Below are 48,820 nucleotides of genomic sequence, written 5' to 3' on the forward strand. Positions count from 1 at the left end.
ATTCGTAATGATGGGGTCAGCAGTTCGAGTCTGCTAAGCGGCACCATATTTCAAAGTGAAATCAATAGCTTATCATTTACCTCATCACTGATTTTTTCTGTGCACTATTTCGCGGAACCATGGCGGAACCAATTCACGTGCAATGGATGCGATGCATCATTTATGAAACCAGCCCCATATTTTCAGGCTGTTCTCATACAGTGATGCGATACCGACGATTACCGCGAGAATGGTTATCGCCATCCATTTGAAGATATGGCTCATCGTGCGCACTGTCCCGTAGAATTTGATCGCATCTTCCAGATTGTCGATATCATCTTCATCGAGTTTCGAAAGAAATTCTTTCGTTCGTTCTGGAAGCTCGACCATTCGGTGCGCTGTTACTGCTTCATTGTCCATTGGCATCACCTCCAGCACCCCGCCGACTTTCCGAATGAATTATGCGAAGCAATGCCCCGCCCCGCGCTTAGGTCATTGCCTGCAAGATAAACCGCTGTGTCCGGCTTAACGCTTATCTGTTTCCAGCCCGCGCAGTTGCTCGCAGTCTGATTGCAGCCCACCAAGCTCAAGGCAAAGCCTGCGAGCATCCATGTTGATAACTTCCTCATCTATATCCGCCCTCTTTTGAATTGCCTTTGCGGTTGCTTCTGCCGCTGCCACTGCGGCGCGCTGGCGCTCTTTCGTCGTCCCGTAGAGATTGCCAGCGCCGACCAACAAAAAAGCCGCCACAAGGGCAGCTATCGAGTATTTCAGCCAGTTCGGGATTAAGGCCCAGATGAAGCTCATAGCGCATCCACCAGCTTCTCAAGCTTGGCCTTGGCCTGTGGCATGGTGAAGATTGCATAAGCCGCGAGCGCAAGAACGAACACGACAAGCACCATCTGTACCCGCCAATCGACAAACGGGATTGCAGCACCTGCGCCACCGCTGCCGATCCATGTCCAGAAGCGCGAAGATTTCGATATTGGTTTTTCCTCAACCGGAGTTGGCACTACATCAGCAGCCGGAGCAGTCACCACCTGGTCAACGCCATAACCTTCGGCAAGCAGCGCCTTGTCGTAATCCTTGGCATATCCGGCGATCAGTTCCGCCTTGTCTGTGCCGTTGACGATGCGACGAGCGTTCTTGAAATCGGACTTCTGAAGCGTGATGTAATCGGAAAGCTTCTTGCCGGTGAACCAGCCTTCAACCATGCCGGCGATGATTATCGGTGCGGCATACTTGGGCTGCAGGAGCAATTCAGGCTTCGACACGAAGTCAATACCCAGAATTCTGCCAGCCTTTTCATAGTTGGTCTTCCAAGTGATCTGAACGTATCCGCGCCCGATGTACGGCCAGTATTTCTTTGACCGGAGATATTTCTCACCGCCCATCTCATTGATCGGCTTCATCGTTTTAGCCGTCTCGTGGTACGCCGTGGCCAACACGTACGCCATCTGGTTTCGTAATAGTCCACGCTCTCGACCTGCCTCAATCAAGAGGCGGGTATCGCCAAGGTGCATATTCAAGGTGATTTCCTTTCGGCAAAAGAAAAGGCCCCGCGATTGCAGGGCCTAGGAGAAGGGATATGAGTAAGAAAATTTACATACCGATACACTTCCGCTGAGTTTCGTTCTCACTCGCTGAAATCTCACGCAAGGCTTCAATCATCTCTTTTGGACTACGGTTGATTAATAGGAGGTAGGCTCGCATAGCCTGAACCGGGCGAGACCGCCCCTGCTCCCATTGCTTTAACTGGTCTAATCCGAAGCCAAAAGCCGCAGCAAAATCACTCTGCGATAATCCTGTCTTTAAACGAATAGCTTTAACGTCGATTTCAGCCGGCACGTGAAGCTTGTATGGTTTTTTCTCACCGCGAGCGACGGCCAAAGCTTCTTCTAAGCCAGCTGCGATTTGATCAAAAACTATTTTGCTCATTGCCTACTCTCCTACTGCGAGCTTATGAACCCGCGTTGAATACGCCTCTGTAATGGCTGCACTGAACTTCTTCAATTCATTGCGCTCTTTCTTCGAGAGGCTAACCTTCTGGCTTTTGCCAAAGGCGGTAATTAAAAAGACAGGCATACTCTCGCCCGAATATAAGGTAATGGTGCGTACACCGCCACTTTTACCCTTGTTATTTCCTCGAATTGCAAACCGTAACTTTCTGCATCCACCTGTACCTTCAATCTCATCACCGGCATCTGGGTATTTAGCCAGATGAGAAATCAAGTCATGAATATCGTCTTCTGACATTCCAGCGGCTTCCGCATCTTTCCGGAAGTTGTAGAGTTCTGTAATAGTTTGCATTTTATCTCGTGAGCTATTGGGTAATTGCAAAGTATGTATTTTACGCACTAAGTCAACTGTATTTTTTGTCACAACCTTCCCACCCCACCTTACCCCCTTGCAACGTCACGGGGATAAGCGCCACGCCTGCGGGCACGGTTCTGTCCATTGTGTTTCCTTTCGGCACAAAAAACCGCCTCAAGGGCGGTGCGGTCGGTCAGGTTTTTGGAGAAATCAGACGGTTGAATATTCCATCCACACAGCGTCTACCTGCTCGTCATTCAAGCCAAGGATAGTGGCGATCTGGAGAATGAGCGGGTGATCACGCCGGAAGGTGCTGGCGAACTCCCATTCAATTTTAGCTTCGCTCTTGGCTGGTTCTGGAAGCTGGTTTATCGCTGTATCGACTGCAGCCAGCTTGCCGAGGCTGTTAAGACCTAAGCGAAGCTGGCGGGCCGTTAAGTTCGGGAAGATTATAGGTTGAGGAACGTAAGCAGCAATCGGCCCATATTCGCCCGCATTTGCCTTTAGCCAAAGCTCTAATCCGTGTTCTGTGTCAGCAGTGGCGCATGTAGTGAACGGCGCAAGCCCAAACGCTTCATAGCCTTCAAACATTACATCAACATCGAGATAGGTCTGATCTGCGCTTGCCCAACGTGGGTTCTTAGCTTCAAGAATTGTCAGCATCGTTTTATCCTATGCGTATCTGAGCCAAAGGCTTACTTTAGCCGGCGCGGTTGAATTGCCGGTTGCACCTGACATAAGTCGCCACGATCCGGTAGGCGAAGCGAACTGAGCAAACGTGCCTTGATAAAATCGAACGAAGCATTGGCCGCCGTCCTTCACACCAAGGATGCGCTGGCCATAGATGCGGCCTTCGTCGCCCTGCTGATCAGGAGAAAGCGATTTCCATTCGCCGTCCATCTGCACCCGAAGAAGCTCAAGGCATCGGAAGTCCGACAGCTTGAACACATCCTGGACAATGTGATTGCCCTTGTCGAACGCATTTCGATAGATGTGATGGCCCATCGTGCCGAACACACCAAGCCCGACCTCGCGCACGAGATTTTCGCCGTACTTGGTTTCTGTGGCCGACGCTGACGATTTAGGCGTCTGCTGGAAAATCGACGTCAGCGCATACTTGGCCGCGACCAGAAGACCGCCCAGCACAATGTTTGCAAGAACGGTGCCGCCGAACAGCCACGAGCCAAGACCGACAAGTCCTGTCACAATAGAAACAGGGTCCGCCGCCGCGGGCGATGCCAGCAGCGCGAATAAAATCGCCAGAATGTAAAACATCAGGAAACCTTGAAGGCCCTCTCGGCCATTGTGCGCGGTAGAAAGCGCAAACCGTCCTCGCCTTTCACGGCGAACCCGTATTCACAGAAGTAGCCGACGGTTTTCTCAAAAATGCCAACGTCACCACGCTGCGCCATAGCGACAGGGATTTCTTCAAATCGGTCGGCCAGAACTGCGCCAAGGCTATCGAAGCCGCGCAGTTTGATCAGCCGATAAGCGCCTGCCCGGCTCTTGTACTTGCCTCGGACTTCAAACGCTGGATCAGTGCCGATAACGGCCTCAATGGCGTCACAGGTGGTAAGAAGGCAGTCAGACTTTCCCCAAACCAAAGGCGTGACTAAGTGCGCCTCCGTGACAGCCACGACGCGTTTTTCCCATTCCGGATGTCGCATGGCGATCCTTACTGTCAGGAGTGCTTATTGATATGGCGTGATGTAGAAGTTCTCTCGCTTCACAGTGGATGCGTATTCGAAAATCTTGTCACCGGGTGAGATCAGCTGCTGATCTTCATGAGAAGCAGTTCGGTAGCCGTCACGATGGTTTTCCAGAGCTGACGTTTCGACGTTGGCTTTCAGAACCATCTCGCCGCCGTCTGTCTCATGATCAATAGTATCGATATAGCCCCGATACATTGGCTCGACATGGAGCAGCTCTCGCGTGTCCGGATCGAAATAAGCATCGGACAAGATGACCGTGCGGCCCTTATAATCCACGCTTTCAATCTGAGCGAGCTTGTCAGGCGTTACACCGTAATCCGCTGCCGTCGGCATGCTGATTGTGATCGGCAAAGCTTCAGCGCCCATTTGATACGGCGGCTCTTCAATCGCGATCAACTGGTTGGGGATATACGTGTTTCCGTTCCAAGTGAACTCGGAAGAACCGTTCCACATGTACCAAAAGCCAGTGCCGAACTGGAATTCGCCGAGAGAGCGCACGACAATGCGCCCCTCTTCCAGCAATTGCTGTAGACGAGTTGGGAAAGCCATGAAGCCTCCGAATTGTTGGAAAGTGTAATCGACTATTCGTTGCGACTCGGCTTTGATGCACGGGTCTGAACAAGGGGGAAGAAGATGTCTGCGACGATTACAGACGACAAGCCATTGGCTACTAATATTGCGGCATATATTGCTCAGTTCGTAACCACCGAAATGTTGTTACAAGCTATTTTTGAGAAGGCTATTGACGGCGACGGTACATGGTCAGATAGCATCCTTCATCACGTTCAAAGCATCAGCACGCGCGTCGATATCATAGAAGATTTCTTAAAAAATTGCCGCAGCGACCTGCAAATCTCTTCATCCGTGGTTCCACTAATCCCAGAAGTCCGTAGAGCTATTTCATATCGCAACAAGATTGCGCATGGACTTTATGCTAACTCAAAAGAAGATGGCAGATCGGTCATCATTGGAAACTTGTTCGCAAGGAAAAAGACTTTCAAACAAGAGAACATTACCGCAGAAGGTGTGTTGTTCGAATTTTACCGTCTGGAGCAACTTCACCTCGATCTAATGTTTGCTCTGGGGGTAGCCCCAGTTGGACACGCTCGCACGATCCCAAGGGAATATTCCCCCAAGCCTGATGAGGGCTAGGGCGAATTTGATGTTCACATGTCGCTATCCGGAATAAAGCTTTCGCTGTGTTCTGCATGTTTTCCTCCTTCATCTCGGCACCTCGATAAGCTGAAAAGTTGCTGTCGGTCGCGGACCTTTCGACATTTGAAAGCTATCCTTCACAAGCCGCGTATTCATTTCCGGCTGCTTGAACCGTGCCGTTGCACCTGATGCGATATATGACGCAATCGGCTGATCGACCTTAACTGTGATCGTGGTGCTTACTGCTGTTGCTCCCCCGCCATAGGCGATCTGCAAGAACTGGCGGTAATCTCCGCTTTTCAGCGAGAGCATATCGCCGTCCATCAGCTGCAAACCGGGAACAACGCCGGTTAGCTGCACTGTATATCCACCAGTCACCGTGCCACGCGATGCTGTGCCGGTAATGTGCGAATTGTTCGGGTCACCCCAATACGCACGAGGAATGCAGATGTGCTTGGGACGATAGACAATCGTCTCCATCCCGCCCTTCGCTGAAGCAATAAACGCCTGAAGCTGGACCGCCTCACTGGCCTTCATTGGCAGCGTTTCCATGTCCACAGTGCGATATGGATCAACGAATTCAACCGTCGAAATGACCCGACCACCGAATTTCGTCTGACTGGTCGGATTATTAAGTATGGGATACGACGGCACAAAGCGGACAGTTGAGAGAAGATCGATCATCGCACCAACCCCCGCCTTGATGCCTGCTTACTGTCGCGTGCAAAACGCATCGGGCCTGATTTGTCATATGCTTTGACGGTGTTTTGACTAGTTTGACTTGCTACATTTTTGACATATGCCTGCAAGTTCCCGTCATTATCGACGCTGACACCAACGTCAATTTTTGTTCTTCCAGTCGCAGAAGAAGCTTGCTGAGAAGGCATGACGGGGCTCGTCGGCGTAAATGGAACCATATCAACAGGACCGCCGATGGCATAACCACGTACACCGCGCCGCATCGCTTCCACCACACCGACGCCGCCAGCCTTGCGGATGTCAGACTGCGACCAGACAACCTCACCTTTATGAACAACGCCAGCCGGTTCTGTTACCCCACCGGATCCTGTGTAGCCGCCGCCAGAGAAGCCAAGAAGTTTACCAAGCGCGCCAATGTTCCCGCCGTTCCCGCTGCCAAATATGCTTGCAAAAATGTCATCGAAAACCATGTCCAGAAGCTTATCAATAATCTTCTGCAATGCGTTGGCGAAGGCTTCAGCCGCGTCTTTGCCAGCAACAAGGTCATCAACTAGACCACGGGTTGCGTCCCTTGTTGTGCTTTCCCATTCCTGTGCGGTCTGACGCAACTTTGACTGTTCCTCCTGCACTTGTTCTGTGCCGGACTTTACAAGCGCGAGATACGCCGCCTTTTCTTGCAGTGCCGCTATTTCATCGGCATCAAGAGTTCTCCCAGCCTTGCGCGCCGCGTTTAATCCTTCCTGATAAACGCGGTTAAATTCGAGCGCGTAACCATAATCCTCGACAAGCGGGTTAAGCTTTCTCTGAACTTCATATTCAGTTTCAGCTAGATCGATATTGTCCTGAATGCGCTTGTTATAGCGTTCCCACGGATCATCACGCTCTTTTTTACTTTTTTTCTGCTTATCGAGCTGCTTGTTCTGGCGTTCCAGCGTCTTTTCGAGCTTGAATGCTTCCGGGTTCATCCGGCGCCACATTTCATACTGAGATCGATACATCTCAGTCATGGCGTCCATGTTGTTATCTTTATTTAGACGTCCCGCTTTACCAGCTTCGCCACCCAGACTGCGCTTAAAGAGTTCACTCATTTCCTTAAGCTGTGCCTTAGTCTCAATGGCAACGAGGCCCAAGGCTCCAACCTGTCGAATTGCTTCACTCAAATCCGGGTATTTGCCCGAAAGATGTTGGATAGCATCGCTAACGTCTTGCGTAGCCACCTGACCGTTTTTCATTGCACTCTCAAGGTCTGACAGATCTTTTTGGGCGTCTTTTGAGTTAATCTGCCCAATCGCTTGATGAACAATATCAAAAGCCCGTGCTACAGGATCGAGCGCCTTCTCAATTCCAGAAACGATGTTGGCAGTACCATTGGCATCGTTTGTGAGCTGCAAAAGAGAGAGAGATAGCTTCTTGATTGAGGCGTCGGCATTGCCTGCCTTAACTATTTCCTCTCTAAGTCGAGTAATGTCAGGAGTTCCAGCTTCGACTGAAGCCTTAAACCGTTCAAAAGCATCAACAAGCGGCTGAAAAGCGCCAGAGCCATCGAAAGACATTACACCAGCGCCACTTAACGCAGATGCAATGGCCCTACCGACTTCGCTTACCAGGTCTTTGGCATCTTGAGTGGCCACCTTTTTAGCGTCAGAAAAGATTGCTTCCGACAGCGCTTTCGCGACTTCCTGATTTTGCTCGATGTATTTCTTAGCGTCTTCAATTGCTTGCTTATATGACGGCCCCAACGCATCAATGTTTGACTTATGCTTTTTGAGAATTTCTTCCATATCGGGCGCATCTTGAAACCACGTGTCAAAATAGCTGACCGCTGCTGATCCGAGGATAACAAATGCCGTTGTTGCTATTCCAAGAGGGCTGATTAGCCCTGAAATAGTCTGTTTAAGCGCCCCCATGACGCCAGTCATCTGCCCGCCATACATCGTCACCTGTGGCAACTGCTGTGCGAGCAGCATGAAAGGTGACTGACCTGCTGCCATCATTGTCCCAATATCTTGGAACTGAAAGGCTAGATTGCGCATCTGCTGCTGCGCCATCTTCGACCCATCCGCGACCTTACCGAGCTGCGGAGTGACCTTGTCAAAGGTCTTAGAAGCTGCGTTAAATGCAATAGCGGAAGCATTACCAGCTTTAATCGCATCCTGAGACATTTTCGCCATCTTCTGCGAAAAGTTAGCCTCAGACTGATTTATTTTCTGGTTGTATTGATCAACTTTTGCTTTTAGTTCGACCACAACCTGATCAGCAGTTACAGCAGCCATGGGGGCCTCGACTTGGATAATTGGTTAAAGGGACTTGTAGCAGCGGCCTGCATTGTCGTTATTGGCATCGGTTCGGTCTGGTCTTATGATCGATATCAGCGATACGTCGCGTCTGTAGAGCTTGCTGAAAGCCTTGCTGAGCAAGCGAAGATAGCAAAATGCAAAACCATAATAGACAAGACCATTCCGGGGTCTGACGATGCTTACGAGGCGTTGTCGTGCGCGAAGTCTTACCCTGCTTTGGCTTGGTTCACCCAGGTGCATGAGGGGGCACTGGCCTATATGGGGAAAACTACTGTCTCGAGAGAGGATCGCGAGAAAGCGAGACAAAGAATAATAGCTTTGCAAGAAACTTTCCGAGCGAAGGAAAGCAGTTCAGTAGGTACGGAACGTGAAAAGTGTTTCCTATCAGCCTACGCTCTGTATGAGTTGGGCGGCCCTGATGCTTTGTACATATTCAATCCAAGCCAGGAAAAGGTGTCTTCCGTCAGAGATTGCATTGTGCAAGGTGCCTATACGGAAGAAGAGGTCAACGCTTTCGGAAAAACAGTAAAGAAAAAGGGCGCCTAAGCGCCCTTCCTTAACGCACTGGTGTCCATACTGAATGGACAAGTCGCCTGTAATCTACAGTTCACATTATTATTGACATACGCCATTTTGTGAACTAAAGGTTACACATGATCGAAGTTCGCCAAACCACCACATTTGCTAAATGGCTCACCGAGCTTCGGGATAACAATGCTCGTCTGCGGATTGTTACCCGCATCCGCAGAATGGAGCTTGGCAACCCCGGTGATGTGAAAGCCGTTGGCGAAGGTGTCAGCGAAATGCGTATCACCTACGGCCCCGGCTATCGGGTTTATTTCGTGACGATGGGATCAACCATTGTCGTTCTGTTGTGCGGCGGCGACAAGTCATCACAAAGCCGAGACATTTCATTGGCGAAACAGATGGCAAAGGAGATTTGATATGGCCCTTGAAACCACCCGTTTTGATGTACTCGACCACCTGAAAACGCCTGAGGATCGTGTCGCTTATCTTGAGGCGGCTTTTGAAGATGGCGACACCAAAGACATTGCTATGGCACTTGGCGACATTGCACGATCTCTTGGCATGACGAATGTTGCCAAGGAAGCGGGCATTACCCGTGAAGCACTTTACAAAGCCTTGAGCGAGAAAGGTGATCCTAAACTCTCAACGCTGCTTGGCGTTATGAAGGCTCTTGGTATTCACCTTACAGTAGGTCCGAACAAACAAGCTGCATGATACCAGCCCCGCCAAGTGCGGGGCTATTCATTTGCTCTATCTGCAACGTTTGCCTTGGACGAGCGCCGTATCCGCCGATTGAAGCGACGCTTATTTGCCTGAGATACGCCAGCCTTCTTGAACGCGCACAATTGTTTGCGGTAACGACCACCACCATAGAAGGCATCGTATTCGTCACCATTCTTTAGCTTCTCTCTATGGCCCATCATGGCTTCGGCCCCTCTATTTGCGCTCGTCTGTTAGGCTGTGTGCCTGCCTTCTACGGTCTTCTTGAAGCATTCTCGCCAACTCTTCCCATGCATCAGCGCGTCTTTTCACTTTAAGAAAAAAGTAAAAATTCAAGACGATTATCGCACATGTGAAGACGCTAAGAGCGGCATTAAGCTGTGAAAGGTCCATCTCTTCACCTTTTACCCGGGGGCGACAATGACAGATAACCCAAGAATTGATCCTGATCCGTCAGTTCTCATTAATACGGCCTGCACAGTTGTCATGGCCGTTTGTGCTTTTGGAACGCTCGCACTGAAATTTCGGGGCGAAAAGAAGCGCACACACCCGGATCATCAGAACGGTTTTGTTGAGTTTCTAAGAGACGGTCTTTCGGGTTCGACAAGCGATGTAAGAAAACTGATCCGTTTTCTCGCCGTCGCAGATACTGGCGTGGCTGACCCAATTGACCGAAAATTTCAGTTCGGAGAAACATCTCTCTTTCTCCATTATTCTGTTTTTGGAGAGTTCGAGAGGATTTCCCAATCCTTGATCCATAACTTGGAAATGGTTCAAAAAAGCGTTCTGCATCTGGTGAAGTTCGACCCTGAATGGTCTGTGCGGTATGGCGATAAGATCATCCAAGAAATCACCGACTTTAAGGAACGCATAAACGGTTATTACAGAGGCGACCTATCAAACGGAGAAGTGCTGGAAGATATATTACTTATGCTTCAGACACTTGAACAGCTTATCGGTAGGATGGACACTAAGAATTAACTCTCCTACTTCCCAAACATGGCCCCGAAGATTTCCGGGGTCATCACAGCTTTACATCAGGCATGTTCATTGCCCTGACCCTACTGATAAGATCGTCAAACTCTTGGTCTGACATGGTTTTGGCGTTTGACTTATCCATCTTACGCAGAGCGATATTCATCGATACGATTTCATACAAACTCATCGTTTCGATAGCTCTAGGATCAACACCAGCCTTTGCGAATGCAGCACGATAGGTGCCAAATTCCATCATATCGCCGGGGCTTCCCCGGCTTTCACCTCCCCCGTGTCCAGGTCTCCTATACCGTGGAATGCTGCATTCAAGATCGCTTGCGCAACTGTTTCTGGGCTGTTTGGGCCAGAGACAAGGGGAAGCTTAGCAACACCCTGTCCGATATACATATCGGTTACACCTTGCCGTTGCGGGCCAAGTGTTCAGGGCGGAAGTGCTTCTTGCCAGAGTGCCGCCACTCAAATTCCGTCATGCCGACTTGCAACTGTCGCTCTTTGTCCAGGGCGGATGACAGCTTCTGTGTCTGATCAATCGCAATGCGCAATGACCTTTCACGCGAAAGATTGAGTGCTTCACTTAACTGCTTGGCAACGGCTCTTGCGGGTGTCCTGTTTTGCAAGCCTCGATAGACGATATCAGCAATGCGTCCTCTAGCCTGATCCGATACATTTCTGACCAAGGCGACATTACGGGCAAGCGTGTCTTCAAGCGTCTCTGCCACATCACCAGCATGCATCTGTGTCGTCAGATCGACTTTGGTCGCGTAAACCAGTGTCGAAATGAAGCGGCGCATATGCCAGAGCTGCAACCGGGTTGCCCATAGCCGAAACAAGCCACGAAAAGACAAGACAGAGCGAACGGCCTCGCCTTCGACAACTTCGATCTCTGTCTCTACCGAGCCCACACGATCCCGCATGAGCTTGTCAGCAGCGATCTGTTCAACAAGGGAAGTCTTATAGGCTGGGAGTATGCGCCCCCTCACGCCTTCCCGCCAAACCCGCACAACTGTCAGGTATATGCGGGCAAGCTCGTCTCTCTGGGCCTTTGTCGGCTCGATCTGGGGCAGTTCGACATCGGTTTTGCGATACCCGGTTGCCTTCACCTGCCATTTGAGGTCGATTTTCATTCGGCCTCTCTGCTCTCTTCCTCGCCCGTTTCCAGATCATCAGGATCAAGAACTGCTTCAATCTCCTGATTGCTTTCCTCAAGTGCCTCATCCAGCCCCGGCCAGCGTCCGCTTTCAATCATGCGGTTCTGGGCAGTCTTGGCGAGTGCATCAGAAGGAATGAGGCCTGTCTGAGAGTAGATATTGACGGTCTCAGCTTCGCTCTTATCGATCTCAGCCTTTTCCTTTTCTGACAGCTGGAAGAGAGGAACCCACTGTGACCAGATACCTTGATCAGGATGACCGAGTGCCGAACGGACAATCATATCATCCAGCGGCGCTAGCGATGGTGCAATCTTGAGCTCCTGATTGGCCTTAACGCTGTCGTAATAGTTCCGGAGCGACCCCTCATCCTTACCGCTAAGGCCACTCTCCTGCTTTCCTGTGAGGCGAGTTAGCGGAATATCCGAAGCACCGGCCAGAATATTCAACAGCGTGTTGGTTACGTCAGGCAGACCAGTCCAGGTGATCTGCTTCTGATCCCATTCGTCGTCACCGTCGAGCATCAGAACATTGGAGATGCTTTTCAGCACCGCAACCATCTGCCAGCGACGAATATATGATGCTTCCGCATCACCGTTGGCCATCTGTTGGACCATGTTCTTGATACGGACAACATCGATCTTGGCTTCCTGCAACAGAGCATCGATCACGGATGCCGCGCTATCAGCTGCGGTCACGGCATCACTGAGATGCATCCATATGCTGTCGCCCCATCCGTCAGTCCCTACACGGCGATTGTTCACCGTTCTGCCACTGAAGCGGATCACGCGGGATGGATGCAGTGAAACCTGCTGGCCACTACCGGAATTGATCGTGTAAGACCGAGGATGACCATAGAGCGGGTCCATCGGGTCAGGGATCATATCTTGCGCCGTAATCTCGTGACGGCTAAGCACTGTGAGCGCCTTGATCGAGCCTTTAGCAATACGCTCGCCATTCAAAGGCTGGCTGTTATCACCCGGCAGACCGATAGGAACGATGACAGCACCGCCATACAAACGCGCCCAGATAAGAGCTTGTCGCACCTTCTGGCGAACCTGCAAGCGCTTTTCCTCGGCCTCAATACGCTCGATATCGCCCTTCTCTGCCTTCCATGTTCGCCATTCGCGGGTTGCATCATCAGCTGGGATGTCAACGATCTTCCCAAACCATGTCGAGACACGATAGGCATTTTCAAGTGTGACCTGATCATGATCGATCACATAAGTATGGGCGGATGTCTTCGCGTTCCCGCCCCCTAGACCGGTGACGAAATTGGCAAATCCATCCGTAATCACGCCAGATGTGTTGACGCGAACACGGGGCTTTGTCTCGGTCATGAGTAAGCTTTCATCATCTGTTCAAGGGTGTAGCCTTCGATGGCTATGTTCACATTGTCCGCCGCGATCACTGCATCAGCGAGGTTGTGAGACTTGACGCCCAAATCCTTCTTAAGCTTCAGCTTAGGAACAACGCGCTTTTTGCCTTCGCTCTCCACCCACCAAGGGACGCAAAGTTCAGTGAACAGCGCATCAAGTTTCGCCTTGCCCATCTCAGACGAGAACGACAACACATCTTCAGGCTTGATCGATTGTCCGCGAGTTACCGCGTTGAACGTCAGCATTGCCCGGCGCGCAGTGTTTGCCCATGCCTGGGACTTGAGGTTCAAATACTCGTCTTTGTTGAGCGGGCTGTTGTTGTTCAACGGATCGCTTGGCTTGTCGCCATCCATGACAGCGCCACCGGCATGAAATGCGAAATGCTCGACCTTTGATCCGTCAGTCTGGTTCTGCTCATCGATATATCCGCCAACAAAGGCACCTACACCGATAGTGTCATATGACACCGTAGCACCGAGCAGCTTTGCCTTTGCCCAGACACGCTTTGCATTCTGAACAAGCTCATCCTTACCGGACGCCCAATCATCAGCATCAACGAATACGCCTTCGATTTTGTCAGCGGTCGCGCTCTTGTCCTCGCCGTCATCTGCCGGATCGAATCCGATTATGTTTCGTCCCGTCAAATCGACTTTGAGAAGCTTATGGGCATCAACGCATGCATTCAGCCAGCGGCGCTTGAAGATTGAGAGCTCGCTATCTCCCAACGGTACGCCACCGTACACATGCTCGAACATTTCCGGGTTGCGCTCCTGCATCGCAGCGATATCGCGCAGCGCCTTTTGCGACAGGAACGGGTTTTCGGTGTAATCGATCTTCCTCACAACTGAGTGAGGCTGTTCCGTAATGACGAAGTTCTTCCAGACGTAATCGGTGACAAACTTCGGATTGAACAGAAGGATTGCAAGGCTGTCTTCCTTGCGGATCGTCGGGCCGATAACAACCCACTGATCCTCGGTCAGCTTTTCAGCTTCTTCGACCCAGAGAATATCAACGTCTGACGTTCCCTTGATGTCCTCAAGATTGCGCTCGATGCCGTAGAATATGAACTCCGAGCCCGAGGCACGATGAATAATCGTTGTTTTCTGGACTTCGTAAGCCGCCTGCAGGCCGAGGTGATTAATGGCCCACTTCAGCTCGGTATAAACGGATTCCTGAATGCGGTTCTGAAAGCGTCTGATGCACAGAACGCGCATCTTTACCGGAAGGTGATCACTCAATCGAACAAGCTGGCAAGCCGTGTCTCTGGTCTTGGAACTCGACCGTCCACCGTGAAGAACAGCGATATCTGCTTTCCCGAGGAAAACGCGCTCCCAAAAGTCATAAAGATGCGGATTAGTGAGATATGTACCGGCTTCTAGCTCTTTTCGCTGCGCAGCACTTCCCGCCATGTTCTTGTCTCTGTTTGCATAGGAGCGCCGTCTTTGCCCGTAAGCTCGACCTTGGTCTTAACCGGAGCTTCCAGGCCGTACAGCTTCACCTTGCCATTAATGGCCGATACCGCAGCACTCGGATTTCCTGACTGAATGGCCAGAGAGCGGGCCTTCTCGTACTCGTCTAATGCCTGCTGGCGAGTGTAGATTGAATGCCTTTCGGCATGTTCACGGAGTTCTTTGAGCCTTATGGCGACCTTAGGGTTATCGAGAAGCTGGCATGCCTCAACATATATCCACTGATCCTTGGCATTCTCGCTCACATCATAAGACCGGCGATAAGCTTCTGCTGCATTTCCCGTTTCAAAGAATGCGAGAGCAAATGCCTCTTGTTTTGGTGTGAGACTCACGGTTGTATTCCTGACGGGTGAAATGATGGGGGCTTAATTGAAGATCGACAAAGAACGCGCCGATACGCTGGAGAAGTCTTCCACTGATGCGGCCACTGAAGGTATTAAAGCTTTGCTTTTGTTAAACGGCGGGGCATGTATTGCACTACTGGCATTCCTGTCAGCAGTTATGGCTTCCAACGGGATGTCACCGACTAAGGCAAAGTTCATCGCCGCAGCTTCAATCTCGCTTCCATTTTTCGCAATTGCTGCTGGCCTATCGGTTGTAACTTGCGTTTTAGCCTATCTGACAAACCAAGCCTATTCGTCAAAATTGCGTAACCCAATTAAATATCCTGACCATTGGGAAAAAGGCGAACGATTTAACGATTGGGGAGTACGCCTAGCTGCTCTTTCGCTTCTGCTGTTCTTTCTGGGTATTCTTATGTTTTGGCTTCGCTCAATGTAGACAGCAGGTTCGGCACTAGGATTTAACCCTGTCCCACCAAGCGTCGAAGTCATCACCATGCTTGAGGCGATCATACATCGGCACATCCGCGATACGCCCTGCTTCGTTTACAAGGTATCTGTGGTGATCAGCGGCATCTTTGAAAGACGCGCTCAGATCGCGGTTGAACCCATCAAGGTCAAACGGCTCTGCCACACTCATACGAACGCCCCCGGCTTCATAGGTAAACGGACCTTCACCAGGGGCGTAATCCATATCCACGGTTGGCTTGACTGTCTCTTTGACGTTCTCCGGCCTTGGCAGCGCCATTGCAGGAAGGGCAGCAGCTACAGGCGCAAGGCCAAGCATTCGCAGGAATGTGCGTCTCTTCATGCTGCTTCTCCCTTCATGATTGCTCGCCATATGTACGCGGCAACCAACTTCGCCTCACCTGTTTGATGCGCGTCATTAGCCCAGCCGTTAGCCACATCAGCACAGCGTTGCCGCTCTGAACCGATTGCTGCACCTATTTCTTGTGCTGCGTGAGGAGATATGCATGGGTGCTTGTCAACGAGCGCCGACACCACGTCAGCGATGCTGAAGTCTTCAACGTTCATATCCGATCCTCTGTTGGTATCTTCCGGGCTTGCCCACTTCACACCGTTGATATGCAGGGTTCTCACCCCGGAGCAGCCAGCGTTGGGCTCTTCACCCACGAGTGTAGCTATTGCCTCATCGCCCGGTGGATGAGTGAAAGGAGTGCCGCTCCCAGAATGACAAAACCCCGCTCTATGGCGGGGCTGTGATATCTAATTTAGCTACGCTAACTGTGCTGCAATCACTTACAGTCGTAGCTGCCTGTTATCCAGTTGTAGCAACAGACTTGTCCCTCATCATTTTTGTAGCAATCATGATCACCGTCACCAGCGAAGGCGGGCGCAAATGATGCGGCAGCTAAAAGAACCTCGGCTCCAACAAAAAGTGCTAATACAGCTTTCTTCATAGTAATTTCTCCTGAGTAACCACTATACAATACCGATTATCTCCCTTTAAAAGCCATGTGCAATTGCCATTTCTTGTGAGCCAAATTGCCAAATCTGATAGTTATTTCAAGCTCAATCATGATGAGATAGAGCCAGACTATCTACTGTGTAGCTTCGGCATGAGCAGTAATGGCGTGAGTGTCTTCTGGCACAGCTTCACCCTCCCAATGAAATGATGCCTGAAACGGGACTTGAACCCGCAACCTGTACCAAGAGATCAAGTCTTTCACCCTGTGTCCGCAGGAGACGTGATTACTCAAAATACCGCGCTACCAATTGCGCCATTCAGGCAAAAAAACCCGCACAATGGCGGGGCTTGATGAACTGATTTCCTATTGGTATTCCAAGGTGGACTCGCACTGAAATGCGTCTTTAATTTCAATAACTTGGTACTCGGAAACGACTGATTTCCTGCTTGTGGACTCGCGACATGCGCGACACCGCCTCAAGCTATTGAAATCTATACTCTTTCACGGTTTTCAGCACGTTTTAAGCACCACCCTCATACACGGTGGTCTACCACCATACGGATAAGATCAGAACGGGCCGGACGCTACCCCCGGCTGACAGCGGGCGATTGCATCTAGCATCAGTGCATCGCAATCAATCAAGCTGCCAGTGATCCCCTGCGCTTCTGCTTTCAGCGCCGCCGTTCTGATTAATCCACACTGCCTCCGTACTCGGTTGGAGGTGGTTAGTGTCGTATCGAGTCCACCAGTGCGTTGAACAAGCAAGGCAGAAACCCTGCTATGCCGGCCTATGCCACGCGGCAACGTGTAATAGATCTAGTAGGCTGTCAGGAACCCTTTCGAGTTCTCCCATCATACGGCTTACCGCATGAATCAAAAAGCGGCCCGAAAGCCGCTACAAATCACTGGGCGCACAACTGCACCATACCCGAATCATGCCAATCCCATGCACACATGTCAAGTACATAAGAAAGCGCCCCGTAGGGCGCTCTGTTAGGCTGCCAGTCTGCGGCGGCGGAAGTTAACGGCTCCCACTTCATCCTGTCCACAATGGGTAATTATGGTCATGCAGCCTTGATCAAGGTTATCCATATCATCAATGCGGATCGGGCAGTTTGGATAACGTTCACGTAGAGCGATTACGATTTCTGCTATAGCAGCATCTATCCGTTCATCTGGCGTCATGACTGGTCTCGCTTCCGCAATCGCCAGAGCCGGAACCGCAAGAACAGCACCAGCAGCAGGAGCGGCACGGAGAAAAGAGCGGCGGGTCATCATACTGGCGCTCCTTCCTCATTAAATGGGCCGTAGGCAATAAAGCCGTGACCGATTTCATCAGCCTTACTCAATGGGCGGATCATCACGTATTCAATGTCCGAGTCCATCGTATCAAGGCATAAGGCTATCTCACGCGATAGACGGCGATATCTCTGCAACGGGTCTTCAACAGCCGATACTGGAAGTTTTGCTACGTTTGTCATTGCAAGCTCCCCACTGTTAAATCAAGGATTTGGACAACCTTGAAGTCGTGGCGCAAAATATCGGCTTCTTCCCGCGCCTCGGCATGGCTTTCACCATCCCACATACCAGTGCGAAAACCGCCTTTGTCGACTACATCAACAAAATACCGATGTTTGCCGACCATTCCCGGTTCTTCGCGGGTGCCGTTCGCGTCAGTTATAGTGGCAGAACTGACCAGCCCACCGACGATTTCTATGTGGCTGTATTCTTTACACATTACGCCACCATCGACTTTCTAGCCACGCGAAAACGGCCTTCAATGAAAGGGTGGGTAAACATGAAATTGGTTACTGGTGTACATTCATCAACGAAGCGGTCAAATGTCTTGGTAATATCCTTTGTCCAATAGACCGCATAAGGAACCCCGTTTGCATCTACGTGATCGTTTCTGACCATTCCGGCTGGCTTTGGCGCATAAGGCGACTGCCTCATGACTTCATCAATTATATTAGAAGATAGCCCATACAGTCGATTAACCCGCTGCCGAATATGGGTGATGCCTTCCGCATTTGACGGTCTTGACGACATGATCGTTTGCGCGGTCGCGACTTTTTCAACCTGATGCGTGAGATTGGCAATTGCCTTTGCGTGAACAGCTTGTGTTCGCTCAGTGCTGGCGATCATTTGAAAAGCATTAGCAAATGCTTCCGCCGTGGTTGGAATGGCCGCTGGCTCTTTTACTCGGCGTTCACACTGGATAAAATACTGACGAACTTCCTTTCCCTTCGGAGTGCGCTCGACCATGCCAAGTTCTTTACCCATATCGAGAGTAATGAAGTAATCATTCTGCCTTCCACCGCCCGGTAAATTTTTACCGACCGTTACAAAGTCCACATTTTCAGTGAACCCAAAGTCGTCAACACGGTTTTTGATCCAGTTGCGAAACTCAGATTTAACGCCAAGAAAAGCATGAAGCTCTCTCGCATCAACGGTCTGGACCAATTCGGTTCCGATATGACCTTCCATTACCGTAGGAAATTTGTTATCCTGCATTCTGATAATCCTTTTTGAAGCTGGATTGTTTGAGAGCGAAGTCGGTTTACTAGGCCGTGACTTCGCTCTTTTCGTTTGCGGATAGAGCGTCGTGAACGCACTTTTCCAATAAGCTAACAACCTGCGCATTCAGCGATCTCCTGCTACGTGCTGCCATAACCTTCAGTTCAATGTGCAACTCACTGGGTATTCTCAGCGTGAAGCGATCAAAGTCTTCTCTGTTCATTTTTGCGCCTTCCTATCGCCTAGTGCGATGATTTAATATCGCCTAAGGCGAGTATGGTGTCAATGGTGATTATCGCCTATTGATATGAAAAACATCAAAGGTGTGGAAATGGTGCAAGACACCCCAAGCCGAAAGCTTGATCAGTATATTGTTAGAATGCCAGACGGCATGCGTGATCGCATCAAAGCGGCAGCGGATAAGAACAACAGAAGCATGAATGCTGAAATCGTTGCCACACTCGAAGAAAAGTACCCTCCCCAAGGGTTGGACATCGATCTACTCGCACAGTTCCTTGAAAGCCTTGCGGGTATTAGCGCCCCTGATGGAGATTCAAGCTATCTCGAAATGATCAATGATGCTCTGGGTTCTGCGGACCAGCCTTGGACGGTAAAGGCAGGGTGGGACGGCGCTGTAACCTTCTATCCGTACTCTTCAGCGAAGACTGACGACAAGTAGTCCTCGACTCCCGGTAGCCTCGTCACCAATAATTGACCTCCTGCGATCATTTAGGCCGCACTTTTTTCAGTTGCACAAGTTACCCTCGTGCGACCTCATCCGACCTTGATTCATCGCAAAATCGGACGGCAATAATCTGATTTTCAACAAGACTGGTTTCTGACCCGCTGATTACAAATCACAGGCAAAGCCAATAAAATTAGTTGGTTACTGATTTTGCCATGTCGATTTTTGCACAGCGTTTCCAGTGTGATTTCCACAGGTTATCCACGGTTTCCCGCTTAAAAAAGTGGCTTCGCCCCCCCCCTTCGATCTTCAATCGGCATCCGCAATATAAGTATCACGTCGTGATACAACCCCATTGACTTCCATTTGTATCACCGTATGATACAGGCAATAGGAGTTGCGATGATACGGTCTTACAAAGATGCCATGACAGAGACCGTTGCGAGCGGTAAGGCACCTAAAGGGTTTCCGGCTGATTTGTTAAAGTCGACAATTCGCAAGCTCACAATGATTGAAAGCGCTGTTATTTTAGATGATCTTCGGTCTCCTCCCGGCAATCGGCTTGAAGCACTCAAAGGGGATCGTCAGGGACAGCATTCAATCAGAATTAACGACCAGTGGCGCGTTTGCTTCGTTTGGACAGACGCAGGCGCTGAACAGGTCGAGATTGTTGATTATCACTGATCCTCGGTTGGACACCTATAGGAGGTTCCTATGACACTCAGTATTTTACCCCCGGTTCACCCTGGTGAAATCCTTCGTGAAGAATATCTCGTGCCGCTTAATATGAGTGCCGGAGCACTCGCCAAAGAACTGAATGTCCCGCGCACTCGTATCGAGCGTTTGGCTAAAGAACACACCTCTTTGACGCCTGATACTGCATTGCGCCTTGCCAAATTCTTTCGTACTACGCCGGAGTTTTGGATGAACATGCAAGCAAGCTATGACCTTAAGACGGAAGCTGCCGCGATTAAGGATGAACTTGCAGAAATACATGAGCTTGAAGCTGCTTGATGAATGCCCCGCTCCGGCGGGGCCTTTCATGCCGCCCACCCTCTTATCTTTGCGTTTGAATACCCCCACCGGACGGCCAGTACCTCTAAACATCCTCGAAGGCTGTCAGTTGCATGATCTCGACGTCGGCGCTCTTTGCCCGCTATGTCTTCGATAGTCATTCCCATACCTGCGGTGCGAACTACCAACTCGTAACCGAGAATACCCAGAAGATCGGAGCATTTTTTCAATTCCACGCCTGCCTGCAGCTGCTTGTCTGAAATATCTTGCGCGTTCTTACCGCCGTCTACCTTGGCTCGCGAATAATCGATAGCCTTGGCTCCTGCGCCACCAATGGCCTCCCATAGTGAACAGAAAGTCTTCGCTGCTCGGATATGGGCAACACTCAGATGACCACGCGCCGCCATGCTGGAAATTGCACTTTCCTTTGCATTCATAGCTGCAGTGATCTTTTTCGGGTTATCCGTACTTACCTTGTGCGCCCTGCTGTAAAAAGGATTATCAACGTCCATGAAGACGATATCCTCTTTAGGCTTCCACTGACTGGCTCTTGCTTGAGCCTGTTCCAGAAGCCTTAACTTTCGACGCTCGGTCTTGGTCTTCGCCGCCATGCCTGTTTCCTCATCGCCTGGGGTTATGCTGGATCGCCAAGAACTTCGATGAATGATGCAGGCCCGCCAGCCCGTTCATCATCGAATACACCGACCACTAAGCGGCCAGTCTTCCAAGCGAATGTGTCTAAGTCTGTTCGGCCCTCGTAAAGCATTGGGCCTTCTGCAAATTGATGATGACCATGCACGACATGACGATTGCCGTGACCGCCCTGATACCCATCCGGATAAAGCATCCATTGCATTGTATGGGCGGTCTGCTCATCGAGCGGGATTGTTTCGTCGACGGCAGCGTGCACGAAAATCCTGTGTGCATCTTTGTGCATGAGAGGGAGGGATTTGAGCCAAGCTATATGATCTGCCGGAATCAAGCCCATAGCTGCAACAATGCTGTCGCCCTCTTTAGCACCGTAAGAAATCAGTGTTGCGCCACCGCCATTTGGCACCCACCATTGAACTGCCAGCAAAGGCTGCTTGATGGATTGCAAAAGCATGTCTTCGTGATTGCCTTGGAGACATACCCACTTCCAGCGGTGCGTGTCGTCCGGTCCCTTCATCAGTCGATCAATGATTTGCGCACTATGCGGCCCGCGATCAACGTAATCGCCGGTAAAAACCACGGTTCCACCTGAATGACTGGATAGCTCTATCTGCTCAATAGCCTTCTCCAGCAGATCATACCGCCCATGCAGATCGGCGATTGCGAATGTCTTTCCCATCGCCCTCTCCTATGCCGCTTGTTCGCCGGGGCGCTCAAAGCGAGCCTTCTTGCGTGTTTCATAGCTGCGGATGATGTGAATGCGACGCTCTACTTCCTGCTCAGAGACGTGAAGAATGGCTGCAATCTCAAATGTGTCCTTGCCTGATCGGAATAGCCAAAGCGGACAGGTGCTGGTGTTGTGCTTCATTATGCTGCCCTCACTGGTGCTTGTTCGAGCCAGTCACCGCCCTGCGGGAATTGACCGTCATTTGGTTGGAGAAGATGCGAAGGAACGCGACAACTGTCTTTACCGGGCATTGGGCCCCATACTGCTGTGAACCAGCTACGGCTCTTGCGTGCATAGCTAAGACGTTTCTGCCATTCAGCTTCGAGAACATCAGGCGCTAGCTCTTCATCGGGCGTCACGGCGCGGACCGTCTTTGCCAGCCCCTCGCCTGCGGCTACACGGCGGCTGTAAGCATCCCGGATTGCATCGGTGAAGTACGCCCATCCTCGTGCAGGGCTGCGCATCTTGGCGCAGCGAGCCTTGATGGTTGGCAGAATATCGGTGTTGAGATCGACACCAGCACCAATCAGCCCGATAATTGCGCTGAGATCAAAAACGCCATGAGGCTGGATCTTGTCTCCGGCTGCTTCGATGAGTTTGTTTTGGAGATTATCGTAATCGGTTTCTGGCTTGCTTGCGCCCGCCTGCGGCTGCTGGTGGTTCACTGACGGTTCAAACGTAGTGAGCCCGGACAGGTTGTCCGGTTGGTCGTGACAAATTGGCCGGTTGGTTTTGACAGGTTGTCCGGTTGATTTGGACAGATTGTCCTCTTGCTCATCACAAGCGGTCAAATTGGCCGCTTGCTGAAATGCAACAAGAATAATGCGGTCGCTTGTGCGCGTTCCGTCACCACGGCGGCGCATGACGCGACGGATAATTCCGCGCTCTTCCAGATTGTCGAGAACACGGCGCACCGATCGGTCAGAACAAGATGCTTGACGTGCAATGTTTTGCTGGCCGGGGAAGCAAACGCCGTTACCATCGGAATAGTTTGCCAGGATCAGAAGAACTGCCTTTTCCGTGGCGTTCTCCGCATCAAAGGACACAGCCCATGTGATTGCCTGAACGCTCATCTGAACCTCTCAAAGTTTCGGACAGCGGAGCATGCGACATCGACAAACAGGTCAATTGAAGTGACTGGCCCGTTTCGCTGTTTGGCTATGGCAAATTCAAGCTTGTTTTCGCAGTCGAGAAGCTTGGCTGCGTTGTCTGCCTTTTTGGAAACATCATCTGTGTTATCGCGCTGGAGATAATAGGCCTCACGATAAAGAAAGATGATTGTGTCCGCGTCCTGTTCGATTGCGCCACTGTCACGCAATGATGAAAGCTGCGGCCGCTTGTCGGTTTGACTTTCCAGCCCACGGTTAAGCTGCGAGAGAAGAACAACAGCAATGCCGTATTCACGCGCCAGAGACTTGAGCCCAGAAGTCATTTCCGCGACTTCGTTGGTACGATTGCCGGAATAGCGATTTGAAGCTTTGATAAGCCCGAGATGATCAATCATGAGCATCTCTAGCGGCTTGCCAGCTTCCTCCATTTTCAACATCATGCTTTCAAGCTTGATGCGAATATCCGTCATGGATAGGCCGGATTGTTCTTCGATCAGTAGCGGAAGTTCTTCAAGGCTTCGCGATGCGGATTGCAGGCTATCCAGATCAGACACCGACACATTGCCAGTGATAAGCTCCTGATACGGAACCTTGACGTTCCAGTCATATGCAAAGTCAGTGACGCCGCGTGCTGCCAGCTTATCGGCGTCCATCTCCAAGGAGACGAAGCCAACACCGTGACCAGCCTTTGCTACCTTTAGGCATGTGGAAAGACCAACAGTCGTTTTACCCATCGAGGGGCGTCCGCCGATCAATGTCAGATCGCGCTTGTGAATGCCGCCGGTAGCGCGGTTTACGTCAGTCAGACCCCAAGTCAGGCCCGTTAAGCCAGTCCCGCGCTCCTGCGCTTCCTTGGCGGCAGCAAATGCATTCTGTGCTGCGTTCATGATCGTAATTTGGGACTTGCGACGAGGGCCGCGACGAACATCAGCGAGAATATCATCGAACGCCATGCCAGTTGATTTAACGAGATCGAGCGGGCTGGATGCCGGATCGTTTGCAGCCTCAAGAAGCATCAAGGCTTCTTTGGCAAGCTGGGCTTTTGCCCACTGATCGACAACACGCTTCGCAGATTTTTCCAATCCAGCGATACCGTGGACGGCGCTGACTGCAAGGTGATTGAGATAGCTTAAAGCCGTTTGACCGGTTGCTGTCTTATAACCTTCCTGCACGCTTTCATCGATCAGTTTAATAACGATATTCGGGCGAGTGGAATTGAACCGCTCATGAGCGGCTCGAATTGCTTCAAAGACATGGACATGAAACTGCTCAAGGAAATGATGCGGCTCCAGGATGGAAACGACGCGATTAAAAGCACCACCCAGCAATAGGCTTGCTAGCACTTCCTGCTCCAGTTCAATGACGAAGCTCTTTTGATCTGGAATGGCGTTCATATCTTTGCCCTCAAGCGCTCAATGACTGCGGCGGTGGGGTCGCCAATGTGCTGCCAGTCGCCAAGATCATCATTGGCAGCTACAGACTGCGCCCACGCAATTGCGTCCGCCTCGCTACGAAGAATAAACACAGGAGAGCCGTTCCACTGCGCCGCAAAAGTCTGCTGATTTTCATTCAGCGACTTCGCATAGCCCTTGGAGCCGGATTTCACTTCCACAAGATATGAGATGCCCCGGAAGCCCGCGAGAAGATCAACGGGTTGGTCCATGCGGAATACGCTAAAACCGCAGGCCTTTAGAGCATCAACGATCTGAGGCTCGGAAGTGTCGCGTTTTGCTGCTCGTCTCATCAAGACCACCACTTCGCATAAAGTGCCGCAACGGCCAGCGGAGGGAAAACAATCATGAATATGACGATTGTCCACTCAACGAGCGTCTGAACTATGCCGGTCTTCGCCATTGGATTTACCAGCTCCGGCGCTATCCAGAGCGCTAAAGAACGCCCGCATCGCAGCAGCGAATGGGCGAGCCAAACTCGGATCGCTTTCGGCCAAGATGCTTTCGGCCCGTTCGATGTATTGGTCGATTTCATGGAGAGTGTCCCGCGCTTTAGATAGACCCGCGATTTCTTCGACGCGGTTCATTTCGTGGCTATGGATGGTTTTTGCTTCGCGATACCAAACGTTCTTGGTGCGGCTGTAAGACCAGCCAAGACGCCTTGCGGCGTGGCGAATACGTGCAGAGACTGAGGCCGCAACTGATGGCGGCGCTATGCGCTTCTGCAACAAGTTGGAGGCTTCACACACACTATGCATTTCTTGATCCTCGGAAGGATTTTCTGACATCTCGGAAAAACTCCACGTTACGTTTCAGGACATGGAGAGCCTGAAACGAAACTGAACGGGGAGTGATGATTTGGAGTTCATCGGGACGGCGGCATGGAGAGTTCTGCAAAACGCTCGTAAAGCCGCGATAGCCCGAAGAAATGACGAGGACGCGGAAAAGCGCGGCGAAGTGTTCAAGGTTCAGATTAAGAGACCTGCCACCGCACGCCAGCACCCCGCGCCCACTGTTGCGGGAGACAATGCTGGACTTGAAAGAACGCGCAAAAAGCGCCCCGCAAGTTCTGAGATTTGAGATTGAGCGAGGTTTATTCCTCATCGCCGCCCTCGCTCGAAAGGAGAGCCTCACCGCGCTTATTGAAGGCGGTGAGGCTTTTCTCGTCTGCTGCTTGGGAGGCGGGAGACGCAGACGAAAGGAGGTTTTTTAAAGCATGATGATGACTGCGACCGCTCGCGCCTCGTCCAGTGATCTGGCAAGTCGCAATGAAATTACCGTCTTGTGTGGGATATACGGTCGCACTCATGGGTCAGGCCATTCCCAGAGCATCGCAGTACATCTGAAGCATAGCTTCTTCTTCCTGCCGCTCGTGGTCTTCCTTCTTACGAAGCTTGATAATGGTGCGGACGACTTTGCTGTCAAAACCCGAACCCTTAAGCTCCGCATAGACTTCGGAAATATCCTCACCGATGGTCTTCTTTTCTTCTTCGAGGCGCTCAATACGCTCGATGAAGGCTCGCAACTGGCCGACAGCAATTGTCTGGGCTTCCGATGTAATATCGTCGCTCATTGGGTAATCCTGATTTGGGTTGAGGTTTGGTGGATTGATGAATTGGCCCTTACGCGGGTCCGCCTTGAAGCAAGCCAAACATACGTTACGCCTTTAATGCCGCGCTTAGAGCAAGCGGAGACAACCTTGTCCCAATGCTCCGGAGCGATACTGTCACGCCGCCTCATTTGGCGGGCAGCTTCGTATCCGCAACCAACATCACGAGCAAAATCTGAAATCTTGCCCCAGCTATCAATAAGGTCAGTAATAGTGTTTGGCGTGTTCATCATGAAGGCATCGTACATAACGTACGAGTACTTCGCAAGCCAAATCGTACACTATGAACGATGATTATGCGTCATAATGTACGAATGGAGCCAAAAGACCGATTGAGAGAAGCGCGTATTAACGCCGGGTATAAAACCCCGACTGATGCGGCGCGCGCTCTAAAAGAGCTTAATCAAAATACTCTTATCAGCAACGAGAACGGAAATAGGCCGATTTCGCGCAAGGCCGCTGCGAAATATGGTGAGCTGTTTGGAGTAGACCCAGGCTGGATATTGTTTGGCGATGATCAAGAGGCACCACAGAAAATTACCGACCTGAAACAAGTTGAGGCCATGCTACTTCGTGTAGATGGCCTCAACAAATCAAATGTCGATACGATCATGGCGATCATAAGCAATTCGATCAAGGCTAACGCTTATGAACAAGAACATACCCGGACTGGTGATCAATCTGCGTCATCCAGTCACCACCATGAATTAACTCCAGAGAACCAGCAATAAGCTCGCTGTATCGCTCAATCTTCCGGACCTCTTTAAGTTCGTCACTCGATAAAACCTGATCCATCATCTTATCGACGGCTGATTTTTCAAGAACCTCATCACCTGAAACATACCGGATCAATTTCGCCCCCGCGATTATACCTTTTCCATCTCATCGACTTCCGGTGGCAATTGATCACCATGGGCATAGATCAGCTTTGGCGGATCGAAATCACCCGTTTCAGCATCGCCGGTGTTGGTAAAGGCTATAACCATGGGGCTGCTGATAGCCATGCGCTCAGCCGTGCGCCGAGCGTGGGCCACGTCTTTCGCAATGAATGGGCTATCAGGCTGCAATTTCCCGCCCTTAACCTTTGTGTAGCTCTGCACGATAAAATTAGTCTGCATGCCCATTACCCATACTCCCTGTTACGCTTGTTATGTGCGACAGGATGACTCAGAATTGAGAACAAATAAAGAACATTTTAGGGAGAACTTAACGAATGGTTAATGGCATTTTGTCGCCGCTAGATGTTGTGGATCGGCAGCAGCCTACCGCAAATGCTGGCTGTGGATAACAGAATCGATTTATAATCATTGCGCTGTATGAATGGAGATCGCTATGTCGAGACAGAAGTCACCCCGCGAACGAGCCGCCCGTGCACTGTGTCGCAGGCATGGCGTCCCAGAAGACACTAAGTTTGAAGGCCGTCCAATGTGGGAAAGCTATCTGGATGAGGTGGATACGGTGCTGAAAGCGGCGCTATCGCCAGAAGAGTTTGAAAAGTTGAAGGCGGGACGTGAATTATGAGTGAAGAAAAAGCCAATGTTACAGATGCCTTGGTTCAAGGCGTTAAAACAAGATTCAAGGGCGACGACACTCCTGTAACAACAGAAATGGTGGCTGACATATGGGCCCAATTTCTCATTGTTCACGAAATGATGAGCGACCTGACAAAATTGCATTCGCCTTGGGTTCCCGACGAAATGAAATCCGAGGCCTTCAAGGACCTGACAAAAAACCTTCAAAAGTCTATCAGTCACATAGCAGACACATTAGCTGCCTTGCCCCTGAAAACCGGGGGCAACAATGGCTGAATTTACTGTTCATGATTTCACTGAGGCTTTCAAAAATCGACAGGCAGAGGCTGACAAAATTGCCGCCGAAGCTGACCGCCCCTTGAAAGATGGCGGCGGCAGTGGCACATTTGATGGCATGAGCACCACCGATATCAACAACAGACTGACACGCTTAGAAGGCGGATGGAGCACATTCCAATTCGCTAGCGGAATTGTGTCTGCTGTTATGGTCGGCATGATGGCCGTCTTAATCGGCGCAATGGCCCTTTTGTATTCCGCGCAGCAGGCAACGCAGTCGGATGTGCGTGATCTTGCAGTGAAGGTTGACGCCTTGCCAGATAAAATTAATAGCAACCTTATGGAATTGAATCGGACATTGTCTCAGGCAATTACTGCCTCGAAAGATCAAGCCCCTCAGGTGATCTTGATTCCTGCGCCTCAGGTTCATCCACAAACCGCACCTAACCCGTAAAAGTCCGCCGCTCTCATCATGATCGGCATCTAAGACCCTACCAAGGGCAGAGCCTCGCGAAAGCGGGGCTTTTTTGTGCCCGTATTTAAAAAGCATTCTTCATTCAAGACTTGCGTTATCGGCAACCTACTTCTTAGGGTTTATTTACTTTAAGGCGCACGATACGGTTTAATCTACATCGAGCCACCCACCAATGCATATTCGCTCGATGCAACTCCCGGCGCGCACTGGTCTGCGCGCCGTTTTTTTGCGCCACGCGCCGCGGTTCACATAACAACCTCCCCTGTCTGAATGCTTAAACCAGTGCTTACCGCTCTGCGCTTCAATGCCTGTGATTCTAGCACGGTTTGCGGCGGCGTCAAAAATATTCGTACGTTTTGCACTTTATCGTACATTTTGTACTTGACTATGTGTCGTACGTTTTGTACGGTTATCTCAACAAACGAGTTGGGAGCAACGAAATGCACTCCACATACCAGATCACCGGAAACGACCTTGCGAGAGCCTTTGCAGGCATTGCGCAGACGGTAAACAAGCCAGCGGTTAAGGCTCGCGATAACACCCGCCAGCAGCGCGTTATGCAGATGGCTTGGAAGCTCTACCGCGCAAAACAGGCCGAGAACCTCAAAGAAGCTGAATACGCCAAGGCTAATCTTCCAGCAAATCGCTTTGAAAAGTGGCTCAAGAACCAGACAGGCTTTAACGCCAAGCTATTCGGTCATGCCCTGCGCGATGCTTACCAGTCAGTTTTCATCGAAGAAAACGCCCACCTGTTCACTGTCACCAGTGATGAAAGCCGTTTCATCGGCTCAGACAGCCGGTGGAGGTAAGATGATGGCCGAGATTAAAACGGGCGGTAACGCATTCCCCATTCCCGGTGATCAGCAAGACGAAACGTTCAACGGTATGACGCTCCGCGATTACTTCGCTGCGAAGGCTTTGGGCGGCTTCGCGCAGGCGTCCATGAATAATGATTGGCCTTACAATTCAGAAGCTATGGCCAAAGAAGCCTACGAATGGGCCGACGCCATGATCGCAGCCCGCGAAGGCGGTGCGAAATGATCCTCTGCACCCTCGCCCTCACCCTTCTAATCATCGCCATAGCAGCAACAGCAGCAACGTTTCTCATGCTTTGCCATGCAGAAACAATGGCGGAAATCGCTCGGAGTGAAACTGATGCGCTCTAAAGAAAAAGTACCGCTGAAAATATCTGTGATGCCGTCGACCTCAACTCGACAGTTCAACATTCAGAGCAACTTTAACCGCGCTACAGGCGATTGGGACGACATCTACATCGACATATCCGGTTACTTCGGGAAGTTCTCACCGCACACGTTTGCTGCTGCCCCTGAGATGCTGGACATTCTGGACATCGTTTCTGCCCTTGATATCGATCCACGTGTATTGCGCCGAATTGATGATCTCAGAGCAAAAGCCAGAGGTGCAGCATGACCGCCGATCACCTCACCCTTGCGAAAGTCGATTTGTTTCTGGTCGCAATCAGCACATGTCGACCAGTTGAAGAGCGAAAAGAAGCAATCTTCGACTTGCTGGCAGGATGCTTGCCCTCAGACGTTCGCCCAATCCTCCATGAAATTCTCGAAGAAATCGACCCGATTTCCTGCATCCATGAAAGGACAGCAGCATGAGCGCTCAAGCACTTGATATTCAGCATGAGAACACTGCACCGGTTCAGAGTGGCGAAACATCGGTGACGAACCTTACACCGATGCAGATGGCCTACCAGCTTATTCAAGGTGGCGCTGATCTTGGATCAGTAAAGGAAATGCTCGCAGTCAGCAAAGAACTTGCCGCTGATCAAGCTAAACGTTCGTTCTCAGTGGCAATAGCGGCGGCAAAGGCCGAGCTAAAGCCAATCGTCAAGAATCGCGATGGACATAACACAAGGTACGCTGACTTTGCGGCTATTGCAGCTGCCGTTGACCCAATCATAACAGCTCACGGCCTGTCCTATCGATTCCGCACTACCCAGAACGATGGACGCAATCAGGTAACCTGCATCATTGAGCACGTTGACGGTCACGCAGAAGAAAATACCATTTCTGCTCCGTCTGACACATCAGGCAATAAGAATGCTATTCAAGCTATAGGATCAGCCCTTACCTACCTCCAGCGCTATTCGTTGGTGCAAGCTCTTGGAATTGCTGTCGCGCATGACGATGACGGCAAATCAGCGGTTAAAGGGCCCGAACTTATCAGCAAGCAGCAATTTCAGCAGATCAATCGCTTGCTGGGAGAGGCTAAGGTTGATGTCAGCGAGTTCTGCAAGGCCTACAAAGTCGATTGTGTGGCCGACCTGCCTGCTTCATTCTTTGATGAAGCTGTAAAGCTTCTGAAAAAGAACATCGCTAAGGCCGCAATGGATGGCGCAGCGAAATGATTGAAGCCTGGAAACCGGTCCCATCGTTTGAAGGCTTCTATGAAGTATCAAGCATTGGTCGCGTTCGGAGCGTTGATCGCATCCTTTCGAACGGCAAGCGACGCCGTGGGATAATGCTAAATACGAAGATTTCGAAGAGTGGGCACATAAATGTGCGACTTTGCAAAAACGGTTCCCATCATTGGAGATGGGTTCACCGCTTAGTCCTCGAAGCATTCACTGGCAAAGGAACTGTTGGCGATGTGTGCTGCCACAATAATGGTCAGCCGTCCGATAACCGTGTCGAGAATCTTAGATGGGATACTCCTGCAGGGAATGAAGCAGACAAGATAACTCACGGCACCATTATGCGCGGCAGTAAAAACGGAATGTCACGATTGATCGATGACGATATCCGATCCATTAGGCAGATGCATACTTCCGGAGTACTTGGAAAAGTTATTGCCGCTCGCTTCAGCGTCACGCCAGCAAACATATCCTCAATTATTCAACATAAGACATGGAGGCACGTTCGATGAGCGGCGTTCAAGTGTTCGATGACATCCAGCAAGGATCAGAAAGCTGGTTTGAAGCAAGATTAGGAATCCCTACAGCAAGCAATTTTGCCACTGTGATGGCAAAGGGCGACGGCAAGACACGCAGTAAGTACATGCGTAGGCTAGCTGGAGAGGTTATCACCGGAGAAGTTGCCGAACAGTTTTCTAACATCCACACAGATCGTGGCAATGCAATGGAGGATGAGGCGCGGCTAAAGTATGCGCTATCAGAAGGCGTGTCCCCTTACCAAGTTGGGTTCATCCGCAACGGCGAAAAGGGTGCAAGCCCTGACAGCCTGATCGGCGTGATCGGCGGCTTGGAAATCAAGACTGCTATTCCCGATATCCAGATCGACCGCTTGGAGCGCAACCGCCTGCCGCCAGAGCATAAGGCACAGGTGCAGGGCAATCTTTGGATATCAGACCGGGAATGGTGGGACTTCGTTTCTTACTGGCCTCGCCTGCCGATGCTTTGCGTCCGCGTGTTCCGCGATGAAGATTACATCAAAACCATGTCCGACGAGATTGACCGCTTCAACGATGAGAAAGCGGCACTGATCGAGCGCATCCGCTCTTACGGTCAGGAACCAGCGAAGGAAGCAGCATAATGTCTAGCGCTCCTATTCCTATGACATGGGACGGCGAAGCCATGGTGCCAGCCTCACCATACTGGGCCGCGCGCGCTGATCGTCAGTTTGTCGTCGGTGAAGTCTATAAAATGGTCGAACATCACGACCGATCAGAAGCGAGCCACAACCACTATTTCGCTTCGATAGGTAATGCTTGGGCAACATTGCCTGATGATCGTCTGGCGGAATACCCAACTGCAGAACACCTTCGCAAAAAGATGCTGGTCAAGTGCGGCTATGCTGATGAGCGAACCGTTGTCTGCGCAAGCAAGGCAGAAGCCGAACGGGTCGCCGCTTTCATCAAGCCAATGGACAATTATGCTGTCGTGGTTTTCCACGAAGCTGTCGTGAAGGTCTACACCGCACAAAGCCAAAGCCTAAAGGCCATGGGTAAGCGCGAATTTCAGGAAAGCAAAGAAGCCGTTCTCGCTGCAATTGATAGGTTGCTCGGCGTTGAACCCGGCGCAACAGCGAAGGCAGCAGCATGAGCCAGCCCCTTCTCATCAAAGCCCATATTCGCAGTCGACCACATGACGCGGTGAAAGTCGAAAAGACCAAGCAGCTTGAGCGCGAAGTGCGCGGCAAGTTCGACCGTGAATGTGTTCTTGAGCTGGATATCGTGCTGTCGCTCACCGACTTCTCGGAGGTGCAGCATGCGCACAGTTCCTGAGTGGATCGGCAAGACCGACAATTCTATGCCGACCGACAATGTGAAAGACCGCATACGAGATAGGCAGGGCGACAAGTGCGCTCTCACCGGCCACAGGTTCAAGCCCGGCGATAAGGTTGAGTACGATCACGTTGTGCCTCTCTGGCTTGGTGGTGAGAACCGAGAAAGCAACCTACAGGCTGTTCTTGACACTGATCACAAGCGAAAAACGCAAGCAGAGGCAACGGTTCGCGCCAAGATTACCAACATCAGAAAAAAGCATCGCGGGATCAGGAAAGAGCCTTCAATGGCCGGTTCCAAGAACTCCCGCTTCAAGAAGCTCATCACCGGCGAAGTCATTGACCGTCGCACAGGTGAACTCGTCGGAGGCTTGCGCCCATGACCATCCCAGATGAAGCAGTACAGGCGGCACAGGACGAATATCAGCGTCAGGGAGAAAAGCACAACTGGTCACGTTCATGGCCAGATGCAGAATGCATGACTGCAATCCTCACAGCCGCCCTACCTTTCCTGCAAGGGGTGAAGGTGAAGGCGCTGGAGTGGTCAGATCATCAACATGGATCACGATGCGCCACTGATCGAGTATACGACATCAGTATATGGATGGAAGGCGGAAAGCCTTTGTACGTCGACAGCTACACGACAATGCGCCGCTTTCGCATAATGAACGAAGCCAAAGCCGCAGCACAGGCCGACTATGCCGCTCGCATCCTATCCGCAATCGAACCCGCCCCATCCCCGCGTGCGCAGGCGTTGGAGGAAATGCTAACCGCAGCATACGTTCGTGGCGCAGATTGGGCTTATGAGAATGGCCCTGATTTCGCAGAATATCGTTTCAAGGCTGCAAACGATTATACCGAAGTCAAGATGCATGAAAGCGCCCTCTCGTCTCAGCCTCTATCGGATGGCTGGTTGCCGATTGAGACGTGCCCTCCCGAACATGTCTTGTTTTTCGGGGTGGATAGGCACGGGGATAAGGTAGCTGCGGAAGGGTTTAAGGCAGTTAACGGGACGCTTTGCGTGGGAAATAAGGACTTGAAGCCCTTCACTTTCACCCACTGGCGTCCCCTCCCAGCCTCACCGGGAGCGTCGGAATGAGCAAGCCCTACTTCGAGAATAGCAACGTTACCTTGTACCTGGGTGATTGCGCAGATGTTTCTGCATCGTGCGATCTGATCGTTACCGACCCGCCTTACGGACAAGGGTTCGTCAGCGGCAAAGCCGGTGGTAAATGGGGCAGCCTTCTTGGTGACGATGATGCTGAAGGTGTTGAGGACCGTCTCTTACACGCTCTCAAGAGCCTCCGGCGCGGACGCCACGTTTACATTTTTAGCGGGCGCCTAGACCTTTCAAAGCTCCCGTTGTGCGGCATCACTGAACTTATCTGGGATAAGGAGATGATAGGGATGGGAGACCTGAGTTCGCCTTGGGGGCCACAGCATGAGAAAATCGTGTTCGCCAATTATGAGATTAGCAAAGCTAATCGCGAGAAAGGTTACGGAGCTTTGTCAGCACGACTGCGCAAGGGGTCTATTCTTCGTAGTCTTCGGCCAAATAGTGGTCGTGTGAAGCACCATCCGACTGAAAAGCCAGTAGATGTACTTAGACAACTTATCGAAAGCAGTAGTGTAATGGGTGAGACCGTATACGACCCATTCGCGGGGAGCGGCTCTACTATTGTCGCCGCAATATTAGAGGGAAGAAAAGCTGTTGGTTGCGAAATTGACGAGCGGTACTGCGAAACAGCCGCCCGTCGCATCGAAAGGGCTATTGCAGAAGGAGGCAGCGATGCAGACGCTTGACCAAAAAGAAGCCTTCCTGCGTTCTTGGTTTGATGTTCCTGAAAACGTTCATTGGGCGCATGGCATGTCTAATGAAGTAGAGAAGGAAATTAGCGAAAGCTTTGACAGAGCCATTGCCGCTTGGAACACCCGCCCCGCCGAGCCGGTCAAGGGCGAGTTGACTATTCCGCGAAGCCCGACCGAAGCCATGATGAATGCGGGCCTTTACCATTGCAGCCACGATATGGAGTGGTCCGACCTTTATACGGCATGGCAGGCAATGTTCGATGCCGTAATTCTAGACGGTGGCCTTACAGAAAAAGCGAAGGCTACCGCCGCCCCGGTCGAGGGGTTGGAGACTGTGCTTTGGGCTAAAACAGACGTTAACGGGCGCACCGCCGACACTACCGACAGCAACGCAATAGCTGATGTTTGGAAGGAGCAGGGCCTTATCCTTCGCGAATACATCATTCGCCCCGCGTCAACGGCGCTGGATACATTCTGCTGGATAAAAGAAGACGGCAGCATGTGGTTCAATAAGCCCGAAGGAGCTTCAAAAGCCCTCTACCTCCAATCGCAGGCCGAGGCCATCATTGCGGCGGAACGGGCGGAGAAGGAACAGGCTATCAAGGAACTTAAACAGCTTGTCGTTTCCTTTGTTCATGAACATTTCCCTGAGAACAAAGTATTCAATCCATTTGACGACCTTCTTGGACTAATTAGTCAAATCGACAATGCCTGCACAGTTGCGAGGACATACGTCGATAAGATCGCAACCTTAGAAGCCGACAACGCGGCGCTGACTGCGCGGGTTAAGGAGTTGATTTTCAAAGGGCGTTTAGTGTTGGATGTCCTCAATGCATGGGAAGATGATTGCGACTTAGTGAACTCTAGAAAGTTTATTTCTGATTTCCGCGCCGCCTTGGAGGCCAAGCCATGAGAGACCAATCACTCCTGAACAGTTCGGCGGCGAATGTATTGAAGGTTGAGCAAGTCCACCAGATCGTCAGCCTGTTCCATTTCAAGGCCATCCTGCGGAATGCCATTAACTTCGGCAGGCATACCCGTGAATATGTCGAACACGGTCCACGAGCCGTCTTCTTCCTCGCGAAGATCGTATCGGTTTTCAGTCATACTGCTGTCCTCCTGGTAACAACCATACGCTCGTACTTTAACGAGGCCAAGCCATGATCTGGTTTCTAATCCTGAAAAGCGGCGTCGTCGCAGGCACGATAGGTCCATCACCTCTCACGCTAGAAGAATGCAACAAGTTCGCTCAAGAGCGCACCGTCGAGGTCAATCAGGTCATTTCAACTGGCATCAACCTCCAGGGCGAGCAAGTCACGGCAGCGCATATAGAAGGCTTCAAGACCCTATCATTTCGCTGCATTGAGCAATCACATCGTCCACAATTTGGAGATCGCCCATGACCCTCATTGACAGACTATCCAAGCTGGTACGGGGAAAGAAGCCTGAAAAGTTCACTTCGAAAACGAAATATTACCGCGCTTTCTACCATGAAATGCTCAGATATTGGCCGGGCGTAACCTCATCAGAGGCGAGAGAGTATGCACGAGAATACACAAGCGCTCAATTCGGCGCGTCTGGCTTCGATTGGAGTGAGGAAGCCGCACGCGATCTTGCCCGTAGATACGTCGAAGAATTTGGAGAGGCTAGCCATGGCGAGTAAGGAACTTGTCGCTCAAGTGGAGCAAATTATCTGGCGGGATCGCGCACGTGTAATTCCGTCACGATCCGCTGACTTGGCCAATGAAATCCTTTCCACCATCCTCGCCGCGCAGAATGAGCATATCAAAGCTGAGGCTGACGGTTATATCGAGAATTTCAGAACGATGGATCGCATCAACGCTGTGCATGTCACCCGTGCATTGGCCATGTTGAAGCGTCGTTTGATCGACGAGAGCCCACTAGGGGAGCAGAGCGAATGAAGCTGACCCGCGAGGAATTTCTACAACAGATGGTTTTGACGCTTGCTGCAAAACAAGACCGCTTCGTTGCGACTACAGCTGTTGATGTATCGATTGTAGCTTTTGAGCACATCAAGGCCAACGTTCTCAAAAACAGTGCCGAATTTACGACTGCCGGTCGCCAAGCCCTGAAGGGCGGTGAGTAGATGCGTATCACCGATCTTGAGAAGTTTGCGCTTGAGCAGATTTGGCGACCTTACCGGAGTACTGTTGGCTATGAGAAAAGGCTTGAGCATCTGCCCGTCTCGCTGGAAAGCACCGCCGAAAGTCTGAAACAAGATACCGAATGGACCCGCTGTGTTCTTGACCGTTTGCGAGGCATGAACAGGCACAGGCGTATCACCTTCCCGTCATACGTTCAGCATCCGCTTGTCGATGTTGTCCGCACTGCACTGCATGAAAGGGGGAAGTGATGAGCGATCTTCTAACAATCACCACTTATCGCGGTCAGGATATCCGCGACTTACCCAAAGATGACCTGATTAACATCATCCTCGAAATGATCGTTGAAAATCACCGCACCCAAGAAATGCATCGCCTCGAAATTGAAGGCTGGAAAATGCTCGTTGAAGTTGGAGGGAGAGGATGACATCACTTACCCACACATACGGCAATGAAACCCGTTTTGGATTTACAGCCCGCCCTCGCCTGCGCAGAAAAGACGTTCCCCAATACCTACGCGATGTGCATGGACTTGATATTTCGATAGCGACCCTAAACACGATGGCGACGAGAGGCGGAGGGCCGACTATGCAATACTCAGGTCGCATCCCCCTCTATCACAGGAACGATCTGGACGAGTGGGCCAACAAACGATTGTCTAAGCCGGTTCATTCGACTTCAGAGCTTTGATTATCTTCATCAATAGCCGGTTTGCCATCAAGCAGACTGGCTATTCTTTTTGAAACTTGATCGGCAGCAGATACAAGCGCTTTATCAGCTACGTGAGCGTATCGTGCCGTGACACCAGGCACTGAATGCCCGAGCATTCCTGCTATCGTCAGTTCCGAATATCCCATTTCAGCAGCGACAGAAGCAAAGGTGTGACGCATTACATGGAGACTCACATCTTCAAGTTTGGCCTTTGAACAAAGCCTCTCAAGAACTCGCGGCAAGCCAACATAATGCCCCTCTCCTCGTTCTGCTGGAAATACCCACCCATTTTTGCTCTCAATATGCGCGATGGCAGAAAAGGCCCACTGTCCGATTGGCCGGATTTGTGCGCCAGTCTTTGTATCACCAAATCGAATTGATCCCTTTGCAGGATCGATCCACTTAACGGGTAGGGCTAGAACTTCCATACGTCGACAGCCTGAAAGCATCAGAAATCGCAACGCTGCAAGCGCCACTTCGGACTCATCATCAGCCTCTCGCATAACCTTTCCGAGCCGGGAAATCTCTATATCCGAAAGAAAACGGTCTCGTTTTCCAGCCTTCGGCTTCTTTATTCCGCGCACAACATTCTCTGTGACGACTAATCCAGCTCGTGCAAACTCTAAAACAATACCGAAAATAGTTATCGCCCGCGCTGCTGCTGCCTTCCCGCCTGTAGTTACGCCGCCACGTCCCTCTCGTTTCTTAGCCGTCTTGCCCGCTGTAATGTCGTTCTGCAACTTCACAATGTCGGCGCGCGTCAGGCTCACTACTGTTCGGTTGCCAATCAATGGATTAATATGAGAGCGCAATTGGCCCTCATTAATTGAATATGTGTTCGGCTTAAGACGTGGCTTTGCATCTTCGAGATACAGAGCGCAAAGCTCTGAAACGGTGATAGATTGCCGTAATCGTGCGCGATCTGCGGAAGGGTCATTGCCTTTGAATACCTCCCCTATCTTCTCCCGCGCCAATTGACGTGCCTCATCGGGCGTCAATGCGCCAACGCGGCCAAGGACCATTTTGCGCTGACGGCCTTCGGCATTCCGGTATTTTATGATATAAGACCCAATACCAGACGGCATCATGCGAACCCCAAAGCCTTTTAGCTCGCTGTCCCAAAGATATTGTTCGCCTTGACTGGAAGGCTCGAAGGCATCAATTATTCTCTTCGTTAGCTTTGGCACTTCGACCCCATCATAAACTTGCGCGGAACCACGGCGGAACCAACTGAAAGCAAATATGATAGAAGTCTGTCAATCTCCGACAAACTGCGTCAAACACTAAGTCATTGAAATTGCTTATTCCGACAAACAAAATAAAACTTGTACAAGTGCCAACAAAGAAACTACTCGAAAATTCGTAATGATGGGGTCAGCAGTTCGAGTCTGCTAAGCGGCACCAGATTTTACGAGAAAATTCAACGACTTATATTTTTATCCTCGTCGCGACGTTTCGATTTTTGAGCGCTGGTAGCCACCGGGTAGCCACCAGTTAAGAAGCAAAAAGAAACGCATTGCGTCAATAGATTGACCCTGCCTACCCGCAAGCAGGCAGGGCTATTCGTCTCCTCGTGTGGCTTCTCGGTATTCGACCATGCAGCAGTTTGACTCAATCAACCGTCAGGGCCGCGAATGCACGGATTAACCCAATTGCAGACAAGTGGAGATTTCTTATGATATTCAGCGCCAAGATTAAATCCTTCATCTGAGTCGTCACTTTCGATGAGCAACCTCATGCACCCGCTTATCATCGACATCCAGACCGAACGCCTACAACTCAGGCCCTTCTCTGCCGCTGACTCGGGAGAAGCATTTGATTCAATCACTCCAACGTTGACCCGTTTTATGGCTTTTGATCCTCCGCCATCACGGTCAGCATTTGAGGTGGTCTGGCGTCGGTGGCTTTGCACGATCGCAGATGGGTCTGATCTGACTTTTGTGATCCGGCATCGTGAGAGCGGCAGCTTCATAGGTCTGGCTGGATTACACAATACACAATCGCCCGAACCTGAACTAGGTATCTGGGTGAGTGAGCAGGAACACGGGCATGGATACGGGCGTGAAGCAGTGCGGGCCGTTGTGAAATGGAGTGCATCTGTCTTCAGTCCGCGTGCATTCCGTTATCCGGTCGCCGAAGCCAATCATGCGAGCCGGCGTATTCCCGAGGAAATGGGCGGCCAAGTAGTCGACCATGATATAACGCCGAAATACCGGTCAGTGATTTATCGGATCCCTTCAACTCACGCAGAGGTGTAGCCAAGGGTAGATCAATGCTCCCTCAACACTCCGTGAAGGAGGCAATGGCGATCCCTGCAGGATTCGAACCTGCGACCTACGGCTTAGAAGGCTGTAGGATATTGTTTAAGATCAACGTCAGTTCCAACTTTTCGCTTGCCGTGCACGCTTCAGAATGCGGCACAGTTGGAACTTTTTCGGCTATGCATTATCCTGCGCCCTCTGCGCTGGCAGGAGGAATTATGACACCAGATCAATTGCAGGATCGACTGACAGATATCGGATGGACTCCAGAAATTCTCCGCCATCAACTCAGGTGCGCTAAAACGCTTGTAGACACATGGCTTACAGGGAAACGCCCAGTTCCCCCACAGGCTGGCGCATGGTTGAGTGCGCTAGCCGCTTGTCATCGTGCCGCCGAAAATGGCAAACCACACTCTTTAAATGAAAAGAAATTCGTAGAACCAAGCTAAATGCAAAAAAGGGTTGGAGCCCCAGAGGTTCTACGCAAAGTTGCTGCGCCCGGAAACAGAAGATGCGTAGGGCTTTCGAGCCGTTGTCTGCGGCGTGAGGTTATACATACACAACCGTTTGCCGCCAACTAATAGGGCTACTCGCATAATTGTAATGTGGCTAGTTTGGGCCGTTATTTTAATTATTTGGAGACCAAATATGCGCATTCTCACACTTGAAGAAATGGCCGCAGTTTCCGGCGGACATTATACTGACAAAGATGGTACCACCCACATAGATAGAGTTAGTGTTGGTGGTGATGGCGGTCGATCCGATAGCGCTGGCGGTGGGCGTGATAACATGGGCCACAGTGTTGCTCGTCAGACTAATCGTGACGAGGTTACAGGCTATGTGGTTTTTCCAGGTGGTGAGGCCGGTAAGACGGGTCGCTACGTAAACGGTGAATTTACTTTAGAAGGTTTTTCAGTTGGAGCCGGTACGAGTGGCGTTAACGGCACCGTCAATTTTAAAAAGCGTGAAAGCCATAACTAAGCGAGCACGAAATAAGTAATTGAATTACCCTCTCCTTCTCGAAGAGGAGAGGGCTTCTTCAAAGGATTGCCTGATGCGTCAGTGGTTGGTTAAATTGGTCGTGTTAGTTATGGTGGGGCTGCCCGTGGAAGAGGCATCATCAGACTCTTTAGCCTACGGTGCAGATGGCGCTGGGCGTTTTATTGACTTTTTTCAATCGGTTGTAAAAAAGCAAACAATCAACCATGAGAGCCGGGTTTGGCGGTGGCCAGCGACGATAGAGACATGTATTTATGGCGAATACAATTCATTAGATAAAATTAGATTGGAAAGTAATATTGAACTAATAGAGGATCTAACATCGTTAAGATTCACAAATACATTAGTTCAGGATATCGACAGGTGCCCGACGCAAAGCTTGCTTTTTATTAGGTTTAATTCAGAGAATGAAGCGGCTCGAAGAATAATATTTGATGATATAAAATACCTTAATGATATTACTGGAAGAAGCTACATTCAGTCTTTTTCTAGCATTAGTAGTTTTGCAAATGGAAATTATGGAATTGGGGGGAAAATTTCTTCATACATGTATATGTCAACAAGAAATTCTATAGGTTTAAATTATATTACTGACAGAGATGCTCTGAATGAGTTAATGCAGAAGCCTTTATTCCAAATACTGACTGGAATTGATAATGTTGACAATCAAAACGGTGAGAGTACTTTTCTTCGTGATGACTTAAAAACATTCGCATTTCCTTTGTCTCACGGAAAACTTAATTTTATGGATAGAAGCAGAAGAACAAACCTCTGTTTTGATGATGCCATGCTCTTAAGAGCTTTATATGATGAAGAATCAGTGCTGAGTAATCCAAAGGCGGAAATCAGCTCTTTTATAAAATATATATCAGAAAATTACACTAAATTGTCGAGTGATGTTTCTGTAATAATGAGTAAAGATAAATATAAGAGTATTTTATCAAGGAAATGTTAGTTTGTTTGTTTTGAATCGGTATTGTTTTAATTTGAATATTTATTAAAAGTCAGAAAGTATGTGAGTGATCGCCTTTTTGTTGTTATGAACAAAGTACTCTCCCCTCTCTTTCGCTCTGAATCTGTTACTGCGCAGCGCGTGGCTTGGTAGTCCTAGGTTGATTCAGCCGATTTCGGTGCAGGCAGCCACAGCTGTCGGGCTGGGGGTGGTGGCGCTTATTGTAGCTGTTCTAGTCTTTGGCGAATATACACGCCGTGTTCGTGTCTATGGCGCCGTCGTTCCAAATGCGGGTATTTTGCATGTTTTTACACCGCAAACGGGGCGCTTGTTACAGGCATATGCGACGGATGCAGCAACCGTTAACGCAGGCGATCCGCTGTTTCTAGTTGGGACAGATACAACGACCAATTTGGGCGACACGGAAACAGTCGTCAAAGAGCAATTACAGAGCCGCATTGATGAACTTGGCGAGGCTATCAGGCAGCGTGTGCAGCTTGATAAGGTGGAAAAGCGTGCTCTCAGAGAACGTAAGTTCGCCACCCAACGCGAGATCGAACGTGTCGATGCGCAGATAGGGCAGACAAGCGATTATATTACTGTCCTCCAGCCCCGCGCTGACAAGTATCGCCGACTGGTCGACAAGGGCATTACCCTTGAGCGTAGCTTTGAAACGGCTGAACAAAGCTACATGCAAAGCAGACAGGAACTGGAAAGCCTGCGCAGACAGCGGGTCCAGCTTGAAGGCACTGTAACCGATATCAGTTCAAAGCTGGATGGCTTTGACGCGTCGGCGGCGATTGCCCTTGGCGAAATGCGCCAGCGGATTGCCACGCTGAAGGAGCAACTGGCGCAGGCAGAGGCGCGACGAGCTATTGTGATCCCCGCTCCGGCCAATGGCAGTATTGCAGCCATCCTTGCGCATTCGGGCCAGCTTGTTGCGGCTGGTACACCGCTTGTGTCGATCCTGCCGACAGGCGAGAGGATGGAGGTGCATCTGCTCGCTGACAGTAAGGCTATCGGCTTTATCAGAAATGGTGCGCGGGTGCTTTTGCGCTACACAGCCTTTCCTTATCAGAAGTTCGGCCAATATGGCGGCCGGATCACCAAGGTGTCTCGTGTCACCTTACGACAGGCCGAAACCGACGCCGACGCACTCGCAGCTCAGCCACAACCCGGGCAGGCGAAATACCGTATTACCGTGCAGCCCGATCAGCCTCACGTCATGGCTTATGGTCAGGTTGAGCCACTAAGGGCGGGTATGAGCGTTGAAGCGGACATGCTACTCGATACCCGCCCGCTTTACCAATGGCTGCTGGAGCCTCTTTACAGCCTGCGAGGACGCGCAACCGATCAGGCGGCTAACAATCCTTCATGAAGCATGGCCTGAACTTTTCCCTATCGTTGAAACGGCAATTGCCAGTCATTCTGCAAACTGAGGTCGCAGAATGTGGGCTTGCGTGTTTGGCCATGGTTGCAGGTTATTATGGCCATGACACGGACCTCAGCACCTTACGGCGACGTTTTTCTGTTTCGGTGAAAGGGCTATCGCTTCTCGACCTTTCGAGAATTGCGAGTGGTCTCTTCATCGCAACCCGACCGTTACGAGTCGAGCTTGACGATCTGTCAAAGCTTCAGACGCCATGCATACTTCATTGGGAACTACGCCATTACGTGGTGCTGGAGAAAGTAACAAGCAAAGGAGCATATATTCACGATCCTGCGCGCGGTCGGCGCATGGTGTCTTTGAATGAGTTATCCGAATGCTTTACGGGTATTGCACTCGAACTCTGGCCCTCAGAAGGTTTTGAGCGCAAGGTTGAGAAAGAACGCATTCGTCTTACAGATATGTTCAGGCGCATCAGCGGATTGAAGCGAGCGCTATTCCAGATATTTGCCCTGTCACTCTGTCTGGAAGCCATTGCGCTGCTTACACCGATTGGATCGCAGATCATCTTCGATGAAGTGATTGTGGCGTCGGATCATAATTTGCTGACACTCATTGCAATTGGACTTGGGGTTCTGGTCGTCCTTCAGCTTGTCCTTGGGCTGGCCCGGACATGGGCCGTGCTCATCATGGGCACAAATCTCAGCCTGCAATGGACAACCGCACTGTTTGATCATCTGTTGCGTCTGCCGCTCTCCTACTTTGAAAAGCGCCATGTCGGTGATGTCGTCTCCCGTTTTGGATCGTTGGGTCGCATTCAGTCGGCGCTTACGACAGATCTGGTGAGCGCTGTGCTCGACGGCATTATGACGATCGGCGCTTTCGTGATGATGGTACTTTATGGCGGCTGGCTGACAGCAATCGCGCTGATTACCCTTTTGCTGCATCTGGGCATCCGCGTTGCTGCCTATCACCCTTATCGGGCTGCCAACGAGGCGGCGATTATTCAGGGAGCCAAAGAGAATTCCCACTTCATCGAGTCTATCCGCGGTGCTGCCAGCATCAAGACGATGGATTTGCATGAACGCCGCAGAGGCACGTGGCTGACACTGTTGGTCAATTCTATGAATGCGGGCCTGCGCATTAAGAAGCTCGATATGCTGTTTGGCATCATGGGAACGTTTCTTGCTGCAAGCGACGGTATTATCATGCTGATCCTCGGTACCCGCTCAGTGATGGATGGTGCAATGACCGTGGGCATGCTCATTGCTTTCCTTGCCTATAAAGATCAGCTGGTTGGGCGTGTCGGTGCCCTCATCGATCTGGCAATTAGCCTGAAGATGCTTTCCCTTCACACCGAACGCATCGCAGATATTGCGCTGACAAAAACAGAAGCCGTTGCTTCTCAATCTGCACGACCAATGGCAGTACCCACTGTTCAATCGTTGCCGCTGCGGGCTGAAGAGGTTCACTACACCTACGGCGAGGGATTGCCTGAAGTTCTCAGCGGTTTAAGTCTGATGATTGAACCGGGCGAGTGCGTGGCGATCACGGGTGCATCTGGTTGCGGCAAAACCACGTTGCTTAAAATCATGGCTGGTCTGATTGAACCCAGTGAAGGAAGGATTTTACTGGGGGATACGGACATCAAGCAAGCAGGCCTGGTAAACTATCGAAGGCACATTGCCACAGTGTTACAGGATGATCAGCTTTTTGCTGGCACGATTGGAGAAAACATTTCCTGCTTTGATCCGCATGCCGATCAGGCATGGATTGAAGAATGTGCTCAGATGGTTGCTATGAGTGATGAAATCATGGCGATGCCTATGCGGTATGACTCCCTCATTGGCGATATGGGAAGCTCACTATCCGGAGGTCAGAAACAACGGCTATTTCTCGCGCGTGCGCTTTATCGCCGACCATCGATCTTGTTTCTAGACGAGGCTACAAGCGCTCTGGATGAAGCGAACGAGCGCCGCATTAATTCGGCCGTTTCAGCCTTAAAGATCAGCCGTGTTCTTGTCGCGCATCGACCATCAACCATCGCGCAGGCGTCGCGGAGAATAGATTTGAGTTAGTCATACCCGGCAATGCAAGCGATATGCCGACGCTGACGGGATTACGAAAAGTTGCACCGCCAACGGCGGATATCCATGCGCTCGCCATCCTAAATGACATAGATATCACGGCCTTCGCGAACCGGGTGAAGGCCGTGAAAAAAGCTGGGTCGCTGTTAAGGTTTACGTTTCAACTTATCGGTCACAGCTTCGAACAGGGCATCGCTGATCCACATACCAGACACACAGACGACAGTAACGCAAAACTCATCCTAGAGCATTTCTGCATTAAGTTGAGTCATCAGAAATACTCTATCTTTTTGTTTTTACGCACATATTGGTCCGAAAACCGGTTCCCACTTTTCGGGATGCGCTCTAGTAGTAAATATTAGACATCGGCCTTTACATATATCCAATTATTGATACTGTAATACTGCGCCAGTGGTGAGTATATTATTACATACTTATGATGTATTGGCGTAACTCCTACTTGGTGCTGGGGCGCAAGTAGGAGTTTTTATTTATAGTTTTTCTAATTTATTATTTACCGCATACCGCAATTAATTGCGAGTGGTTCTTAATAACCGTCCATGCTTTAAACATCGTGTGTTATGTAATGCACCTGATCACGTAGCACATCGCCCCGGTGTTAATCGCCCATCCCCTAATCTCCACGAACACCGGGGCATTCCTTCTTATCCTACGCCAGTACTGTTGACATCGGATCGAACCGGCTCGCTCATTTGTGGAACCAGCCCCATATTTTCAGGCTGTTCTCGTATAGAGATGCAATGCCGACGATTACCGCGAGAATGGTTATCGCCATCCATTTGAAGACATGGCCCATCGTGCGCACGGTCCCGTAGAACTTGATCGCATCTTCCAGATTGTCGATATCGTCACCATCGAGCTTCGAAAGAAATTCTTTCGTTCGCTCGGGAAGTTCGACCATTCGGTGCGCTGTTACAGCTTCATTGTCCATTGGCATCTCCTCAATCCCCCGCCAAGCCATCATAAAAGTCAGCACATCGATCTGTGCGCGCATTCTGTCGATCAAGCGCCTGCCGTTCACGCTTCAGCACGGATCGAGCTTCCGCCCCATCGATTAGCGCTGCATGCTCTTCTTTTCTGCGGCAGTCATCGGGATAGGCTGGCAATTGCCGCTCTGCCCGCGCCTGCCCTGCCTGTTCCGCCGCCTCCTGCAAAAGCTTGTCACTTGCGCAGGAACTCAATGTCATCGCGATCAAGCAGGCAAACCCGCCCTGCATCAGCAAGCCGCTGTTCATAGTCGGCAATCTCCTGTTCCGTTTGTTCAATGCGGGCGGCTTCAGCTGCGCGTGCGTTGCGCAGCTGCACTTGATAGGCTTCGATAACGAGATCATTGGCACGCCTGATTGATTTGAGCTGGTCGAGTTCAGCCTTTAAGGCCAGCGCCTGAAACTCAGGCACCAGCCCTTTTTTCGCCTGCCCCTCAAACGCGGCCCCGATATAAGGAATACCCTTCAGCACCGGGACGCCGTTGTAATAAATCGATGCAAGCACGATCCCGATTGCAACGCCCGCAGTCAACTTAATGGCGTCGAGGATCTGGCTCATTTCAAACCAGCCAGACAAAGTTCAAGCTCACCGATACGTTGCGCATCGCCCAGCTCGCGCCGCTTACGCAAACCTTCCACGACCTTGCCGCCAGCTCGATTGAATGCCGTCATGGCGTTGCAGGCCATACGCCATTGCTTTTCCGTCATACGCCTAGCGGCAGTCGATTTGCAGGCAGCACCGGTGCCGATATTGTATGAGAGATCCAGCATCGAAGCCTGCAAGCTGATAGGAGCCTGATCAAAGGTCCGGATGCATTTGCGAAGCGGCTGTCGGAAATCAGTTTCAAGACGCTTGATTAGCATTTCCTGACACTGTTTATCGGTGTAGCTGTCGCCTTTTTTGACGCCTTTGGTTTCCCCCAGGCACACAGTCCAGACCTTGCCGAGCTGGTCGTAATAGGCATGGTTCTCCATGCCCTCCCACGGCGCAGTCAGATATGTTGCAGTCAACGCAACCAAGCCAAGACCAGACGCCAAAACCGCCTTTGCACGTTTACTCATCGCGAAAATCCTTCTGTGATTTAATGCGCATGACAAAGGCCAGCACCGTCACGACGAAGGTGAGAGCTGCAAATGCGCCTGTGGGGATGGGGAAAGCGTCACCCAGATAGGGCAACACAACTTCAAGGCCGGACAGAATTGCAGCGGCCAGCAGCAAGCGGATGCTCCACGCATAGCGAAGCACCCGCCTCCAATCGGAGACAAGTTTCATGATTGTGTCCGGCAATAAAAAGCCGCCTCAAGGGCGGTGCTTTCAATTAGATTATGGGGTTGGGCTACTTGCCTTCGAGACCTTCTATTTCCTCTGGCGTCAAACCGGGATGACTGTAGTCAGGTGTACCGTCTTCGAGAACTGGCACGATTTTCTTCGGTGGCTCGCGGCCGAGCGCTTCAGGAAATCGTGGATGGCCCTTTTTCCCCACCTTGGCAGTATCGGTGATTTCTTTCGTGGTGTCGGTCATCATGCGGTTTCCTTCTCAAATTCGACGATAAGTTTTCCTTCCGCGTCTGTGGATATGCAGCCTTCCCAACGCACATAAGGGTCATTGCGGCGGGCGGTCACAAGCCAAGACACAAGATCGTTGCTGGTCTCGTCTTCACAGATAAGTTCAAACGTTGCGCCGTCGATCTCTGAAACAGAAACATGAGCCTTCGGGCCAGTTTTCAAGATGCTTGAGACCCAAGCGTCAGCCCAAAGATTCATATAGGTTCCCGGCATGACACCTCGATATTCTTCGACATTCACAGTCGCACGGCCATTCACAAGGCGCGTCCGTCCGCGATAATGCAGACCCATTTCATCACTTTCCGTCGCACAATGCCGAAGGTCGTAATTATCCGGATCGACGGTATGATCGATTTCAAAGTTCTTGGCAGCGCCTATGATTGCGCCCGGCGCTGTAAACGAACCATCACTCTTAAACAGGAACTCGCGCGACCCACCCGGAAATGCGGTTTGGATCATTGTTGCATAATACTCGCCCGGAGCATGCTCGGCGAGGAAGCGGCCTGCTATCTGATCACCAATGAAGCACGAAACTTGATTTGAGTACCGTTGCTGCGCTGTTTGAGCGACATAGGTGTAAAGAGCTCCATCAACGCGCACTGGACCGTTGACAATACCACCTGCCGACAAACTAAGCTTATCGTTCAAAGCGCTCTGCATAGCCGTACTGATTGGTAGAGCGATAAGCTCAATTTGTTCAATATTCTTATTTGCGTTGGTGCAAAGCAATTTGTTAGCAGCCAAAGCTACCTTAATGAGAACGCCAGCCGCATTAGTCTGCAACAACTCATTGCCAGTGAAATCAATCGCGTTCAGATCTTCGATGTTTCCAATACTTATCTCCCGAATGATCTGCGCGAGCCGATCATTCATCTGGATATTGGATGTCGCAGCGGCACGCTGTCGGTCAACCGCATAAGGCAGATCTGCGCCGCTTTCTCCCGTGAAGGGATAGGCAAGCGTCAACGATGTTTCACTCTCGACGGAATAGATCGGATAGGATCCACCGCCGACGAAAATCACCCCGCCATCGATCAATGCTGTTTCCCAGCCGGTGCCAGTGCCAGTCACGACAGCAGAGCCGTTTTGAACGGTCACATCGCCAATGGTGTAAAATCGGTCCTGATAGGCCATAGTTTTCCCCTCCGCCTGTCACAGGCAGATTGCAGAACATGAATTTTCAACGAGATTAGTAGAGGCGCGCAGCACCCAGAACGTAGTATCGCGCGCCAGTCGGATCCGGCATCGAATATTCTTCGCCTGAATCGGCGCGCATATCGGTTGGCCGACCGGGGCTTAGATGTATGACCATGTCATTCTCACGAACGACAGTGTGTGAGTCAGAGCCGAATATTGGGTCTGACGCATTTTTGATGACGATTTCTTTCACATTGCGCCGATCAACCGTGCCTGAAGAAGATCCAGCTTGGCACGCCCATACATTTGCCTTTTAACGAGCTTCAGCTTGTTGATCTGCCCTTCGACCTGGCCGTT

Annotated in this window: 84 protein-coding genes and 1 tRNA gene; 39 read left to right on the top strand and 46 right to left on the bottom strand. The window is 50.9% G+C overall.

Features of this window, described 5'->3' with window-relative positions; all coding sequences use genetic code 11:
- Positions 1-156: 156 nt before the first annotated feature.
- From OIV19_RS20085 to OIV19_RS20125, 9 genes are all read right to left on the bottom strand, one after another.
- Positions 157-399 carry a hypothetical protein gene (locus tag OIV19_RS20085; protein ID WP_264233315.1) on the bottom strand — a complete coding sequence of 81 codons (243 nt, stop codon included), beginning with the start codon at positions 397-399 and terminating at the stop codon, positions 157-159.
- Between the two features lie 105 nt (positions 400-504).
- Positions 505-786, bottom strand: a complete 282-nt coding sequence (locus tag OIV19_RS20090) for a hypothetical protein (protein ID WP_264233477.1) — start codon at positions 784-786, stop codon at positions 505-507.
- On the bottom strand, positions 783-1,502 hold the full coding sequence (locus OIV19_RS20095) for a glycoside hydrolase family 19 protein (RefSeq protein WP_264233473.1): 720 nt from the start codon (positions 1,500-1,502) through the stop codon (positions 783-785). The genes OIV19_RS20090 and OIV19_RS20095 overlap by 4 nt, the downstream gene beginning before the upstream one ends.
- 79 nt (positions 1,503-1,581) lie before the next feature.
- A complete protein-coding gene (locus OIV19_RS20100; RefSeq protein ID WP_264233317.1) occupies positions 1,582-1,917 on the bottom strand; it encodes a helix-turn-helix domain-containing protein in 336 nt (111 codons plus the stop codon).
- 3 nt (positions 1,918-1,920) lie between these two features.
- Entirely contained in the window at positions 1,921-2,361 is a 441-nt protein-coding gene (locus OIV19_RS20105) for a type II toxin-antitoxin system RelE/ParE family toxin (RefSeq protein WP_264233319.1), read from the bottom strand.
- Positions 2,362-2,502: 141 nt separating this feature from the next.
- Complete coding sequence (locus tag OIV19_RS20110) at positions 2,503-2,955, bottom strand: hypothetical protein (RefSeq protein WP_264233321.1); 453 nt, start codon at positions 2,953-2,955, stop codon at positions 2,503-2,505.
- A gap of 9 nt (positions 2,956-2,964) precedes the next feature.
- Positions 2,965-3,567 carry a hypothetical protein gene (locus OIV19_RS20115; protein WP_264233323.1) on the bottom strand — a complete coding sequence of 201 codons (603 nt, stop codon included), beginning with the start codon at positions 3,565-3,567 and terminating at the stop codon, positions 2,965-2,967.
- Entirely contained in the window at positions 3,567-3,959 is a 393-nt protein-coding gene (locus OIV19_RS20120; protein ID WP_264233324.1) for a DUF6950 family protein, read from the bottom strand. Before OIV19_RS20120 ends, OIV19_RS20115 begins: the two co-directional genes overlap by 1 nt.
- A 24-nt stretch (positions 3,960-3,983) precedes the next feature.
- The gene (locus OIV19_RS20125; protein WP_264233326.1) at positions 3,984-4,553 is read right to left on the bottom strand and encodes a hypothetical protein; all 570 of its coding nucleotides are present in this window, start codon (positions 4,551-4,553) and stop codon (positions 3,984-3,986) included.
- 84 nt (positions 4,554-4,637) lie between these two features.
- On the opposite strand from OIV19_RS20125, the gene OIV19_RS20130 reads away from it, so the two are divergent.
- On the top strand, positions 4,638-5,156 hold the full coding sequence (locus tag OIV19_RS20130; protein ID WP_264233328.1) for a hypothetical protein: 519 nt from the start codon (positions 4,638-4,640) through the stop codon (positions 5,154-5,156).
- A gap of 69 nt (positions 5,157-5,225) precedes the next feature.
- On the opposite strand, the gene OIV19_RS20135 is transcribed toward OIV19_RS20130, so the two are convergent.
- Positions 5,226-5,843 (bottom strand): hypothetical protein, encoded by a 618-nt coding sequence (locus OIV19_RS20135; protein WP_264233330.1) that lies wholly within the window; start codon positions 5,841-5,843, stop codon positions 5,226-5,228.
- Entirely contained in the window at positions 5,840-8,131 is a 2,292-nt protein-coding gene (locus tag OIV19_RS20140; RefSeq protein ID WP_264233335.1) for a phage tail length tape measure family protein, read from the bottom strand. The genes OIV19_RS20135 and OIV19_RS20140 overlap by 4 nt, the downstream gene beginning before the upstream one ends.
- A 12-nt stretch (positions 8,132-8,143) precedes the next feature.
- Between OIV19_RS20140 and OIV19_RS20145 the strand changes: the two genes are divergently transcribed.
- The 3 genes from OIV19_RS20145 to OIV19_RS20155 all read left to right on the top strand — a co-directional run bounded on the left by OIV19_RS20145 (position 8,144) and on the right by OIV19_RS20155 (position 9,397).
- On the top strand, positions 8,144-8,701 hold the full coding sequence (locus tag OIV19_RS20145; RefSeq protein WP_264233337.1) for a hypothetical protein: 558 nt from the start codon (positions 8,144-8,146) through the stop codon (positions 8,699-8,701).
- A gap of 107 nt (positions 8,702-8,808) precedes the next feature.
- A complete protein-coding gene (locus OIV19_RS20150; RefSeq protein ID WP_264233339.1) occupies positions 8,809-9,099 on the top strand; it encodes a type II toxin-antitoxin system RelE/ParE family toxin in 291 nt (96 codons plus the stop codon).
- 1 nt (position 9,100) lies between these two features.
- Positions 9,101-9,397 (top strand): addiction module antidote protein, encoded by a 297-nt coding sequence (locus OIV19_RS20155; protein ID WP_264233341.1) that lies wholly within the window; start codon positions 9,101-9,103, stop codon positions 9,395-9,397.
- A 23-nt stretch (positions 9,398-9,420) separates the two neighbouring features.
- On the opposite strand, the gene OIV19_RS20160 is transcribed toward OIV19_RS20155, so the two are convergent.
- Positions 9,421-9,606 (bottom strand): hypothetical protein, encoded by a 186-nt coding sequence (locus OIV19_RS20160; protein WP_264233344.1) that lies wholly within the window; start codon positions 9,604-9,606, stop codon positions 9,421-9,423.
- 217 nt (positions 9,607-9,823) lie between these two features.
- On the opposite strand from OIV19_RS20160, the gene OIV19_RS20165 reads away from it, so the two are divergent.
- Positions 9,824-10,384, top strand: a complete 561-nt coding sequence (locus OIV19_RS20165) for a hypothetical protein (protein ID WP_264233346.1) — start codon at positions 9,824-9,826, stop codon at positions 10,382-10,384.
- A gap of 43 nt (positions 10,385-10,427) precedes the next feature.
- Here OIV19_RS20165 and OIV19_RS20170 read toward each other — a convergent pair whose 3' ends face one another.
- From OIV19_RS20170 to OIV19_RS20190, 5 genes are all read right to left on the bottom strand, one after another.
- A complete protein-coding gene (locus OIV19_RS20170) occupies positions 10,428-10,637 on the bottom strand; it encodes a hypothetical protein (RefSeq protein ID WP_264233349.1) in 210 nt (69 codons plus the stop codon).
- 154 nt (positions 10,638-10,791) lie between these two features.
- Positions 10,792-11,523: a phage minor head protein gene (locus tag OIV19_RS20175; RefSeq protein ID WP_264233351.1), complete on the bottom strand. Its 732-nt coding sequence runs from the start codon at positions 11,521-11,523 to the stop codon at positions 10,792-10,794.
- Positions 11,520-12,884, bottom strand: coding sequence for a phage portal protein (locus OIV19_RS20180; RefSeq protein ID WP_264233353.1), 1,365 nt, complete (start codon positions 12,882-12,884; stop codon positions 11,520-11,522). Before OIV19_RS20180 ends, OIV19_RS20175 begins: the two co-directional genes overlap by 4 nt.
- Complete coding sequence (locus tag OIV19_RS20185) at positions 12,881-14,332, bottom strand: PBSX family phage terminase large subunit (protein ID WP_264233354.1); 1,452 nt, start codon at positions 14,330-14,332, stop codon at positions 12,881-12,883. Before OIV19_RS20185 ends, OIV19_RS20180 begins: the two co-directional genes overlap by 4 nt.
- A complete protein-coding gene (locus OIV19_RS20190) occupies positions 14,299-14,724 on the bottom strand; it encodes a terminase small subunit (RefSeq protein WP_264233356.1) in 426 nt (141 codons plus the stop codon). The genes OIV19_RS20185 and OIV19_RS20190 overlap by 34 nt, the downstream gene beginning before the upstream one ends.
- A gap of 37 nt (positions 14,725-14,761) precedes the next feature.
- Here OIV19_RS20190 and OIV19_RS20195 point away from each other — a divergent pair, with 37 nt between their 5' ends.
- Positions 14,762-15,172, top strand: a complete 411-nt coding sequence (locus tag OIV19_RS20195; RefSeq protein WP_264233358.1) for a hypothetical protein — start codon at positions 14,762-14,764, stop codon at positions 15,170-15,172.
- Between the two features lie 15 nt (positions 15,173-15,187).
- On the opposite strand, the gene OIV19_RS20200 is transcribed toward OIV19_RS20195, so the two are convergent.
- From OIV19_RS20200 to OIV19_RS20240, 9 genes are all read right to left on the bottom strand, one after another.
- Positions 15,188-15,544, bottom strand: coding sequence for a hypothetical protein (locus tag OIV19_RS20200; RefSeq protein ID WP_264233360.1), 357 nt, complete (start codon positions 15,542-15,544; stop codon positions 15,188-15,190).
- Entirely contained in the window at positions 15,541-15,768 is a 228-nt protein-coding gene (locus tag OIV19_RS20205; RefSeq protein WP_264233362.1) for a hypothetical protein, read from the bottom strand. The genes OIV19_RS20200 and OIV19_RS20205 overlap by 4 nt, the downstream gene beginning before the upstream one ends.
- A gap of 221 nt (positions 15,769-15,989) precedes the next feature.
- Positions 15,990-16,154 (bottom strand): hypothetical protein, encoded by a 165-nt coding sequence (locus tag OIV19_RS20210; protein WP_264233364.1) that lies wholly within the window; start codon positions 16,152-16,154, stop codon positions 15,990-15,992.
- Between the two features lie 216 nt (positions 16,155-16,370).
- Positions 16,371-16,485, bottom strand: a tRNA-OTHER gene (locus OIV19_RS20215).
- Between the two features lie 671 nt (positions 16,486-17,156).
- Positions 17,157-17,441 carry a twin-arginine translocation signal domain-containing protein gene (locus OIV19_RS20220; RefSeq protein ID WP_264233366.1) on the bottom strand — a complete coding sequence of 95 codons (285 nt, stop codon included), beginning with the start codon at positions 17,439-17,441 and terminating at the stop codon, positions 17,157-17,159.
- Positions 17,438-17,644 (bottom strand): hypothetical protein, encoded by a 207-nt coding sequence (locus OIV19_RS20225; RefSeq protein WP_264233368.1) that lies wholly within the window; start codon positions 17,642-17,644, stop codon positions 17,438-17,440. Before OIV19_RS20225 ends, OIV19_RS20220 begins: the two co-directional genes overlap by 4 nt.
- The gene (locus tag OIV19_RS20230; RefSeq protein WP_264233370.1) at positions 17,641-17,901 is read right to left on the bottom strand and encodes a hypothetical protein; all 261 of its coding nucleotides are present in this window, start codon (positions 17,899-17,901) and stop codon (positions 17,641-17,643) included. The genes OIV19_RS20225 and OIV19_RS20230 overlap by 4 nt, the downstream gene beginning before the upstream one ends.
- Positions 17,901-18,677: an antA/AntB antirepressor family protein gene (locus OIV19_RS20235; RefSeq protein ID WP_264233372.1), complete on the bottom strand. Its 777-nt coding sequence runs from the start codon at positions 18,675-18,677 to the stop codon at positions 17,901-17,903. Before OIV19_RS20235 ends, OIV19_RS20230 begins: the two co-directional genes overlap by 1 nt.
- A 49-nt stretch (positions 18,678-18,726) precedes the next feature.
- Complete coding sequence (locus tag OIV19_RS20240; protein WP_369698105.1) at positions 18,727-18,903, bottom strand: toxin-antitoxin system HicB family antitoxin; 177 nt, start codon at positions 18,901-18,903, stop codon at positions 18,727-18,729.
- A gap of 108 nt (positions 18,904-19,011) precedes the next feature.
- Between OIV19_RS20240 and OIV19_RS20245 the strand changes: the two genes are divergently transcribed.
- The 3 genes from OIV19_RS20245 (at position 19,012) to OIV19_RS20255 (ending at position 20,379) form a co-directional block, all read left to right on the top strand.
- Positions 19,012-19,359 (top strand): Arc family DNA-binding protein, encoded by a 348-nt coding sequence (locus OIV19_RS20245; protein WP_264233375.1) that lies wholly within the window; start codon positions 19,012-19,014, stop codon positions 19,357-19,359.
- Between the two features lie 408 nt (positions 19,360-19,767).
- Entirely contained in the window at positions 19,768-20,049 is a 282-nt protein-coding gene (locus OIV19_RS20250; RefSeq protein ID WP_095445348.1) for a type II toxin-antitoxin system RelE/ParE family toxin, read from the top strand.
- Between the two features lie 30 nt (positions 20,050-20,079).
- Complete coding sequence (locus OIV19_RS20255; RefSeq protein ID WP_264233377.1) at positions 20,080-20,379, top strand: HigA family addiction module antitoxin; 300 nt, start codon at positions 20,080-20,082, stop codon at positions 20,377-20,379.
- A gap of 26 nt (positions 20,380-20,405) precedes the next feature.
- On the opposite strand, the gene OIV19_RS20260 is transcribed toward OIV19_RS20255, so the two are convergent.
- From OIV19_RS20260 to OIV19_RS20300, 9 genes are all read right to left on the bottom strand, one after another.
- Positions 20,406-20,990, bottom strand: coding sequence for a hypothetical protein (locus OIV19_RS20260; protein WP_264233379.1), 585 nt, complete (start codon positions 20,988-20,990; stop codon positions 20,406-20,408).
- Between the two features lie 23 nt (positions 20,991-21,013).
- Complete coding sequence (locus OIV19_RS20265) at positions 21,014-21,709, bottom strand: metallophosphoesterase (RefSeq protein WP_264233381.1); 696 nt, start codon at positions 21,707-21,709, stop codon at positions 21,014-21,016.
- Positions 21,710-21,718: 9 nt separating this feature from the next.
- Complete coding sequence (locus OIV19_RS20270) at positions 21,719-21,898, bottom strand: hypothetical protein (RefSeq protein ID WP_264233382.1); 180 nt, start codon at positions 21,896-21,898, stop codon at positions 21,719-21,721.
- A complete protein-coding gene (locus tag OIV19_RS20275) occupies positions 21,898-22,830 on the bottom strand; it encodes a helix-turn-helix domain-containing protein (RefSeq protein WP_264233384.1) in 933 nt (310 codons plus the stop codon). Before OIV19_RS20275 ends, OIV19_RS20270 begins: the two co-directional genes overlap by 1 nt.
- Entirely contained in the window at positions 22,827-24,260 is a 1,434-nt protein-coding gene (locus OIV19_RS20280) for a DnaB-like helicase C-terminal domain-containing protein (protein ID WP_264233386.1), read from the bottom strand. The genes OIV19_RS20275 and OIV19_RS20280 overlap by 4 nt, the downstream gene beginning before the upstream one ends.
- Positions 24,257-24,610 (bottom strand): hypothetical protein, encoded by a 354-nt coding sequence (locus OIV19_RS20285; RefSeq protein WP_264233387.1) that lies wholly within the window; start codon positions 24,608-24,610, stop codon positions 24,257-24,259. The genes OIV19_RS20280 and OIV19_RS20285 overlap by 4 nt, the downstream gene beginning before the upstream one ends.
- 75 nt (positions 24,611-24,685) lie before the next feature.
- Positions 24,686-25,075: a hypothetical protein gene (locus tag OIV19_RS20290; RefSeq protein ID WP_264233390.1), complete on the bottom strand. Its 390-nt coding sequence runs from the start codon at positions 25,073-25,075 to the stop codon at positions 24,686-24,688.
- 335 nt (positions 25,076-25,410) lie between these two features.
- Complete coding sequence (locus OIV19_RS20295; RefSeq protein WP_264233391.1) at positions 25,411-25,626, bottom strand: hypothetical protein; 216 nt, start codon at positions 25,624-25,626, stop codon at positions 25,411-25,413.
- Between the two features lie 3 nt (positions 25,627-25,629).
- Positions 25,630-25,890, bottom strand: a complete 261-nt coding sequence (locus tag OIV19_RS20300) for a DUF2312 domain-containing protein (protein ID WP_264233393.1) — start codon at positions 25,888-25,890, stop codon at positions 25,630-25,632.
- 332 nt (positions 25,891-26,222) lie between these two features.
- Between OIV19_RS20300 and OIV19_RS20305 the strand changes: the two genes are divergently transcribed.
- On the top strand, positions 26,223-26,657 hold the full coding sequence (locus tag OIV19_RS20305; protein WP_319637624.1) for a helix-turn-helix transcriptional regulator: 435 nt from the start codon (positions 26,223-26,225) through the stop codon (positions 26,655-26,657).
- A gap of 135 nt (positions 26,658-26,792) precedes the next feature.
- Here the strand turns inward: OIV19_RS20305 and OIV19_RS20310 are convergent, their stop codons facing one another.
- Positions 26,793-27,044: a hypothetical protein gene (locus OIV19_RS20310; RefSeq protein ID WP_264233395.1), complete on the bottom strand. Its 252-nt coding sequence runs from the start codon at positions 27,042-27,044 to the stop codon at positions 26,793-26,795.
- Between the two features lie 214 nt (positions 27,045-27,258).
- Here OIV19_RS20310 and OIV19_RS20315 point away from each other — a divergent pair, with 214 nt between their 5' ends.
- The 17 genes from OIV19_RS20315 (at position 27,259) to OIV19_RS20395 (ending at position 35,145) form a co-directional block, all read left to right on the top strand.
- On the top strand, positions 27,259-27,447 hold the full coding sequence (locus tag OIV19_RS20315; RefSeq protein WP_264233397.1) for a hypothetical protein: 189 nt from the start codon (positions 27,259-27,261) through the stop codon (positions 27,445-27,447).
- A complete protein-coding gene (locus OIV19_RS20320) occupies positions 27,444-27,734 on the top strand; it encodes a hypothetical protein (protein WP_264233400.1) in 291 nt (96 codons plus the stop codon). The genes OIV19_RS20315 and OIV19_RS20320 overlap by 4 nt, the downstream gene beginning before the upstream one ends.
- Complete coding sequence (locus OIV19_RS20325; RefSeq protein ID WP_264233402.1) at positions 27,727-28,188, top strand: hypothetical protein; 462 nt, start codon at positions 27,727-27,729, stop codon at positions 28,186-28,188. Before OIV19_RS20320 ends, OIV19_RS20325 begins: the two co-directional genes overlap by 8 nt.
- Before the next feature lie 461 nt (positions 28,189-28,649).
- Positions 28,650-29,018: a hypothetical protein gene (locus OIV19_RS20330; RefSeq protein WP_264233404.1), complete on the top strand. Its 369-nt coding sequence runs from the start codon at positions 28,650-28,652 to the stop codon at positions 29,016-29,018.
- A gap of 1 nt (position 29,019) precedes the next feature.
- Positions 29,020-29,250: a hypothetical protein gene (locus OIV19_RS20335; RefSeq protein ID WP_264233406.1), complete on the top strand. Its 231-nt coding sequence runs from the start codon at positions 29,020-29,022 to the stop codon at positions 29,248-29,250.
- On the top strand, positions 29,247-29,375 hold the full coding sequence (locus OIV19_RS20340) for a hypothetical protein (protein WP_264233408.1): 129 nt from the start codon (positions 29,247-29,249) through the stop codon (positions 29,373-29,375). The genes OIV19_RS20335 and OIV19_RS20340 overlap by 4 nt, the downstream gene beginning before the upstream one ends.
- A complete protein-coding gene (locus tag OIV19_RS20345; RefSeq protein ID WP_264233410.1) occupies positions 29,365-29,640 on the top strand; it encodes a hypothetical protein in 276 nt (91 codons plus the stop codon). Before OIV19_RS20340 ends, OIV19_RS20345 begins: the two co-directional genes overlap by 11 nt.
- Entirely contained in the window at positions 29,637-29,837 is a 201-nt protein-coding gene (locus OIV19_RS20350; protein ID WP_264233413.1) for a hypothetical protein, read from the top strand. Before OIV19_RS20345 ends, OIV19_RS20350 begins: the two co-directional genes overlap by 4 nt.
- On the top strand, positions 29,834-30,589 hold the full coding sequence (locus tag OIV19_RS20355; protein ID WP_264233415.1) for an ERF family protein: 756 nt from the start codon (positions 29,834-29,836) through the stop codon (positions 30,587-30,589). The genes OIV19_RS20350 and OIV19_RS20355 overlap by 4 nt, the downstream gene beginning before the upstream one ends.
- Positions 30,586-31,107, top strand: a complete 522-nt coding sequence (locus OIV19_RS20360; RefSeq protein ID WP_369698106.1) for an NUMOD4 domain-containing protein — start codon at positions 30,586-30,588, stop codon at positions 31,105-31,107. Before OIV19_RS20355 ends, OIV19_RS20360 begins: the two co-directional genes overlap by 4 nt.
- Positions 31,104-31,733, top strand: coding sequence for a lambda exonuclease family protein (locus tag OIV19_RS20365; protein WP_264233417.1), 630 nt, complete (start codon positions 31,104-31,106; stop codon positions 31,731-31,733). The genes OIV19_RS20360 and OIV19_RS20365 overlap by 4 nt, the downstream gene beginning before the upstream one ends.
- Entirely contained in the window at positions 31,733-32,242 is a 510-nt protein-coding gene (locus tag OIV19_RS20370) for a hypothetical protein (protein WP_264233418.1), read from the top strand. The genes OIV19_RS20365 and OIV19_RS20370 overlap by 1 nt, the downstream gene beginning before the upstream one ends.
- Complete coding sequence (locus OIV19_RS20375; RefSeq protein WP_264233420.1) at positions 32,239-32,424, top strand: hypothetical protein; 186 nt, start codon at positions 32,239-32,241, stop codon at positions 32,422-32,424. The genes OIV19_RS20370 and OIV19_RS20375 overlap by 4 nt, the downstream gene beginning before the upstream one ends.
- Positions 32,408-32,806, top strand: coding sequence for an HNH endonuclease signature motif containing protein (locus OIV19_RS20380; RefSeq protein WP_264233423.1), 399 nt, complete (start codon positions 32,408-32,410; stop codon positions 32,804-32,806). The genes OIV19_RS20375 and OIV19_RS20380 overlap by 17 nt, the downstream gene beginning before the upstream one ends.
- Entirely contained in the window at positions 32,803-33,522 is a 720-nt protein-coding gene (locus OIV19_RS20385) for a hypothetical protein (RefSeq protein ID WP_264233425.1), read from the top strand. Before OIV19_RS20380 ends, OIV19_RS20385 begins: the two co-directional genes overlap by 4 nt.
- Complete coding sequence (locus OIV19_RS20390; protein ID WP_264233427.1) at positions 33,519-34,226, top strand: DNA methyltransferase; 708 nt, start codon at positions 33,519-33,521, stop codon at positions 34,224-34,226. The genes OIV19_RS20385 and OIV19_RS20390 overlap by 4 nt, the downstream gene beginning before the upstream one ends.
- Positions 34,213-35,145, top strand: a complete 933-nt coding sequence (locus OIV19_RS20395; protein ID WP_264233430.1) for a hypothetical protein — start codon at positions 34,213-34,215, stop codon at positions 35,143-35,145. Before OIV19_RS20390 ends, OIV19_RS20395 begins: the two co-directional genes overlap by 14 nt.
- Positions 35,146-35,153: 8 nt before the next feature.
- Here the strand turns inward: OIV19_RS20395 and OIV19_RS20400 are convergent, their stop codons facing one another.
- Entirely contained in the window at positions 35,154-35,339 is a 186-nt protein-coding gene (locus tag OIV19_RS20400) for a hypothetical protein (RefSeq protein ID WP_264233431.1), read from the bottom strand.
- Between the two features lie 53 nt (positions 35,340-35,392).
- Between OIV19_RS20400 and OIV19_RS20405 the strand changes: the two genes are divergently transcribed.
- From OIV19_RS20405 to OIV19_RS20430, 6 genes are read left to right on the top strand one after another with little or no spacing between them, the layout of a single operon-like run.
- Complete coding sequence (locus OIV19_RS20405; RefSeq protein ID WP_264233433.1) at positions 35,393-35,635, top strand: hypothetical protein; 243 nt, start codon at positions 35,393-35,395, stop codon at positions 35,633-35,635.
- Positions 35,632-35,895, top strand: coding sequence for a hypothetical protein (locus OIV19_RS20410; RefSeq protein ID WP_264233437.1), 264 nt, complete (start codon positions 35,632-35,634; stop codon positions 35,893-35,895). Before OIV19_RS20405 ends, OIV19_RS20410 begins: the two co-directional genes overlap by 4 nt.
- Positions 35,885-36,154: a hypothetical protein gene (locus OIV19_RS20415; protein WP_264233438.1), complete on the top strand. Its 270-nt coding sequence runs from the start codon at positions 35,885-35,887 to the stop codon at positions 36,152-36,154. The genes OIV19_RS20410 and OIV19_RS20415 overlap by 11 nt, the downstream gene beginning before the upstream one ends.
- A complete protein-coding gene (locus tag OIV19_RS20420; RefSeq protein WP_264233440.1) occupies positions 36,151-36,339 on the top strand; it encodes a hypothetical protein in 189 nt (62 codons plus the stop codon). Before OIV19_RS20415 ends, OIV19_RS20420 begins: the two co-directional genes overlap by 4 nt.
- The gene (locus OIV19_RS20425; RefSeq protein ID WP_264233442.1) at positions 36,340-36,606 is read left to right on the top strand and encodes a hypothetical protein; all 267 of its coding nucleotides are present in this window, start codon (positions 36,340-36,342) and stop codon (positions 36,604-36,606) included.
- Positions 36,606-36,782, top strand: coding sequence for a hypothetical protein (locus OIV19_RS20430; protein ID WP_264233444.1), 177 nt, complete (start codon positions 36,606-36,608; stop codon positions 36,780-36,782). Before OIV19_RS20425 ends, OIV19_RS20430 begins: the two co-directional genes overlap by 1 nt.
- A gap of 241 nt (positions 36,783-37,023) precedes the next feature.
- Here the strand turns inward: OIV19_RS20430 and OIV19_RS20435 are convergent, their stop codons facing one another.
- On the bottom strand, positions 37,024-38,253 hold the full coding sequence (locus OIV19_RS20435; RefSeq protein ID WP_264233446.1) for a site-specific integrase: 1,230 nt from the start codon (positions 38,251-38,253) through the stop codon (positions 37,024-37,026).
- A gap of 549 nt (positions 38,254-38,802) precedes the next feature.
- Here OIV19_RS20435 and OIV19_RS20440 point away from each other — a divergent pair.
- From OIV19_RS20440 to OIV19_RS20465, 6 genes are all read left to right on the top strand, one after another.
- Positions 38,803-39,324, top strand: a complete 522-nt coding sequence (locus OIV19_RS20440) for a GNAT family N-acetyltransferase (RefSeq protein WP_264233448.1) — start codon at positions 38,803-38,805, stop codon at positions 39,322-39,324.
- Between the two features lie 44 nt (positions 39,325-39,368).
- Positions 39,369-39,776: a hypothetical protein gene (locus OIV19_RS20445; protein WP_264233450.1), complete on the top strand. Its 408-nt coding sequence runs from the start codon at positions 39,369-39,371 to the stop codon at positions 39,774-39,776.
- A gap of 199 nt (positions 39,777-39,975) precedes the next feature.
- Positions 39,976-40,308 carry a hypothetical protein gene (locus OIV19_RS20450; RefSeq protein ID WP_264233451.1) on the top strand — a complete coding sequence of 111 codons (333 nt, stop codon included), beginning with the start codon at positions 39,976-39,978 and terminating at the stop codon, positions 40,306-40,308.
- A 73-nt stretch (positions 40,309-40,381) separates the two neighbouring features.
- Entirely contained in the window at positions 40,382-41,281 is a 900-nt protein-coding gene (locus tag OIV19_RS20455; protein ID WP_264233453.1) for a hypothetical protein, read from the top strand.
- A gap of 175 nt (positions 41,282-41,456) precedes the next feature.
- The gene (locus OIV19_RS20460) at positions 41,457-42,656 is read left to right on the top strand and encodes a beta-barrel domain-containing protein (RefSeq protein WP_264233455.1); all 1,200 of its coding nucleotides are present in this window, start codon (positions 41,457-41,459) and stop codon (positions 42,654-42,656) included.
- Positions 42,653-44,743 (top strand): peptidase domain-containing ABC transporter, encoded by a 2,091-nt coding sequence (locus tag OIV19_RS20465; RefSeq protein ID WP_264233457.1) that lies wholly within the window; start codon positions 42,653-42,655, stop codon positions 44,741-44,743. Before OIV19_RS20460 ends, OIV19_RS20465 begins: the two co-directional genes overlap by 4 nt.
- A 718-nt stretch (positions 44,744-45,461) precedes the next feature.
- Here the strand turns inward: OIV19_RS20465 and OIV19_RS20470 are convergent.
- From OIV19_RS20470 to OIV19_RS20505, 8 genes are all read right to left on the bottom strand, one after another.
- A complete protein-coding gene (locus OIV19_RS20470) occupies positions 45,462-45,704 on the bottom strand; it encodes a hypothetical protein (RefSeq protein ID WP_264233458.1) in 243 nt (80 codons plus the stop codon).
- A 10-nt stretch (positions 45,705-45,714) separates the two neighbouring features.
- Positions 45,715-45,960: a hypothetical protein gene (locus OIV19_RS20475; protein WP_319637625.1), complete on the bottom strand. Its 246-nt coding sequence runs from the start codon at positions 45,958-45,960 to the stop codon at positions 45,715-45,717.
- Positions 45,935-46,318 carry a hypothetical protein gene (locus tag OIV19_RS20480; protein WP_264233459.1) on the bottom strand — a complete coding sequence of 128 codons (384 nt, stop codon included), beginning with the start codon at positions 46,316-46,318 and terminating at the stop codon, positions 45,935-45,937. Before OIV19_RS20480 ends, OIV19_RS20475 begins: the two co-directional genes overlap by 26 nt.
- On the bottom strand, positions 46,315-46,821 hold the full coding sequence (locus tag OIV19_RS20485; RefSeq protein ID WP_264233461.1) for a lysozyme: 507 nt from the start codon (positions 46,819-46,821) through the stop codon (positions 46,315-46,317). Before OIV19_RS20485 ends, OIV19_RS20480 begins: the two co-directional genes overlap by 4 nt.
- Entirely contained in the window at positions 46,814-47,032 is a 219-nt protein-coding gene (locus tag OIV19_RS20490; protein ID WP_264233463.1) for a DUF7940 domain-containing protein, read from the bottom strand. Before OIV19_RS20490 ends, OIV19_RS20485 begins: the two co-directional genes overlap by 8 nt.
- A gap of 64 nt (positions 47,033-47,096) precedes the next feature.
- Positions 47,097-47,285: a hypothetical protein gene (locus tag OIV19_RS20495; protein WP_264233465.1), complete on the bottom strand. Its 189-nt coding sequence runs from the start codon at positions 47,283-47,285 to the stop codon at positions 47,097-47,099.
- Positions 47,282-48,460, bottom strand: coding sequence for a hypothetical protein (locus tag OIV19_RS20500; RefSeq protein ID WP_264233468.1), 1,179 nt, complete (start codon positions 48,458-48,460; stop codon positions 47,282-47,284). The genes OIV19_RS20495 and OIV19_RS20500 overlap by 4 nt, the downstream gene beginning before the upstream one ends.
- A 55-nt stretch (positions 48,461-48,515) precedes the next feature.
- The gene (locus OIV19_RS20505; RefSeq protein ID WP_264233471.1) at positions 48,516-48,638 is read right to left on the bottom strand and encodes a hypothetical protein; all 123 of its coding nucleotides are present in this window, start codon (positions 48,636-48,638) and stop codon (positions 48,516-48,518) included.
- Between the last annotated feature and the right edge of the window lie 182 nt (positions 48,639-48,820).

Source organism: Brucella sp. HL-2 (genome assembly GCF_025846885.2).
GTDB classification, from domain to species: Bacteria; Pseudomonadota; Alphaproteobacteria; order Rhizobiales; family Rhizobiaceae; genus Brucella; species Brucella quorumnocens.

Coding starts and splice junctions, on each gene's coding strand:
- OIV19_RS20235 (WP_264233372.1), bottom strand. CDS start 18,677: ATGCAGGATAACAAATTTCCTACGGTAATGGAAGGTCATATCGGAACC.
- OIV19_RS20360 (WP_369698106.1), top strand. CDS start 30,586: ATGATTGAAGCCTGGAAACCGGTCCCATCGTTTGAAGGCTTCTATGAA.
- OIV19_RS20355 (WP_264233415.1), top strand. CDS start 29,834: ATGAGCGCTCAAGCACTTGATATTCAGCATGAGAACACTGCACCGGTT.
- OIV19_RS20150 (WP_264233339.1), top strand. CDS start 8,809: ATGATCGAAGTTCGCCAAACCACCACATTTGCTAAATGGCTCACCGAG.
- OIV19_RS20220 (WP_264233366.1), bottom strand. CDS start 17,441: ATGATGACCCGCCGCTCTTTTCTCCGTGCCGCTCCTGCTGCTGGTGCT.
- OIV19_RS20320 (WP_264233400.1), top strand. CDS start 27,444: ATGAGTGAAGAAAAAGCCAATGTTACAGATGCCTTGGTTCAAGGCGTT.
- OIV19_RS20230 (WP_264233370.1), bottom strand. CDS start 17,901: ATGTGTAAAGAATACAGCCACATAGAAATCGTCGGTGGGCTGGTCAGT.
- OIV19_RS20295 (WP_264233391.1), bottom strand. CDS start 25,626: ATGAGTGCGACCGTATATCCCACACAAGACGGTAATTTCATTGCGACT.
- OIV19_RS20335 (WP_264233406.1), top strand. CDS start 29,020: ATGATGGCCGAGATTAAAACGGGCGGTAACGCATTCCCCATTCCCGGT.
- OIV19_RS20330 (WP_264233404.1), top strand. CDS start 28,650: ATGCACTCCACATACCAGATCACCGGAAACGACCTTGCGAGAGCCTTT.
- OIV19_RS20200 (WP_264233360.1), bottom strand. CDS start 15,544: ATGAAGAGACGCACATTCCTGCGAATGCTTGGCCTTGCGCCTGTAGCT.
- OIV19_RS20130 (WP_264233328.1), top strand. CDS start 4,638: ATGTCTGCGACGATTACAGACGACAAGCCATTGGCTACTAATATTGCG.
- OIV19_RS20430 (WP_264233444.1), top strand. CDS start 36,606: ATGAGCGATCTTCTAACAATCACCACTTATCGCGGTCAGGATATCCGC.
- OIV19_RS20095 (WP_264233473.1), bottom strand. CDS start 1,502: ATGCACCTTGGCGATACCCGCCTCTTGATTGAGGCAGGTCGAGAGCGT.
- OIV19_RS20280 (WP_264233386.1), bottom strand. CDS start 24,260: ATGAACGCCATTCCAGATCAAAAGAGCTTCGTCATTGAACTGGAGCAG.
- OIV19_RS20405 (WP_264233433.1), top strand. CDS start 35,393: ATGATCTGGTTTCTAATCCTGAAAAGCGGCGTCGTCGCAGGCACGATA.
- OIV19_RS20440 (WP_264233448.1), top strand. CDS start 38,803: ATGCACCCGCTTATCATCGACATCCAGACCGAACGCCTACAACTCAGG.
- OIV19_RS20210 (WP_264233364.1), bottom strand. CDS start 16,154: ATGAAGAAAGCTGTATTAGCACTTTTTGTTGGAGCCGAGGTTCTTTTA.
- OIV19_RS20395 (WP_264233430.1), top strand. CDS start 34,213: ATGCAGACGCTTGACCAAAAAGAAGCCTTCCTGCGTTCTTGGTTTGAT.
- OIV19_RS20225 (WP_264233368.1), bottom strand. CDS start 17,644: ATGACAAACGTAGCAAAACTTCCAGTATCGGCTGTTGAAGACCCGTTG.
- OIV19_RS20315 (WP_264233397.1), top strand. CDS start 27,259: ATGTCGAGACAGAAGTCACCCCGCGAACGAGCCGCCCGTGCACTGTGT.
- OIV19_RS20260 (WP_264233379.1), bottom strand. CDS start 20,990: ATGGCGGCGAAGACCAAGACCGAGCGTCGAAAGTTAAGGCTTCTGGAA.
- OIV19_RS20180 (WP_264233353.1), bottom strand. CDS start 12,884: ATGACCGAGACAAAGCCCCGTGTTCGCGTCAACACATCTGGCGTGATT.
- OIV19_RS20475 (WP_319637625.1), bottom strand. CDS start 45,960: ATGACATTGAGTTCCTGCGCAAGTGACAAGCTTTTGCAGGAGGCGGCG.
- OIV19_RS20265 (WP_264233381.1), bottom strand. CDS start 21,709: ATGGGAAAGACATTCGCAATCGCCGATCTGCATGGGCGGTATGATCTG.
- OIV19_RS20270 (WP_264233382.1), bottom strand. CDS start 21,898: ATGAAGCACAACACCAGCACCTGTCCGCTTTGGCTATTCCGATCAGGC.
- OIV19_RS20245 (WP_264233375.1), top strand. CDS start 19,012: ATGGTGCAAGACACCCCAAGCCGAAAGCTTGATCAGTATATTGTTAGA.
- OIV19_RS20090 (WP_264233477.1), bottom strand. CDS start 786: ATGAGCTTCATCTGGGCCTTAATCCCGAACTGGCTGAAATACTCGATA.
- OIV19_RS20480 (WP_264233459.1), bottom strand. CDS start 46,318: ATGAGCCAGATCCTCGACGCCATTAAGTTGACTGCGGGCGTTGCAATC.
- OIV19_RS20505 (WP_264233471.1), bottom strand. CDS start 48,638: ATGGTCATACATCTAAGCCCCGGTCGGCCAACCGATATGCGCGCCGAT.
- OIV19_RS20205 (WP_264233362.1), bottom strand. CDS start 15,768: ATGAACGTTGAAGACTTCAGCATCGCTGACGTGGTGTCGGCGCTCGTT.
- OIV19_RS20305 (WP_319637624.1), top strand. CDS start 26,223: ATGCGTCATAATGTACGAATGGAGCCAAAAGACCGATTGAGAGAAGCG.
- OIV19_RS20310 (WP_264233395.1), bottom strand. CDS start 27,044: ATGCAGACTAATTTTATCGTGCAGAGCTACACAAAGGTTAAGGGCGGG.
- OIV19_RS20340 (WP_264233408.1), top strand. CDS start 29,247: ATGATCCTCTGCACCCTCGCCCTCACCCTTCTAATCATCGCCATAGCA.
- OIV19_RS20420 (WP_264233440.1), top strand. CDS start 36,151: ATGAAGCTGACCCGCGAGGAATTTCTACAACAGATGGTTTTGACGCTT.
- OIV19_RS20385 (WP_264233425.1), top strand. CDS start 32,803: ATGACCATCCCAGATGAAGCAGTACAGGCGGCACAGGACGAATATCAG.
- OIV19_RS20455 (WP_264233453.1), top strand. CDS start 40,382: ATGCGTCAGTGGTTGGTTAAATTGGTCGTGTTAGTTATGGTGGGGCTG.
- OIV19_RS20350 (WP_264233413.1), top strand. CDS start 29,637: ATGACCGCCGATCACCTCACCCTTGCGAAAGTCGATTTGTTTCTGGTC.
- OIV19_RS20380 (WP_264233423.1), top strand. CDS start 32,408: ATGCGCACAGTTCCTGAGTGGATCGGCAAGACCGACAATTCTATGCCG.
- OIV19_RS20500 (WP_264233468.1), bottom strand. CDS start 48,460: ATGGCCTATCAGGACCGATTTTACACCATTGGCGATGTGACCGTTCAA.
- OIV19_RS20495 (WP_264233465.1), bottom strand. CDS start 47,285: ATGATGACCGACACCACGAAAGAAATCACCGATACTGCCAAGGTGGGG.
- OIV19_RS20285 (WP_264233387.1), bottom strand. CDS start 24,610: ATGAGACGAGCAGCAAAACGCGACACTTCCGAGCCTCAGATCGTTGAT.
- OIV19_RS20100 (WP_264233317.1), bottom strand. CDS start 1,917: ATGAGCAAAATAGTTTTTGATCAAATCGCAGCTGGCTTAGAAGAAGCT.
- OIV19_RS20370 (WP_264233418.1), top strand. CDS start 31,733: ATGTCTAGCGCTCCTATTCCTATGACATGGGACGGCGAAGCCATGGTG.
- OIV19_RS20300 (WP_264233393.1), bottom strand. CDS start 25,890: ATGAGCGACGATATTACATCGGAAGCCCAGACAATTGCTGTCGGCCAG.
- OIV19_RS20165 (WP_264233346.1), top strand. CDS start 9,824: ATGACAGATAACCCAAGAATTGATCCTGATCCGTCAGTTCTCATTAAT.
- OIV19_RS20250 (WP_095445348.1), top strand. CDS start 19,768: ATGATACGGTCTTACAAAGATGCCATGACAGAGACCGTTGCGAGCGGT.
- OIV19_RS20115 (WP_264233323.1), bottom strand. CDS start 3,567: ATGTTTTACATTCTGGCGATTTTATTCGCGCTGCTGGCATCGCCCGCG.
- OIV19_RS20390 (WP_264233427.1), top strand. CDS start 33,519: ATGAGCAAGCCCTACTTCGAGAATAGCAACGTTACCTTGTACCTGGGT.
- OIV19_RS20175 (WP_264233351.1), bottom strand. CDS start 11,523: ATGAAAATCGACCTCAAATGGCAGGTGAAGGCAACCGGGTATCGCAAA.
- OIV19_RS20160 (WP_264233344.1), bottom strand. CDS start 9,606: ATGATGGGCCATAGAGAGAAGCTAAAGAATGGTGACGAATACGATGCC.
- OIV19_RS20290 (WP_264233390.1), bottom strand. CDS start 25,075: ATGCATAGTGTGTGTGAAGCCTCCAACTTGTTGCAGAAGCGCATAGCG.
- OIV19_RS20375 (WP_264233420.1), top strand. CDS start 32,239: ATGAGCCAGCCCCTTCTCATCAAAGCCCATATTCGCAGTCGACCACAT.
- OIV19_RS20445 (WP_264233450.1), top strand. CDS start 39,369: ATGGCGATCCCTGCAGGATTCGAACCTGCGACCTACGGCTTAGAAGGC.
- OIV19_RS20325 (WP_264233402.1), top strand. CDS start 27,727: ATGGCTGAATTTACTGTTCATGATTTCACTGAGGCTTTCAAAAATCGA.
- OIV19_RS20490 (WP_264233463.1), bottom strand. CDS start 47,032: ATGAAACTTGTCTCCGATTGGAGGCGGGTGCTTCGCTATGCGTGGAGC.
- OIV19_RS20275 (WP_264233384.1), bottom strand. CDS start 22,830: ATGAGCGTTCAGGCAATCACATGGGCTGTGTCCTTTGATGCGGAGAAC.
- OIV19_RS20485 (WP_264233461.1), bottom strand. CDS start 46,821: ATGAGTAAACGTGCAAAGGCGGTTTTGGCGTCTGGTCTTGGCTTGGTT.
- OIV19_RS20110 (WP_264233321.1), bottom strand. CDS start 2,955: ATGCTGACAATTCTTGAAGCTAAGAACCCACGTTGGGCAAGCGCAGAT.
- OIV19_RS20155 (WP_264233341.1), top strand. CDS start 9,101: ATGGCCCTTGAAACCACCCGTTTTGATGTACTCGACCACCTGAAAACG.
- OIV19_RS20465 (WP_264233457.1), top strand. CDS start 42,653: ATGAAGCATGGCCTGAACTTTTCCCTATCGTTGAAACGGCAATTGCCA.
- OIV19_RS20170 (WP_264233349.1), bottom strand. CDS start 10,637: ATGATGGAATTTGGCACCTATCGTGCTGCATTCGCAAAGGCTGGTGTT.
- OIV19_RS20185 (WP_264233354.1), bottom strand. CDS start 14,332: ATGGCGGGAAGTGCTGCGCAGCGAAAAGAGCTAGAAGCCGGTACATAT.
- OIV19_RS20365 (WP_264233417.1), top strand. CDS start 31,104: ATGAGCGGCGTTCAAGTGTTCGATGACATCCAGCAAGGATCAGAAAGC.
- OIV19_RS20085 (WP_264233315.1), bottom strand. CDS start 399: ATGGACAATGAAGCAGTAACAGCGCACCGAATGGTCGAGCTTCCAGAA.
- OIV19_RS20410 (WP_264233437.1), top strand. CDS start 35,632: ATGACCCTCATTGACAGACTATCCAAGCTGGTACGGGGAAAGAAGCCT.
- OIV19_RS20125 (WP_264233326.1), bottom strand. CDS start 4,553: ATGGCTTTCCCAACTCGTCTACAGCAATTGCTGGAAGAGGGGCGCATT.
- OIV19_RS20255 (WP_264233377.1), top strand. CDS start 20,080: ATGACACTCAGTATTTTACCCCCGGTTCACCCTGGTGAAATCCTTCGT.
- OIV19_RS20450 (WP_264233451.1), top strand. CDS start 39,976: ATGCGCATTCTCACACTTGAAGAAATGGCCGCAGTTTCCGGCGGACAT.
- OIV19_RS20415 (WP_264233438.1), top strand. CDS start 35,885: ATGGCGAGTAAGGAACTTGTCGCTCAAGTGGAGCAAATTATCTGGCGG.
- OIV19_RS20470 (WP_264233458.1), bottom strand. CDS start 45,704: ATGGACAATGAAGCTGTAACAGCGCACCGAATGGTCGAACTTCCCGAG.
- OIV19_RS20345 (WP_264233410.1), top strand. CDS start 29,365: ATGCGCTCTAAAGAAAAAGTACCGCTGAAAATATCTGTGATGCCGTCG.
- OIV19_RS20140 (WP_264233335.1), bottom strand. CDS start 8,131: ATGGCTGCTGTAACTGCTGATCAGGTTGTGGTCGAACTAAAAGCAAAA.
- OIV19_RS20135 (WP_264233330.1), bottom strand. CDS start 5,843: ATGATCGATCTTCTCTCAACTGTCCGCTTTGTGCCGTCGTATCCCATA.
- OIV19_RS20120 (WP_264233324.1), bottom strand. CDS start 3,959: ATGCGACATCCGGAATGGGAAAAACGCGTCGTGGCTGTCACGGAGGCG.
- OIV19_RS20400 (WP_264233431.1), bottom strand. CDS start 35,339: ATGACTGAAAACCGATACGATCTTCGCGAGGAAGAAGACGGCTCGTGG.
- OIV19_RS20425 (WP_264233442.1), top strand. CDS start 36,340: ATGCGTATCACCGATCTTGAGAAGTTTGCGCTTGAGCAGATTTGGCGA.
- OIV19_RS20240 (WP_369698105.1), bottom strand. CDS start 18,903: ATGAACAGAGAAGACTTTGATCGCTTCACGCTGAGAATACCCAGTGAG.